47 protein-coding genes and 2 tRNA genes (1 of these 49 running past the window's edge) are annotated in these 47,218 nt (G+C 32.3%); 23 read left to right on the top strand and 26 right to left on the bottom strand.

Translation table 11 applies throughout. The features are described from left to right. Positions 1–12 precede the first annotated feature (12 nt). Together XO08_RS03335 and XO08_RS03330 are read left to right on the top strand one after the other, a co-directional pair. Entirely contained in the window at positions 13–1,512 is a 1,500-nt protein-coding gene (locus XO08_RS03335) for an ABC transporter ATP-binding protein (RefSeq protein ID WP_075665641.1), read from the top strand. A 243-nt stretch (positions 1,513–1,755) separates the two neighbouring features. Then, a tRNA-Asn gene (locus XO08_RS03330) sits at positions 1,756–1,831 on the top strand. Between the two features lie 40 nt (positions 1,832–1,871). Here XO08_RS03330 and XO08_RS03325 read toward each other — a convergent pair. Beyond that, on the bottom strand, positions 1,872–2,435 hold the full coding sequence (locus XO08_RS03325; protein ID WP_075665640.1) for an MBL fold metallo-hydrolase: 564 nt from the start codon (positions 2,433–2,435) through the stop codon (positions 1,872–1,874). Between the two features lie 554 nt (positions 2,436–2,989). Between XO08_RS03325 and purF the strand changes: the two genes are divergently transcribed. The 8 genes from purF to XO08_RS03285 all read left to right on the top strand — a co-directional run bounded on the left by purF (position 2,990) and on the right by XO08_RS03285 (position 10,772). Then, positions 2,990–4,285, top strand: a complete 1,296-nt coding sequence (gene purF, locus XO08_RS03320; protein WP_077287224.1) for an amidophosphoribosyltransferase — start codon at positions 2,990–2,992, stop codon at positions 4,283–4,285. Further along, positions 4,249–4,806, top strand: coding sequence for a phosphoribosylglycinamide formyltransferase (gene purN, locus XO08_RS03315; protein ID WP_075665638.1), 558 nt, complete (start codon positions 4,249–4,251; stop codon positions 4,804–4,806). Before purF ends, purN begins: the two co-directional genes overlap by 37 nt. A 15-nt stretch (positions 4,807–4,821) precedes the next feature. Then, complete coding sequence (locus XO08_RS03310) at positions 4,822–5,715, top strand: phosphoribosylaminoimidazolecarboxamide formyltransferase (RefSeq protein ID WP_075665637.1); 894 nt, start codon at positions 4,822–4,824, stop codon at positions 5,713–5,715. 9 nt (positions 5,716–5,724) lie between these two features. Next, on the top strand, positions 5,725–6,912 hold the full coding sequence (purD, locus tag XO08_RS03305; RefSeq protein ID WP_075665636.1) for a phosphoribosylamine--glycine ligase: 1,188 nt from the start codon (positions 5,725–5,727) through the stop codon (positions 6,910–6,912). Continuing rightward, positions 6,909–7,817, top strand: a complete 909-nt coding sequence (locus XO08_RS03300) for an AIR synthase-related protein (RefSeq protein WP_075665635.1) — start codon at positions 6,909–6,911, stop codon at positions 7,815–7,817. Before purD ends, XO08_RS03300 begins: the two co-directional genes overlap by 4 nt. 61 nt (positions 7,818–7,878) lie before the next feature. Further along, positions 7,879–8,514 carry a hypothetical protein gene (locus XO08_RS03295; protein WP_075665634.1) on the top strand — a complete coding sequence of 212 codons (636 nt, stop codon included), beginning with the start codon at positions 7,879–7,881 and terminating at the stop codon, positions 8,512–8,514. Further along, positions 8,501–9,661: a VWA-like domain-containing protein gene (locus XO08_RS03290; RefSeq protein ID WP_077287222.1), complete on the top strand. Its 1,161-nt coding sequence runs from the start codon at positions 8,501–8,503 to the stop codon at positions 9,659–9,661. The genes XO08_RS03295 and XO08_RS03290 overlap by 14 nt, the downstream gene beginning before the upstream one ends. Positions 9,662–9,674: 13 nt before the next feature. Continuing rightward, the gene (locus tag XO08_RS03285) at positions 9,675–10,772 is read left to right on the top strand and encodes an ABC transporter permease (RefSeq protein WP_075665632.1); all 1,098 of its coding nucleotides are present in this window, start codon (positions 9,675–9,677) and stop codon (positions 10,770–10,772) included. 2 nt (positions 10,773–10,774) lie between these two features. Here the strand turns inward: XO08_RS03285 and ndk are convergent, their stop codons facing one another. The 11 genes from ndk to XO08_RS03230 form a co-directional block, all read right to left on the bottom strand. Further along, a complete protein-coding gene (gene ndk, locus XO08_RS03280; RefSeq protein ID WP_075665631.1) occupies positions 10,775–11,218 on the bottom strand; it encodes a nucleoside-diphosphate kinase in 444 nt (147 codons plus the stop codon). Beyond that, on the bottom strand, positions 11,194–11,727 hold the full coding sequence (locus tag XO08_RS03275; protein ID WP_075665630.1) for a hypothetical protein: 534 nt from the start codon (positions 11,725–11,727) through the stop codon (positions 11,194–11,196). The genes ndk and XO08_RS03275 overlap by 25 nt, the downstream gene beginning before the upstream one ends. Continuing rightward, positions 11,727–13,634, bottom strand: coding sequence for a transglycosylase domain-containing protein (locus XO08_RS03270; protein ID WP_075665629.1), 1,908 nt, complete (start codon positions 13,632–13,634; stop codon positions 11,727–11,729). The genes XO08_RS03275 and XO08_RS03270 overlap by 1 nt, the downstream gene beginning before the upstream one ends. Then, positions 13,631–14,518 (bottom strand): FecR domain-containing protein, encoded by an 888-nt coding sequence (locus tag XO08_RS03265; protein WP_075665628.1) that lies wholly within the window; start codon positions 14,516–14,518, stop codon positions 13,631–13,633. The genes XO08_RS03270 and XO08_RS03265 overlap by 4 nt, the downstream gene beginning before the upstream one ends. 5 nt (positions 14,519–14,523) lie before the next feature. Beyond that, entirely contained in the window at positions 14,524–15,183 is a 660-nt protein-coding gene (locus tag XO08_RS03260; RefSeq protein ID WP_077198038.1) for a 2-phosphosulfolactate phosphatase, read from the bottom strand. Positions 15,184–15,209: 26 nt separating this feature from the next. Beyond that, the gene (gene aspC, locus XO08_RS03255; RefSeq protein ID WP_075665626.1) at positions 15,210–16,331 is read right to left on the bottom strand and encodes an aspartate aminotransferase; all 1,122 of its coding nucleotides are present in this window, start codon (positions 16,329–16,331) and stop codon (positions 15,210–15,212) included. Then, on the bottom strand, positions 16,328–17,290 hold the full coding sequence (locus tag XO08_RS03250) for a polysaccharide deacetylase family protein (RefSeq protein WP_075665625.1): 963 nt from the start codon (positions 17,288–17,290) through the stop codon (positions 16,328–16,330). The genes aspC and XO08_RS03250 overlap by 4 nt, the downstream gene beginning before the upstream one ends. An 89-nt stretch (positions 17,291–17,379) precedes the next feature. Next, positions 17,380–18,270, bottom strand: a complete 891-nt coding sequence (locus tag XO08_RS03245) for a tRNA-dihydrouridine synthase (protein WP_075665624.1) — start codon at positions 18,268–18,270, stop codon at positions 17,380–17,382. Further along, positions 18,260–18,871 (bottom strand): nicotinate (nicotinamide) nucleotide adenylyltransferase, encoded by a 612-nt coding sequence (nadD, locus tag XO08_RS03240; RefSeq protein ID WP_075665623.1) that lies wholly within the window; start codon positions 18,869–18,871, stop codon positions 18,260–18,262. Before nadD ends, XO08_RS03245 begins: the two co-directional genes overlap by 11 nt. Continuing rightward, positions 18,822–20,123, bottom strand: a complete 1,302-nt coding sequence (gene obgE / locus XO08_RS03235; protein WP_075665622.1) for a GTPase ObgE — start codon at positions 20,121–20,123, stop codon at positions 18,822–18,824. Before obgE ends, nadD begins: the two co-directional genes overlap by 50 nt. Before the next feature lie 61 nt (positions 20,124–20,184). Beyond that, positions 20,185–20,257: transfer RNA gene (locus XO08_RS03230), tRNA-Thr, on the bottom strand. A 226-nt stretch (positions 20,258–20,483) separates the two neighbouring features. Between XO08_RS03230 and XO08_RS03225 the strand changes: the two genes are divergently transcribed. The 10 genes from XO08_RS03225 (at position 20,484) to XO08_RS03180 (ending at position 31,090) form a co-directional block, all read left to right on the top strand. Then, complete coding sequence (locus XO08_RS03225) at positions 20,484–20,861, top strand: DUF2089 domain-containing protein (protein ID WP_075665621.1); 378 nt, start codon at positions 20,484–20,486, stop codon at positions 20,859–20,861. Continuing rightward, on the top strand, positions 20,854–21,735 hold the full coding sequence (locus XO08_RS03220; protein ID WP_075665620.1) for a hypothetical protein: 882 nt from the start codon (positions 20,854–20,856) through the stop codon (positions 21,733–21,735). Before XO08_RS03225 ends, XO08_RS03220 begins: the two co-directional genes overlap by 8 nt. Continuing rightward, entirely contained in the window at positions 21,713–22,969 is a 1,257-nt protein-coding gene (locus tag XO08_RS03215; protein ID WP_075665619.1) for an MFS transporter, read from the top strand. Before XO08_RS03220 ends, XO08_RS03215 begins: the two co-directional genes overlap by 23 nt. A gap of 214 nt (positions 22,970–23,183) precedes the next feature. Beyond that, positions 23,184–23,411, top strand: a complete 228-nt coding sequence (locus XO08_RS03210; protein ID WP_075666694.1) for an NAD(P)H-dependent oxidoreductase subunit E — start codon at positions 23,184–23,186, stop codon at positions 23,409–23,411. Between the two features lies 1 nt (position 23,412). Then, complete coding sequence (locus tag XO08_RS03205; RefSeq protein ID WP_075665618.1) at positions 23,413–24,978, top strand: [Fe-Fe] hydrogenase large subunit C-terminal domain-containing protein; 1,566 nt, start codon at positions 23,413–23,415, stop codon at positions 24,976–24,978. 2 nt (positions 24,979–24,980) lie between these two features. After that, entirely contained in the window at positions 24,981–26,120 is a 1,140-nt protein-coding gene (locus XO08_RS03200) for a SpoIIE family protein phosphatase (protein WP_075665617.1), read from the top strand. 12 nt (positions 26,121–26,132) lie between these two features. Continuing rightward, entirely contained in the window at positions 26,133–26,606 is a 474-nt protein-coding gene (gene nuoE / locus XO08_RS03195; RefSeq protein ID WP_075665616.1) for an NADH-quinone oxidoreductase subunit NuoE, read from the top strand. 1 nt (position 26,607) lies between these two features. Beyond that, positions 26,608–28,488 (top strand): NADH-ubiquinone oxidoreductase-F iron-sulfur binding region domain-containing protein, encoded by a 1,881-nt coding sequence (locus tag XO08_RS03190; protein WP_075666693.1) that lies wholly within the window; start codon positions 26,608–26,610, stop codon positions 28,486–28,488. Positions 28,489–28,503: 15 nt separating this feature from the next. Further along, complete coding sequence (locus tag XO08_RS03185; RefSeq protein ID WP_077287220.1) at positions 28,504–30,474, top strand: [FeFe] hydrogenase, group A; 1,971 nt, start codon at positions 28,504–28,506, stop codon at positions 30,472–30,474. Next, positions 30,458–31,090, top strand: a complete 633-nt coding sequence (locus XO08_RS03180) for a redox-sensing transcriptional repressor Rex (protein ID WP_075665614.1) — start codon at positions 30,458–30,460, stop codon at positions 31,088–31,090. The genes XO08_RS03185 and XO08_RS03180 overlap by 17 nt, the downstream gene beginning before the upstream one ends. 48 nt (positions 31,091–31,138) lie before the next feature. Here XO08_RS03180 and XO08_RS03175 read toward each other — a convergent pair whose 3' ends face one another. From XO08_RS03175 to XO08_RS03110, 14 genes are read right to left on the bottom strand one after another with little or no spacing between them, the layout of a single operon-like run. Next, entirely contained in the window at positions 31,139–32,680 is a 1,542-nt protein-coding gene (locus XO08_RS03175) for a UDP-N-acetylmuramoyl-tripeptide--D-alanyl-D-alanine ligase (protein WP_077287218.1), read from the bottom strand. Position 32,681: 1 nt separating this feature from the next. Then, a complete protein-coding gene (locus tag XO08_RS03170; RefSeq protein ID WP_077287216.1) occupies positions 32,682–33,395 on the bottom strand; it encodes an alpha/beta fold hydrolase in 714 nt (237 codons plus the stop codon). Beyond that, positions 33,392–34,483 (bottom strand): D-alanine--D-alanine ligase family protein, encoded by a 1,092-nt coding sequence (locus tag XO08_RS03165; protein ID WP_075665611.1) that lies wholly within the window; start codon positions 34,481–34,483, stop codon positions 33,392–33,394. The genes XO08_RS03170 and XO08_RS03165 overlap by 4 nt, the downstream gene beginning before the upstream one ends. Before the next feature lie 9 nt (positions 34,484–34,492). After that, complete coding sequence (locus tag XO08_RS03160; RefSeq protein WP_075665610.1) at positions 34,493–35,146, bottom strand: 5'-methylthioadenosine/S-adenosylhomocysteine nucleosidase; 654 nt, start codon at positions 35,144–35,146, stop codon at positions 34,493–34,495. Further along, complete coding sequence (locus tag XO08_RS03155; RefSeq protein ID WP_075665609.1) at positions 35,146–35,613, bottom strand: chemotaxis protein CheX; 468 nt, start codon at positions 35,611–35,613, stop codon at positions 35,146–35,148. The genes XO08_RS03160 and XO08_RS03155 overlap by 1 nt, the downstream gene beginning before the upstream one ends. After that, positions 35,598–36,374, bottom strand: coding sequence for a ribosome biogenesis GTPase YlqF (gene ylqF, locus XO08_RS03150; protein WP_075665608.1), 777 nt, complete (start codon positions 36,372–36,374; stop codon positions 35,598–35,600). The genes XO08_RS03155 and ylqF overlap by 16 nt, the downstream gene beginning before the upstream one ends. Continuing rightward, positions 36,374–37,075, bottom strand: a complete 702-nt coding sequence (pyrH, locus tag XO08_RS03145; RefSeq protein ID WP_077287213.1) for a UMP kinase — start codon at positions 37,073–37,075, stop codon at positions 36,374–36,376. The genes ylqF and pyrH overlap by 1 nt, the downstream gene beginning before the upstream one ends. 1 nt (position 37,076) lies before the next feature. After that, positions 37,077–39,533, bottom strand: coding sequence for an ATP-binding protein (locus tag XO08_RS03140; protein WP_077287211.1), 2,457 nt, complete (start codon positions 39,531–39,533; stop codon positions 37,077–37,079). Further along, positions 39,527–40,084, bottom strand: a complete 558-nt coding sequence (locus tag XO08_RS03135) for a hypothetical protein (protein WP_077287209.1) — start codon at positions 40,082–40,084, stop codon at positions 39,527–39,529. Before XO08_RS03135 ends, XO08_RS03140 begins: the two co-directional genes overlap by 7 nt. A 15-nt stretch (positions 40,085–40,099) precedes the next feature. Continuing rightward, entirely contained in the window at positions 40,100–41,332 is a 1,233-nt protein-coding gene (locus XO08_RS03130) for a PhoH family protein (protein ID WP_075665604.1), read from the bottom strand. Continuing rightward, positions 41,329–41,892: a PolC-type DNA polymerase III gene (locus XO08_RS03125; protein ID WP_075665603.1), complete on the bottom strand. Its 564-nt coding sequence runs from the start codon at positions 41,890–41,892 to the stop codon at positions 41,329–41,331. Before XO08_RS03125 ends, XO08_RS03130 begins: the two co-directional genes overlap by 4 nt. 7 nt (positions 41,893–41,899) lie before the next feature. Further along, positions 41,900–42,910: a flagellar motor switch protein FliG gene (gene fliG / locus XO08_RS03120; RefSeq protein WP_075665602.1), complete on the bottom strand. Its 1,011-nt coding sequence runs from the start codon at positions 42,908–42,910 to the stop codon at positions 41,900–41,902. Positions 42,911–42,914: 4 nt separating this feature from the next. Beyond that, entirely contained in the window at positions 42,915–44,519 is a 1,605-nt protein-coding gene (fliF, locus tag XO08_RS03115) for a flagellar basal-body MS-ring/collar protein FliF (RefSeq protein ID WP_075665601.1), read from the bottom strand. 11 nt (positions 44,520–44,530) lie between these two features. Beyond that, on the bottom strand, positions 44,531–45,490 hold the full coding sequence (locus XO08_RS03110) for a lytic transglycosylase domain-containing protein (RefSeq protein ID WP_077287207.1): 960 nt from the start codon (positions 45,488–45,490) through the stop codon (positions 44,531–44,533). A gap of 48 nt (positions 45,491–45,538) precedes the next feature. On the opposite strand from XO08_RS03110, the gene XO08_RS03105 reads away from it, so the two are divergent. The 3 genes in view from XO08_RS03105 to plsX are tightly spaced (at most 18 nt apart) and all read left to right on the top strand, a layout consistent with a single transcriptional unit that may run on beyond the window. After that, entirely contained in the window at positions 45,539–46,087 is a 549-nt protein-coding gene (locus tag XO08_RS03105; RefSeq protein ID WP_075665599.1) for a DUF177 domain-containing protein, read from the top strand. Positions 46,088–46,105: 18 nt separating this feature from the next. Continuing rightward, entirely contained in the window at positions 46,106–46,288 is a 183-nt protein-coding gene (gene rpmF, locus XO08_RS03100) for a 50S ribosomal protein L32 (RefSeq protein WP_075665598.1), read from the top strand. A gap of 2 nt (positions 46,289–46,290) precedes the next feature. Further along, positions 46,291–47,218: the 5' portion of a phosphate acyltransferase PlsX gene (gene plsX / locus XO08_RS03095; protein ID WP_075665597.1), read on the top strand. The gene runs 74 nt beyond the window's last position; 928 of the gene's 1,002 nt are visible here — the first part of the coding sequence; it begins with the start codon at positions 46,291–46,293; its stop codon lies off the right edge, out of view.

The raw sequence follows: 47,218 nt of genomic DNA, 5'->3' as shown, positions 1-47,218 counted from the left end.
AGGAGGGGTTTCATGAAAATTTATTGGGAATTTTTAAAGACAAAGAGATTTGAATTTATCTTACTTCTTATTTTTTCAAGTATTTTAAGTTTCTTTGAAGGATTGATTCAACCATTAATGGTAAAGTGGTTATTTGATGAGGCTGTATTAAAGCTTAATTTTCAAAAATTTGTACTTTTAAGTGTGGTATATCTTGCACTTGGTCTGATATTTGTACTATTGTTTTATATAAATAATCTTTGGAAAAAAAGGTATGAAAATAAAGTAGTATTAAATCTTGAATCTGAACTTTTAAAAAAGACTTTTAATTATGATTTAAAAGAATTTACCAAAAAAGGTGCGGGTTATTTTATAAATTCCATTCACAAAGATGTTAATGAAGGTGTTGTTCCAATGATTAGGATGACAATAAATATAGTTTCAATGATTGTATCAGAAGTGGCATTATTACTTGCGATGTTTTTTATTTCCTGGAGAGCTTCATTGGTGTTGTTTATTATTATTCCTCCGTTAATGTATTTAGCGAATGTTGTAAGTCAAAAAGTTAGGAAAAAAACAGCACTTGAAAGGGAAAAAGAAGGAATTTATACAAGTTTTCTAACAAGTGTTCTTAAATCATTCAAAGTTATGAGAACTTTTAGTTTTATATTTGACATTGCAACATTAAAGCATAGGAGAACTTTAGAAGAGTATTTAAACAGTAGGTTTGAAAGTTTTAAAGCTGTAAAATCAAGTCAAATGTTGGGTGACATTATTAGAAACACAGCGGATACTCTTTCACTTATAGTATCTGGATATTTTGTTTTAATTGGAAAGTTAAGTTTTGGAGGATTTGTAGCAATAATAAACACATTCTGGAGAGCGGTTTCATCCCTTTTTGGGATTGTTCAAGCCATTCCAGAATTTCATAGGTACTCGCAAATACTTGAAAGAATAAAAAAATTATTAAATACTGAGAAGAGAGAATATTTTGACCTGGATAATAGAGTAATTTTAAAAGATGTAAAACTTTCTTATGATGAAAATAAAGTAATAGAAATAGATAATTTGGAAATAACTCCTAAGAGTAAGGTATTAATATTTGGAGAAAATGGAGCAGGAAAAACCACGCTTTTAAATATAATATCTGGATATTTGTCACCAGATAGTGGAAAAGTGTTAAGACCAAAAAATGTTGTATCAATAACTGCACCGGTTGAACTTCCAGAAATTTCTATAAGAGAACTTATAAGGGATGAAGAATTAATAAAAAAACTTGGTTTAGAAAGGTTAAAAGAAAAAACACCATCTAACCTTTCTGCAGGGGAAAGACAAAAAGTTGCTATTGGTATAGCACTTGAAAAAGATGCAGATTTATATATTTTTGATGAACCACTTGCAAATATAGATGAGCAAAGCAAAGAAAAGATAATAAAGTTAATATTTGAAAAATTGAGCTCTAAGACGTTAATAATGGTACTTCATGGGGAAAAAGATTTTCACAGTTTATTTGATACAAAGATTAAGTTATAATATTGAGGTTATCTTTGTCACTTTATTACCATTAATTTATTATTTTATGCATAAGCTTACATCATTACTATAATATTCAAGAAAAGTTATATAGAGAAGATCAAAAATCACACGTCTTGAAGGTTATATGTTATAACTTTATAAAGGTGTAGAACTTTTTACAGAAAAAATTAATGGGAAGTATGTACTTGAAAGTTATTGACTAACTAAAAAAAATGTGATATATTACTTTCTGGAAGGTGTTCCGGCGTAGCTCAATAGGCAGAGCGGGTGGCTGTTAACCACTAGGTTGGGGGTTCGAGTCCCTCCGCCGGAGCCAAGAGGGGAGAAGTATTCTCCCCTTTATTTTTTTCATATTTTTAAACGTTCTTAAAATACGGATTTTTCTTAAATAATGTTTTTATATTGCAATATGCAGCATGTCCAGGAAGTATCAACATATTTTCATCTAATTCCCTAAATATATTGTTTAGCTTTTTTATAGATTCAATCATTAGTTTTTTTGAACCACCTAAGTCACTTCTTCCAACGGTATTACAAAATACAGTATCTCCTGTGAATATTAAATTATCAAAAATTACTATCCTTGAACCTAAGGTATGACCTGGTACTGCTATTGTATCAAAGTATAAATCTATATCTTTTGCATCTTTTTCAAAAATAAATGTCTCCCCAAAAAGATGTGAAAAATTCTTGGATGGATCGTACAACATTTTCTTATCTTCTTTTGAAATGTAAACATCTTCTACATTCAATTCTAAGAGTCCTGCTATATGATCATAATGCCCGTGTGTCAAAATTACTTTAACAGGGATTTTTCCTAGATATTTTCCTATTCCGAATCCCGGATCTACAACAAAGTTTTCAAAAATATATGTATTAATATTAAAAAAACCGGATGTTTTGTAAACTTTAAACTTCATGTGATTCCCTCCATTAAAATTTTTTGACTTTTTATTTATATTTCATAATTTTTGTGACCTGTTTTTTAATCATATATCAAATAGAAGCTCTTGCAAATATATTTTACTATAACTTTAACTTTTTCAAGAACTATCTAAAATCTAATAAGTACTCGTATAAACAAACGTTTGTTTAAGTTATTTTCTATTTTGCGAAATTATCGAAAGTATGAATTTGTTATTTACTACTCTTTGGAGTGGCAAATTTATTTTTTGATGTATATAAGTAATTTTACATTCAAGAAATAGAAAGAGCTATGATGTATAAGACTTTTTAGTTTTTTAGAGTTTGTATTGTTTACAAAAATGATAAGGTTTGTTTTAAAATTGTAAATTTAATTGACTCTAATTTAAAATGGCTTTAGAATAAAAGTTAGGAGGGGGTATAATGAAAAGAAAATTGATATTGTGGAAAAAGGCTATAAATAAGAGATTTTCCCTGTTTGGGAAGTAATATTTTGTGGTTGATGAGGAGCTTTTGCTCCTCTTTTTCATTTTGATAGTGGAGGGGTGTTATGTGCGGGATAGCAGGTGTTTGGAATGTAGATGATTCTTATAACATTTTACATGATATTTTATTAGGTCTTCAACACAGAGGGCAAGAAAGCACGGGGATTGTCATTGAAGGTTTCAAATTTTTAAAGATGCAAGGGTTGGTCTCACAAGTTTTAACTAAGGAAAATTATATAAACGGTAGAAGTGGTATTGGACATGTTAGATATTCGACGTTTGGAGAAAATAGTGAAATTCAACCCCTTATGGGTTTAACTTCAAAAGGCAAATTTGCAATTGCACACAACGGGAATATTCCTGATGCAAAGATTAGGATGAAATCGCTTGTCGAAAAAGGAGCAGTTTTTAACACAACAATTGATTCTGAAGTATTCCTCCATTATATTTCCCTTGCTCCTTATTCTGACCCAAAACTTTCCATTCAATGGTCTCTTTCAAGGATCCCTGGAGCTTATTCTATTGTGATATTAACTGACAGCATGCTTATAGCCGCAAGAGACAGCTATGGCTTTAGACCGCTATTTTATGGAAAATTCAAGGGTGGATTTGTTGTATCTTCCGAGGATTCTGCTCTAACGGCGTTGGGTGCAAAAGAAATAACAGAAATTGTACCAGGTGAAATGGTTATTTTTTCAGATATGGGTTTAGATAAGGTAAAGTTTGCAACAACAAAGATGCGTTTTTGTGCATTTGAATATATTTATTTTTCAAGACCAGATAGTAATTTTTACTATGGAAATGTACACAAAGCAAGGTTTAAAATGGGGGGGATTCTGTATCGTGAAAGTCAAATGACGGGAGATATTGTAATTCCAATACTTGATTCTGGTTTTTCAGGTGCGTTAGGATTTTCACTTGCCTCAAAAATTCCCATAGAACTTGGCCTTATGAGAAACAGATATCTAGGACGGAGCTTTATAATGCCCGAAAATAGGGAAGAAATTATTAAAAGAAAATTAATTCCCATTCCTCAAGTAGTAAAAAACAAGGAAGTTATTGTAATTGATGACTCAATTGTAAGGGGAACAACTATGAAGCAGATAGTAAAGATGTTAAGAGAAAGCGGGGCAAAGAAAGTAAAAGTTGGTATACATTCATCACCGGTAATAGGGCCTTGTCCATATGGTATTGACACCTCAAGGAAAAATGAGTTAATTGCCAATCAAAAAGAAATTGAGGAGATAATTAAGGAAATAAATGCAGATGAGCTTTATTATTTGTCTATAGATGGACTTAAAGAAGCTATTGGAGGAGATAAATTATGCCTAGGATGTCTAAATCTAAATTACCCAATATAGTGATTTTGGCATCTGGAAATGGTTCAAACTTTGAAGCAATAGTAAATGCGACAAGAAAAGGAATTCTTAATGCTAACATTTTAAGGTTGATTACCAACAAGAAGTGTTTTGCAGAAGAAAGGGCTAAAAAACTTGGAATTTCTCATACAAGGCTTAAAGATAATTGGGCTGAGGAATTATTTGTGCTTTTGAAAGAACTTGCACCAGATTTAGTAGTTCTTGCGGGATTTATGAAAATTCTTCCATCAAAGATTGTAAATAATTTTAAAATTGTAAACATACACCCTTCTTTACTACCTGCTTTTCCGGGAAAAGATGCTATAAAACAGGCATATGAATACGGAGTTAAAGTAACGGGAATAACAATTCACTTTGTGGATGAGGGTGTAGATACGGGACCTATAATTTTCCAAAAGGCCTTAGAGATAGATGGTTTAACATTAGAAGAGGTGGAAAAGGAAATACATAAGTTGGAGCATAAGCATTATCCACAAGTTATTGAATCTATTTTAAATTCGTGAAAGGAGTGAGTGGGGGTGTATCTTGAAAAATTTGATATGGAATTAAGGTATGGGGAAAATTCTCATGAAAAAGCGGAAATGTTTGGAAAACCTGCATTTAAAATTTTGCACGAAGGAAAACAAATTTCTTTTAACAACATATTAGACGCAGAATCAGCATTTGTAATTGCAAAAAATTTGAAAAAATTAAATGGCTATGGAAGTGTGGTAGTGAAACACCAAACACCTTGTGGTGCATCTGTAAGTAAAAGCAAGGTGGACTCCATACTTTCCGCTATTTTAGCCGATGAAGAATCAAGTTTTGGTGGAATACTTTCGGTGAATTTTGAATTTGACGAAGAATGTGCATTGGCTATAAAGAAAAAATATCTTGAAGTTGTAATTGCAGAAAACTTTACAAAAGAAGCAATAGAAGTATTAAAATCTAAGAAAATACGTATATTAAAAGTTAGAGATTATGAACCAAAAGTTGGAAAACCTGCATTTGGAGCTTTTTTAATAGGTGAAAGGAAATTACCAGATTTAGTTTTTAAGCATGTAGCAGGTCCTAAACTTTCAGAAAGTGAAATGACCGAACTAATTTTTTCATATATAGTTGTTGAAGGGGTAAAGTCAAATGCCATACTTATTTCCAAAAATCTTACAACAGTGGGAATAGGTACAGGTCAACCTTCAAGGAAAAGGGCGGCTTGGATTGCCACATCACTTGCAGGTGAAAAGGCTATTGGGGCATATGCTGCTTCTGATGCATTTTTTCCATTTCCAGATGGTTTGGAAATTCTTGCAAATGCAAAGGTTAAGGCAGTAGTTGCACCCATGGGATCTATTAGAGATAGTGAAATAATTGATGCGGCAAATAAACTTGGAATATCGTTCTATAAAGCAAATGGTAGAGTGTTTAGACATTGAGGTGAGAGTATGAAAATATGCATATTGGGATCAGGTGGAAGAGAGCATGCTATAGGTTATTCATTTGAAAAGATTGGATTTGAAGTGTTTTATGCGCCTGGGAATGGGCTAACTGGAAATAACATTGATGATATAGAAAATTTCAATGGATTAATAATTCCAGGTTCTGAAGAATACCTTGCAAAAGGTGTTGCAGAAAAATTGAAAAATGTCTTTGGTCCAACAATTCAAGGGGCAAAATTGGAGAGTTCAAAGATATTTGCCAAAAAATTTATGAGTAAATATAATTTGCCTACACCAAGATTTGAAATAGTAGAGAGCGAATTAGAATTAAGGGAAAAGATAAAGAAATTTTACCCTCCATATGTTTTAAAAGCAGATGGACTTGCAAAAGGTAAAGGTGTTTTAATTACAAGTGATGAAAGCGAAGCAATAGCACTTGGTGCAAAACTTATTAAAGGTCAATTAATAAAAGGAGTTTCAGGACCTATAATTTTGGATGAATTTATTCCTGGAAGGGAACTTTCTGCCATGGCAGTTGTTAATGAAAAGGGCTTTTCATTGTATCCTTTCATACAAGATTACAAAAGGGCAAATACAGGAAATATGGGACCAAATACCGGTGGTATGGGGAGCTTTGGACCTATCAGTATTGACAAGTCAATAAAAGAAAAGATAGAAACGCTCTTTGAAAAAACGTTATACGGTCTTAAAAAGGAAGGGATAAACTATAGAGGATTTTTATACCTTGGACTTATGCTCTTTGAAAAAACACCTTATATTTTGGAATACAACGTTAGACTAGGTGATCCGGAAACAGAGGTAATTGTGGCTACAAATCCAGAAAATTTTGCAGAAACAATTTTGAAAGCCACAGAGTGTGAGAAGATCCCGGATTTTTCCCCTGAAAATGTAGCCTTAGATGTTGTATTAGCAAGCAAGGGATATCCTATTTCATACAAAAAAGGATTGGAAATAAAGAATATCACGAAAATAGAAGGAGAAAATTTCATTATTTTTGGAGCAGGTGTTAAAAGGAATGGAGAAAAACTGTACACAGACGGTGGTAGGGTGCTACACTGTGTAGGAATTGGCAAGACAAAAGAAGATGCAAAAAACGTAGCATATGATCTTGCAAATAAAATAGATTTTGAGGGTAAGTTTTTTAGAACGGATATAGGGGTGATTTACGCATGAAGTATACCTATAAAGATGCGGGGGTAGACGTGAAAAAGGGCGATGAGTTTGCAAGGGAAATAAAGAGAAATGCAATTATTCCAGAATGGATAATAAAAGAGCCTACAGGTTATGCGACAATTTTAAACTTTACAACCCCAAAGATAGCTGTAACTGCAGATGGAATTGGGACAAAGATATTACTACACATAGAATTTCAAACTTGGAATGATGCTGCGAAAGATTTAATAGCTATGAATTACAACGATCTAATATGTGTTGGTGCAAGGCCTAAGGCTTTTTTGGACTATTTGGGGGTGCACAGTATAGATGGAAATTCAAAAGAATTTGTAAAAGCTTTAATAGTAGAACTTGAAAAGCACGATATGTATTTAGTTGCTGGAGAAACAGCGGAAATGCCTGATTTATATCAGGAAAATCACATGGATGTTGCAGGTTTTGCCATTGGTGAAGTGATAAAGTTATTTGAACACGAGAAAATAAAACCGGGGGATTACATATTTGCGTTGGATGCTTCGGGATTTCATTCAAATGGTTGGAGCTTGATTAGAAAAATTTTAAGGAAAGAAAATATAAACATAAATGATTTGCCTTTCAATCTATTAGAGGGAACGAGAATATACTCAAATATTATAGAGCATTTCGACAAGATAAAAGCTATGGCACATGTAACAGGTGGTGGTATTTTAAGAGCACTTAGAAGGCTTTTAAACGGAAGAGGTTGTAATGTAAATCTTGAAAGAAAGGATTTTGTAGATTGGATTTTGAAATATGTTGAGTTTAGTGAAGCTATTTCCACTTTTAATATGGGATATGGGCTTATTTATGTGTCAAATAGTAAGGATCTACCAGGAAAGATAATAGGAAAGGTTACAGAAGATGAAAATCTTAATTTGATTTTATGACTCCGATGCGGAGTCATTTTTTTTTAGATGTGGTATAATCTATAGGAAGGGAGGAGATTGTTTGAAAAGATTTTTAACATTTTTCTTTATTTTTCTCTTAACTATTTCTTTTGCCGTGAAATTTGGTTTTTCCACACAGGATGGTGTGTGGTTGAGGGGTAGTATAGAAAATTTTGGGTTTAGATTAGGTTATCCACTTTCTTGTGTCTCATTTTCATTAAATAGTGATATATTTTTATATAAAATTTTAACTGGATATGTATTTAACAATAGTACATATCTTGTGAGTTTTTATTTTGATACTGGGATTGATAATTTTTCTTTTTCAAGTTATGTAAAATCTACTTTCCATAAGCCTTTAACAACGGAGACATCTACTGAGACAGGAAGAATATACCTTGGAATTTTACCTGATTTTAGGTTTGATAGACTATCTTTGGGATTTAACGTTGAATTTTCTTGGATTTACATATATTATGACCCAGGTGTTAATGTAAACTTTTTGTCTTTTGTTAATCCCGAAGACATTTTAAGATATCATCTTTCTTTTATTGCGTCGTATGATTTATTTGAAAATATGACGTTTTTTGTAACTCTTTCAACAAAATACAAGTGGATATCGTATTTATCCACACCTCTTTTTGAAAATCAGTTTATCAATTTTGGAATAGAGGTAGAATCGGATGGTTATAAATAGAGCATTTGAAAACATTGTAAAAAAGAGTCCTTTTTACGCGTATCTACTTCTTGGAATTTCTTTTCAAAAGGATGAAAATGTAAAGAATATATCTATAAAATTCACCAAGAATGGTGAAATTGTTTTTTTGTATAACCCTTCTGTTAATAAGAAACCAATATGGTTCGTTGAGGCGATTATTTTGCATGAGTTAATGCATATAATAAACCAGCATTTTAGGATAAAGCCGAGAAATAAAAGGGAAAAAAAGATTTGGGACCTTGCAATGGATGCAGCTATAAACCAATATATTCCTGAATTAGATGCAAGAGGTGTGCCTCTAAATGTCCTTATTGAAGAAGGACATGGAGTAGATAACGAGGTAATATTTGCAGCTCCACCAGCTTTTTTAATAGATAAGACTGCTGAAGAATATTTTGAGTGGATGATGAAGGAATTTGAAAAAAAAGGTGATTTTGATATAGAAGCATTACCTGATTCAATAGATGATCACGATTTTCAATCTGAGATTCCAGTTGAAATGATAATAGAAATTACTAAAGATAAAGTTGGAAAAGCTTTTAACATGTTTGGAAAAAAACTTGACTCTGGTTTAAAGCAGAATATAGATGTAATCTTGCAAAAATCTACATTAAATTGGGAGACGATTTTAAGACGTTTTTCTAATGCATCTATAAAAGGAGATAAATACATGACACCACTAAGACCAAATAGACGATACGATGATCAGCCAGGTTGGAGATATGAATATAAGTCAAAGTTAGCCGTTATCTTGGATACAAGTGCAAGTATAATAGAAGAGGAAATGAATCAATTTTTAACCGAGATTGAAAAGATAGCAAAACAAGGTTCCCAGTTGATTTTAATACAAGTGGATAAATCGGTAACTATGGTGACGGAATACAAATCTGGAAATTGGAAAGATTTAGAAATATACGGTGGAGGAGAAACTAATCTTCAACCTGCGGTGGATCTTGCACAATCAAAGGTAGGAGTGGAGGGGATAATAATCTTTACAGATGGGCACGTGGATGTTCCCGTTGTAAAGAGAAGAGTTTTGTTTGTGCTCTCTTCAAAGCACAACCCAGAATTCATAGAAGATGCTGTAAGAATTTATGGAAAAAATTCTGTAATTATTCTTAAATAGAAAGGATGAAAAGGTGAGAGTTTGGTATGAATTTAAAAGACTTATTGGAAAACCTGTAAATATAGTACTCATCATCCTTTTACCTGTTGTGCTTACAGTTGCAAGTATAATATTTTTCAATGGATTTGGAGTCTCGAATGTTAAACTTGGGGTGTACAACTTGGATGATTCTGCACTGTCGCGGTTTACAATAAAGCTTGTTATGTCCTTTTTTAAGGGTGGTACACTTAGGTATGTAGATGAAAATTATGTGGAGCTTTTGCAATCTGGCGAAGTGAACGCCGTTATGATGATTCCGAGTAATTTTACAGACGCACTATACAACGGACAAAAGGTAAACATTGATTTTATTCCAAGTCCAGTTGACTTGCAATTGTCCGTCGGTATATACAACGTATTAAATTCGATATTTAACGATTTGAATGGTTCACCATTTTTCAATCCTCAAGTTTTAAGGTATTTATTTGTAAGTAATGAAACACCAGCACCTCAATTCGTACCAAAAACCAAGAATTTTAAAACGGATTTTGGCAATTTATTTTCACCGGCAATTTTGTTTTTATCTGTGATATTTTTGCTACTTGCAATAGGTGTATTAACTGTAATTAATGATAGAGAACTTGGACTTATTACTATCTTTAAAGTTAATAACGAAAAATGGTATAAATATTCCGTTGTAAAATTTCTAGCATTGTTTTTTTTAGGTTTGTTTGTGTCATTTAGTGTTTATCTTGTTGGGAATTTATTTGGTGTAAAAATACCTTTTAGTATCTTTTTTCCGCTTTCTTTAACGGCAATAATATTTCATTCTGCTCTATCAATATTTATTTCGAGTATTTCTCCTAATAAGGCGGTAGCTAATATATTGGGAATATCCCTTTCCATGTTTTTCTTTTTTACAAGTGGAAGTATTACACCTGTCACCACACTTCCCAAGGCAATGTTTAAATTAGCATCTTATACGCCATCGTATAAACTTACCTATGCATTGAGAAATTATCAATTAAACAACATTGGTATATCACAAGAATTAAAGTATTTAATTGTAGTTTCTATCATTGCCTTTGTAGTAATGATATTTACTGTAAGAAAAGAGTTTTTGAAAAAGTAGCTCTATATATCGTCTTGTACATCTAAGTAGTAATCTATAATTTCCTCATCCTTAAAGAATATTTTGTATTCTCTTTCAAAATTTTCTTTTGAATCACTTGCATGTATGAGATTTTTGGTTGTAGTTAATGCGAATTCTCCCCTAATTGTTCCAGTTCCCGCTTTTAGGGGGTCGGTGTTTCCGATTATGTGTCTAACCATTTCAATAACCCTTGGTGCTTCTACTACCATTGCAACTATTGGACCGCCTGTGATGAATTCTATTAAATCTTTATAAAAGCTCTTTTGCTTGTGCATTTTGTATAATTCTTCTGCTTCTTCTTTTGTTACCCAGTGCATTTTTAGTGCAACTATTTTTATTCCCCTTTGTTCAAATCTTTTTATTATTTCTCCGATTAGTCCCCTTCTTACTGCATTTGGTTTTAAATAGACAAACGTTCTTTCCATGAAAGCACCTCCACGTATTTGTAATTTGTAGATAAAGCTTTTAATACTTCATACATCTCACCTTTTGGATACTTTGTAAGTACAAAAGTGTAATTGTCAAATTGTGGCAATACTTTTATTAAATCTACAAATCCATATTCTTCAGGAAAGATTTTTTTGCCTTCTGAGTTTTTACATTGTTTTATGTTTTCCTGTCCTAAAAGTTTTTCCAATGGTATGTTGTATGTTTTTGAGTATAATTCTTTAAATGCTGCATCAATTGCAAATATTACTTTTGGATGATTTGGAAAGTGTTTTGATAGTGAATATGCTATATTGAACGTATCCTCTATTGATGCCTTTTCCACAATGTATCTATATTCTTCGATTGCACCCATAATAACCTTGTAGTTTTCTCCCTTTTTTCTTTCAGGTACAATAGCGCCAATTCCACTGTTTTGGTCATCTGTAACTTCTATTGTGACATATTCTCCAAACTCTGATCTTTCAAGGTTGTAGAAAAATTTCATTACTTCCCACCTCCGAGTATATTCCATAGTTTTATTGTAAATTCTTGTGAAACGGTATTCAGGTATGATAGAAATTCTATAAGATATTCTCTATCAAATGTCTTTAAAATTTCTACAAGCTCGTCCATACTGAATTTTCCAGTTTTTATTAAATTTATTAGGTATTCGTAATCTATATATTTCATAGGATTTGTCTTGATAACTTTTAATTTTCGATATACAGATGAAATGGTAAAAGGATTTTTCCCTATATTTGTTTTTAATGCGATTTTCCTCCAAAGTGGTGCTACATCTCTTCCACCCAATAAATCTTTTCCGTCTTGTGATATTATCATTAATATTTTCCCATCTGCTCCTAAAAACCAAGCATATTGCTCTGCTGTTCCAGTTTTTCCTACTATAGTTCTTCCCGGTATTTTTGCACGTATACCTGTTCCGTATTTTACTACTTTTTTTAGTATGTTAATAATTAAATAGCTTGCTTCCATGGGATATCGTTTTGATGGGGAAACTATATTTAAAACTTCTGGTGATGCTTTGTAAAATACCACTCCATCACTATTTATCACTTCATCTATTATGTGTGGCTTTATAACTATTCCACTGTTGAAGATTGCCGAAAAACCTTTTGCAATTTCTTCATGTGATGTTTCCAAAGTTCCTAAAGACAACGTTAAATCTTTTGGATAATACCCTTTTATTTTCAATTCATCTTCCAAAAAAAATCTTACAGTGTTATCACCTAGCATAAGGTAAAGATTAACAGATGGGATGTTTCTTGAATGTATTAATGCGTTTTCAAGTGTAATTTCACCATAATAGTTTCTTTCAAAGTTTTTTGGAGTCCAGTCACCTATTTTTATAGGTAAATCAAATAATTTGGAGTCCAAGTTATATCCTTCTAGCAATGCTTTGTAATAGTAAAGAGGTTTTATTAGTGATCCAATTTGTCTTCTACCGTTGTTGGTACCTTTACCGTGCATTGCAAGGATTTCACCTGTTTTGTAGTTCAATATTAATCCAGCGTTGTTTTCCCCCAAGTTTTTGCTGAGTAATGTGTAATATTCTTTATTTAAAGTAGTTTTGACTACAAATCCCTTTCTCAATAGATCCAAGGTAAATCCCTTTTCTTTTAATTCTTCAATAACCCTCCAAAATATTTCTTCATCGTATTTTGATTCAAATATGTTATACGATTTTACTTTTTGGAGCATTTTACTGTATTTTTCGTATTCTTTTTGGCTTATATAATTTTCTGTTAAAAGCCTTCTTAGAACCACATTTGCCCTGCTATGGTTTTTCAAATCTTGTGGATTGAAGTTTTCAGGAGATTTTACGGTATTTACAAGGAGTGCTATTTCTGCTAAGTTTAGTTCTTTTGGTTCTTTGTTAAAATAATATTTAGCAGCTGTTCCAAAGCCGTATATTCCATTTCCCATATACACGGAATTTAAGTAAAGTTCTAAAATTTCTTTTTTGGTTCTTATTTTTTCTATGTAAAGTGATATAAAAATTTCTTTTATTTTTCTTTCAATGGTCCGTGCTTGTGTTAGATACAAACTTCTAACAAGTTGTTGTGTAAGAGTACTTCCACCCTGTGTATTTCTTTTAAATACCGTGTAAAATATTCCCCTTAGCATTCCTAATATATCTATTCCGGGGTGTGAAAAAAAATCCTCATCTTCAGAGATTATAACGGTAGTTATAAGACGTTCTGGATAGTCTTCTAGTTTGTACCAATAGGCTTTCGGAAAATAAAAAGGTGTACCATCTGAATATTCTATAATAAGACTCGATGGTACTAGAGTTTCTGGATCTGGTAAATGTGCAGTGATCTTTTTGTACATATAAAAGAGTGTGAGAAAGATTGAGAGAAAACCAATTAAAAAATATGTAAAATATTTCATATGTTCCCCTCAATAGATTCCATATAGTCATCCATTTCATTTTCCAAGTTTTCAAAACCTTCTTCAAAAATTCCTATAAATTCTTCAAAGTTTTTTTCAAATTTTTCTGGAGTTAAAAAGGTATTATCTATCACTTTTATCATTTTCTGATTTGTTATTTCTACAATTTTCTTTCCATTAAAGACAAAAACACTTCCATCAAAGACAAACCATTTCCACGAGCCAGCTTCACCTTCACAACCAAATTTTGTTCCACGCACACCTGCTGTAACAGAACCACCTTGTATTTGAAATCTAGATTTTGACATTAAGAATTTTACAACATCTGCTATAACACTACCTTTTTCCACACTTAATTTAACGTCAAATTTATCATCTTTTTGCCTGCTTTTTTCTATTTTTACAATTGTATTTTCTTTTATATAGACTTTTCCCCATTTTCCGGAAATGACTGCATAAGAGTTGTTTAGTGTTCTAAGATAGTAATTTTCATACAACTTTACATTATTTGAAACTGCTATCCATTCTTTTTTATTTTTTGAATAAGCAACATTTCCGGAAAATTCTTCTAATATAACCGGTGCAATATCTTTTGGATAATCATATTCAACTATCTTGAAGTTGTATTTTATTTTCTTTCCATTTACGTCTAATATGAGATAACTTTTTATGGGGACAATTGGAGCTATATATGTAACAGTTGCAATATTTTTGAAAGATACTTTATCTATTAGTAGGTCTTCTGGCAGAACTCCTCCAAGTGCATCAACTACCGTTATTTCAATTTTTCCAGGTATTTTAAAGACTAAATTGGTAGACTCACCAGTATGTAGTGCAAAGGAAAGTAAAGGGATTAAAAGAAAAAAATACAGAATTTTTTTCATATATATCACCTCGCTTTGACTTTACCATATTTATATTCTACCACTATATCGTATAGATCTAACTTTTTTGCAAAATCTAAGTCTTTATCAAAATGTAAAGATTTTAGTTTTTTGGCATGGACACCAAAAAAGTTTGGTTTTTTTAGACCTTCCCACATGTACATAGAAACTAAAGCGCTATCGGATAACATTTTATTAGATAAACCATGGACAAAAGCACCTGCTACCTGAATATCTTCAAATGAGATTTCTCCGTTATTTCCAGCACATACAAATAATATATCTGAAAAATTTTGGAGAAAATTTAATGTGGCGGTAAAGTTTACAAATGCTCCCAGAATTATGTTGTTTGATAATTTTTCAACCTTTTTTAAAGTTTTAGTACCATTTGTTGTGGTTAGGATAAGCTTTTCCCCTTTTACGTTAGTATACTCTAATGGGGAATTTCCACAATCAAAGTCTCTGGGCTTTATTCCATCTCTTTCACCACATATGAGAAATTCACCTTTGAATTTTCGAGCTTTTTCAAGTGTTTCCACAGGTTTTATGTATTTACAGCCATTTGCAATGGCTGTAACCATTGTAGTAGTAGCTCTTAATACATCAATAACTACAATTACCTGAGCTTTTCTTAGTTTTTCAGGTAAAAATTTTACATCTATCATATTTTCACCTCAAAAAATAAATGGGATTACCCCCTTAAGAATTCTTCAAGTCTTTCAAATGCTTTTTTAATATTTTCAAGGGAATTTGCAAAAGACATTCTAACAAATCCTTTTGCATTAAAAGCACTGCCTGGTACCAATGCTACTAGCTTTTCTTCTAAAAGTTTTTTGCAGAATAATTCATCATCTATATTAACTTCAAAGAAAAGATAAAATGCTCCCTTTGGCTCTACAAATCTAAGTCCCAGTTCTTTGGCTTTTTTTACCACAAAGTCTTTTCTTTTCTTAAATTCCTTTATCATATACGAGTTGTCCGCATTTAGTGCTCCAAGTGCAGCATATTGTGCAATAGAATTTATACCTGAAGTGCTGTGGGCTTGTATTTTTGCAATCCTTTTTAGGATGGATTTGTTTTTTGTTGCAACGTATCCAATTCTCCAACCAGTCATTGCATATGATTTGGAAAAGGCATTGATATATATGAGATTTTCGGGATTTACAAATTTTGTCAAAGATGCGTATTTACCGTCGTATACGAGTACGTCGTAAACTTCATCTGTTATGACAAAAATATTGTTTTTATTTGCAATATCTGCAATTTCTTTTATTATATTTTCTGGATAGACTGTTCCCGTGGGGTTATTTGGAGAGTTTACAACTATGGCTTTTGTTTTTTTAGAGATTAAAGATTTTAGTTTATCTATATTGGGGTGGAAATTGTTTTCAAAACTTGTTTCTAGAATTTTTATAGTGGCCCCGGCGAGAATAACCATAGGTGGGTAGCTGACCCAAAATGGAGATATTAGTATTATTTCATCACCTTTTTCGGCAATGGATAACAGGGAATTAAATAAGGCTTGTTTTCCTCCATTTGTTACGATTATTTCGTCTTTTGAAAATGAAATATTTTTTCTTTCCAAAAGTATTGAGATGGTTTTTCTAAGTTCAGGGATTCCCTTGCTATCCGTGTATTTTGTAAAATCCTTTTCAAGTGCTTCAATGGCTTTTTTCTTTATTATATCTGGTGTGGGAAAATCAGGTTCACCCGTTGTGAGGTTAATTACGTCTTTGCCTTGACTTATTAGCTTCTTGGCAGTTGCGTTTATTTCTAAAGTCTTTGATGATGGAATTTCATCGATGATATTCATTGAAAGACCTCCTTTAATATTAAATAATATCTTACATATTCTTTTTTATCCTTTCCCCTTACACTTATCATTAAACTATTTACCCTATTTTGAATTTCAAAAGGGCCGGCTTCTAGTATGTCATTTTTAAAGGAGCTTTCCACTATGCCCTTTTCCCTTATGTATACAACGGGATTTGAATAGCCTTTTAGATTTGTTTTAACGTATAACTTTCCATTTTTCCAAAAATAAGGTTTTTTCTTTAAAACTAGTGGTTTTCTTGATAGTACGTATATTAGATGCGATTTTGTTGCCCAGTCTTGTAATAGTGGTTCTCTGGGTATTTCGTATGCTGATATTTCCCTTGTGAAAGGGCCAGGGAGTTGTATAAATGCAAGTTTGAAGTTGTATTTTTTTAAAACTTCTATCATCTTTTTGTTGTAATATCCATATGGATAGGCGTAATATTTTAATGGAGTATCCATATGCTTGTTCCAAATTTTTATTCCCTTTATTAAATCTTTTTCAAAGTAGTCAATATCTTTAAATGGGAATTTATCGTGTGAATAAGAGTGATGACCAAATTCAACACCATACTTTGACATTTCTTTTACCATTTCCCAGGTAAGATATTCCTTTGATATACCTACTCCTTCAAAGTACAAAAATACGGAGAAAGGCACATTGTATTTTTTGAAAACGGGGAAGGCTTTTGTATAGGTAGTTACGTATCCATCATCAATTGTAAAAATTACGGCATTTTCTTCTTCTTTTTTTCCATAAACGTAATCTTCAAGGTCTTTTAGTGTCCATATTTTATACCCTAATTTTTTAACGGTCTTTATGTGCATTTCAAGTTCACTTGTCCAAGTATTTGTTGTGGGATATCTTTCATCGTCAAACCTGTGATAGATAAAAAGTACTATGTTTGAGAAAGAAATGTAAGATAATAACAAAAATAAGAATATTAATTTTTTCACTATATCACCTCATTTAATATTTTATTCTATGAATAGGAAAATTCCTATCAGAGAATTGCTTATTAAAACTTAAAAAAAACTTGTAAAAATTAAGTAGAAAAAGATAAAAAGAATTCTTTAAATGCCAGTTTTAATTCTTCAACATCTTCTATTTTCATAACTTTTGCTCTAAATTGTCTTGCCATTGGTAAGTTTTTTGTATATCCCGATACAAACTTTCTAAATTCACATGGTGCTTTATTTCTTACTTCAAAATAAAGCAAGTCAATGTGATGTAAGATTGTATCTTTTTTTTCACAAATTTTTGGTTTTTTTCCACTAAATATCCAGGGATTTCCTATTGCGCCTCTTGCTATTAAAACACCATTTGCTCCAGAAATTTCCATTGCAGCTTTGATATCATCAAAAGAAAATATATCTCCGTTGATATAAAAAGGTATATACCCTTTATTTTTTATATTCCACTTTGCTTTACCCGTGTACATCTGTTTTGCAGTTCTGCCATGTACGGCTATCATATCAGCACCTGCTTCAACAACAGTGTCGTATATTTTTTCAAATTCATCTTTTTCAAACCCCAGACGTACTTTAACGGAAACTTTTGTTTTTACATTTTTTTTAACTTCTTCTATAACTTTTTTTAGTTTTTTTAAGTCTTTTAATAGAGCACTACCTGCCCCTTTTTTTATAACTTTTTTCACAGGACATCCTGCATTTATATCTATCCAGGCACCTCTTTTTTCAACAATATAAGCTGACTGTGCCATTACAAATGGATCCGAACCAAATATTTGGATTGCCACTTTTTCTTTTTCTTCTTTTCTGGGAAAGTATTTTTCATTTACACTTAATTTTCTGATTATACTTTCCGCACTTATCATTTCTGTGTATGCAAATTCTGCACCGAATTCAAAGGAAAGGGTTCTAAAACTCCAATTTGTGACACCTGCCATTGGAGCAAGTCCCACCTTACCTATCACAATATACCTCCTCAATTAGTGGGATGATTGATTCTGGGACAAAACCGTATACGCTAAGTCCTTTCTTTATCCTTTCTCTGATAGTTGTGGAAGAAATCTGTATTAAAGGTAAATCTAAAAGATATATCGAATTCCACTTTTCAACTTTTTTTACCAAAGATTTATCTTTGAATCTGGGATATACAATCATTTTTGCTTTTTTTAATATATCTTCGTATCTATACCATTTTTCAATGGAGTATAAGGCATCTTCTCCCACGAGAAAAAAAATGTTTTCATATGTTTTTTCGTAATGTTCGATGGTATTTATTGCATAACTTATACCGCCTAATCTGTGTTCAATGTCGCTTACTTTTACATTTTCCATCTTTTCAAAGGCCTTTTTGGTTAGAAGATACCTTGTTTTAAATGGTACTTCTACACTTTTGTGAGGAGGAGTTGCACTTGTCACAATGTGAAAATCAGCACTTTTAAACATTTCCCTTACAAGTTGTGCAATAACTATATGACCATTGTGTGGTGGGTTAAAGGAACCACCGAAAATCACAAGACTATTCTTTAAATTCAAAAGCTCTTTTGGCAATCCAAACTGTGTCTCCATCTTTTGCCCCTGCCTCCCTTAATTTTTTGTCTAAACCATTCCTTTCAAGAAGTTCCATGAATTTGTTAAAACCATCTTTTTGAGATAAATTCAATCTTTTGGCCCATGCTTCAACATATGTGCCTGTTACGATAAAGTCGTTATCTTCTTTTTGAATTTCAATAACGAATTTTTCTGGAAGTTCTATCCAAACAGGTTTTGGTCTTTCAATTTTTTGATTGGTTTCTTTGGAGACATTAAGTTTTTTACTTTCTTTTACTATTTCGGCAAGTTTGTATAAAACTTCTTTTATGCCTTCTCCAGTGTATACACTTATTGGATAAATTTCTTTTCCCAATTTTTCTTTTAACTTTTTAATCCTTTTTTCAAGTTCATCTTTATCGAGCAAATCTATCTTGTTGGCTATTATAATTTCATCTTTTTGTGCTAAATCTTTGCTAAAGTATTCTAATTCGTTTCTAATATCAAAATAATCTTCTATTGGATTTCTACCTTCAATACCTGAAATGTCCAATATATGAGCTATAACGCTGCATCTTTCAACGTGTCTTAGAAAAACATTTCCCAAACCAACTCCTTTACTTGCCCCTTTTATTAACCCCGGTATGTCTGCAACAACAAATTGAAATTTTTCAACTTGAACTACACCTAAATTTGGAATTAATGTGGTAAAAGGATAATTTGCAATTTTAGGTTTTGCATTACTTATTCTTGAAATAAAAGAACTTTTTCCAACGTTAGGATAACCAACTAATCCAACATCTGCAAGAAGTTTTAATTCCAATAGTAATTTTCTTTCTTCTCCTTCTGATCCTCTTTCGGAAATTTTTGGTGCACGCATTGTTGGAGATTTAAAGTGTACATTTCCCCTTCCACCACGACCACCTCTAGCTACACAGACAATCATACCGTCTTTATTTAAGTCAGCTATTATTTCACCAGTTTCAAAGTCTTTTACGATTGTTCCAACAGGCACATCGATTATTACATCTTTTCCATTTTTTCCGTGCATCTTTTTTCCCTTCCCGTTTTCACCATTTTCTGCTATATACTTTTTCTTTTCGGAAACGGGTAAAAGGGTTGATAAATTTGAATTTGCTTTCAAAAAAACATATCCTCCATTTCCACCATCACCGCCATCTGGACCACCTTTTGGCACGTATTTTTCGTGTCTGAAACTTGCAGAACCATCTCCACCTTTTCCACCTTTTACATAAATAACAACTTTATCAATAAAGTTGCTTTTTTCCATTTTTATCACCTCACATATATTTTACACCAAAATAAAAAATCCCCCTAATTAGGGGGGACGGAGCCAACGGCGGGACTCGAACCCGCAACCTACGCATTACGAATGCGCCGCTCTACCGATTGAGCTACGTTGGCACTATTCTAGTGTAATTTTATCAAAAATCATTTAATTGTCAATAAAGACTGAGCAAGTTTTTGTTTTAAATAATTTTTAGGTTATTAAAAAAATTTTTGTTTGCTTGACATATTTTTTTGAAAAGAGTATAATTTTTTTGAAAAAGGCATGAAAAATTTTGATAAAGATATGGATGTTTTACAATTTTTTTGTTTGATATGACTAAATTTTTAAAGGGGTGATAAATTGTTACCAAAATGTCCTGTATGTGGAAATATTATGAAAGTCACACAGTTGAAATGTCAACATGATAATGTGACTGTTTCTGGGGTTTTTACAGTTTCCCCCCTTGCATTTTTAGATGAAGAAGATATGAAATTTATAATTCTTTTCTTAAGGAGTAGGGGGAATCTGAAAGAAATGGAGAGGATTACTGGTATAGGATACTTTACGCTTAGGGGAAAACTTGAGAAATTGTTAAATAAAATGGGGTTAAAACCATTTGAGAGTTCTGAAACAGAGGGATCAGAGGATGTATTTGAAAAATTGAAAAAGGGAGTTATAAGCGTTGAAGATGCTCTTAATATATTAAAGAAAAAAGGGGAGGGAGATAAAGATGGATGATATAAAAAAAGTGCTTGAGGCACTTCAAAATGGGGAAATATCAGCAGAAGAGGCTGAGGCGTTAATAAATGCAATTAAATCAAAAGAAGAAAACAAGGATTTTTATCAGACGACAGACACTTCAGAGGAGCCTATAGTTGGTGAGGTAACTGTAATCGATGAAACAGAAAATTTTCAAGGGGATTTAAACATTGTAAATGGAGAGGCTATAATAAAGGGAAAAGTAGCAGGAGATTGCTCCATAGTTTTTGGAAAACTCACCTTTTCAGGAGAAATAGATGGTGATCTAAACGTTGTTGGTTCTAGGGTTAATTGGAATGGAGGAATCATACATGGTAGTCTAAATATAGTTGCATGTAGAGAAAGTGGAAGACCACCTAAGGTATATGGTGGGTTAACAAGAGTTAACAACCTGCTTTTAAAAGGTGTCTTTAAGATTATAAAACCATTTTTTTCGGGTATGAAGATGAAAGAGGCTAATGGTAAAAAGAAGAAAAAATATAATACATTGATAGTTGAAGAAGGAAAATCATTGAAGATTGAAGAGGATATAAATGCAGAAGAAATAATAATTAAAGGAAAACTTGTTTGCAACAACATATATACGGAAAATATGATAGTTATTGGTGAAGTTGCTTGTGGCAATTTACAAGTTGAGGAATTAGAAGTATCTGGTTTGCTAAAGTGTGGGAATATAAATGCAGAAAAAATAATAGTAAATGAATCTGGGAAGATAAGCACTGGAAATGTAAACGCAGAAGAAATAATTCTCAATGGGACTCTTAGTGCAGGGTTTATTGGTTGTGAGACTATTTCAGGAAGAGGTATTTTAAATTCAGGAGTGATAAACTGTGAAGAAAACAATCTTGAATAAAAATTTTGTACTATTTATATTTGGAAGATTTGTTTCACTTATAGGTTCTGGAATTCAAATGATAGCAATTCCATTGTACATATTGGATAAAACGGGTTCAGGAGCTGCAATGGGTATATTTACACTCCTTGGAATATTGCCAAGACTTTTTGCAGCCCCCTTTTCTGGGGTGCTTGGTGACAGGTTTAACAGAAAAAATATTATGGTATTAACTGATCTAATTAGAGGTGGATTAATACTATTACTTTCTGCAATGTCATTTGGAAACCTACTCAATATGGTTGGTTTATTTGTGATTCAGGCAATTGTTTCCGTTTTGGATGGTTTTTTTGGTGCGGCTACAACTGCAATGCTTCCGGATATAGTTTCAGAAGAAGATTTAAGAAGTGCAAATTCTATTTTAGGTGGTGTAAACTCATTTTCAATGATAATAGGCCCAATTCTTGGAGGGGTAGTGTATGGGTTTTTTGGGATTTCTTTAGTATTCTTATTTAATGGGTTATCATTTGTCTTTTCCGCGTTAAGCGAAATGTTTATTAATTACAGACCGCATCTATCAAAAAAAGAGGAACTTTCGATAAAGACGTTTTTTGTAGAATTTAAGGAAGGACTTTTGTTTATTGTAAACAAAAGAAGCTTAAAGTTTTTGTTTACCTTTGCAATGGTTACCAACTTTTTGATGGCTCCTTTATTGCAAGTAGTAGAACCATATGTTTTGAGGCAGGTTGTGAAGATGAGTGCACAACAATACGGGCTTGTGCAAACGTTTTTTACATTTGGTATGCTTTTGGGGAATATAGCAATTGTTTCATTCTTAAATAAACTAAAGAATAGAGCACTGATGACACAAGGGTTAATCATTCAAATATTGCTACTTTTTGCATTTTCGTATTTTATATTCCCAGATGTCTTAAAGAATTTTTCTGTGATGCAATTTTTCTGGATTGTAGGTGTTATATACTTCTTTTTTGGTTTTTTCAACGTGCAAGTTAATGTTCCTATATCTACTAATTTACAACTTATGACTCCATCGAGTATAAGATCAAGGGTTTTTTCAACATTGGAAGTTTTTTCTCAAGTTATGGTTCCATTAGGTGCAGTAATATATGGCTTTTTACTTGATCATATTGCTGCACACTTTATATTTCTTTTTGCAACTATTATAACTGCGATAATTTCGGTTGGTTTTTTAGTATTTGCACCTTATGAGGTTTATGAGCCAAATGAGGGGTAAGATTGTGCATTTTAATAAAAAATATATGAAATAATTTTCGTTTCTTGGTGAAAGTAGTGTTGTCTATCTCATTTTTTGTTTTCCTTAATATTTGATTTTTAATTGTATAAAAAGTCTTGGAAAAATCCAAGACTTTTTTGTTGACAAATATATTTTCTTGTTTTACAATTATAGTGAAAAAAATAACGTTATAAATTTCACGATAGGTGAAAATATGGTTATAAGAATATGTATGGGAAGTTCTTGTCATTTAAAAGGTTCATATGAAGTAGTGGAAAAGATAAAAGCTTTAAATATAGAAAATCTGCAATTGTATGGATCACTTTGTTTTGGAAAGTGTGAAAAAGGAATAAATATTGAAATAAACGGAAAGCTTATTTCTAACGTTTCCCCAGAAAATGTCCAAAAAATTGTGAAAAAATTCATTAAAGAAGGGGAATAATATGGAAAAATTTATTATTTCAAATGAAGCGAATTGTAAATATTGTTATAAATGTTTGAGAAATTGTCCTGTTAAATCCATATCTTTTTCGGATAATAAGTCTTTTGTAATTGATAGTGAATGTATACTTTGTGGTAAATGTATTGAGATTTGTCCTCAAGATGCCAAGAACTATTTGAAAAATGTTGATTTGTTGACGAAGTTATTTGGTAAAAAATTTGTAGTTTCAATTGCACCGTCTTTTTTTGCTCATTTTGATAATCCATTTAAAGTTATAGCTTTTTTAAAGAAGAATGGTGCTATTGTGAATGAGACATCACTTGGAGCAGAATTGGTATCAAAAGAGTATAGAAAATTTGGAAAAAGTGTAATTTCTACTGCATGTCCCGTAGTTGTTGAATTGGTGGAAAAATATTTTCCAGAAAAGTTAGAGTTTTTAGCACCTGTTTTATCGCCTGCAATTGCACATGCAAAAATTTTGAGAAAGTTATTTGGAGATCTTCCACTTGTTTTTTTAGGACCGTGTATTGCAAAAAAGAGAGAACTTGAAGATTATTTTGACGTGGTACTAACATTTGAAGAGCTTGAAGAAATCTTAGTCAATATTGATACGGAAGAATATCCTGATCCACCATATCCAACTAATGGCAGATATTATCCTATTACTAGTGGAATAGTTAAAAACGTAAAATTGGAAAATCACTTAATTGTCGAGGGAATCGAAAATATTAAAGATTTTCTTTCTAGACTAAAAAAACTTGATAACAACTACTTTATTGAAATGTCTGCTTGTGTGGGTGGTTGTATTGAAGGACCTGCAACAAGAAAAGATATAAGCCTTATTGAGAAGAGAGTGAAACTTAATAAATGCATTGAAAAATTGCCAAAAAGTGATGTTTTTTTGAATTTAGATGTGAATCTTAATAGAACTTTTTCAAATAAAAAGAAAGAGATGTTTTTTTCGGAAGAAGAAATTCAAAATGTGCTTAATTCCATGGGGAAGAGTGATAAGTCTAAGGAATTAAATTGTAGCGCTTGTGGATATGATACCTGCCGTGAAAAGGCAATTGCCGTGCTTTCAAATAAAGCGGAAAAGGAAATGTGTGTGACATATTTAATAGAGAAGGTTTCAAGTGTGAGTAATATGGTAGTTGAAGAAACTCCAAATCTTATAATCATATCGCAAAACGGAAAGATAACTTACAAGAATAAAATTGCAAGATTAATATTTATGAGTCTTTCAAACAATAAGGTTATGGAATTAATTAAAGACATAAAAGATAATTTTCTAAAAGAAATAGAAATAAATGGAAAATTACATAAATTTTTGGCAAAGAGGTTTATTCTACCTGAAAATAGTGGGGAAGTATTCATTTTAACGGATGTTACAAAGCAATTAGAACAAGAAGAGAAAATGAAGCGTTTAAAAATACAAACGATAGAGAAAATAGAAGATGTGTTGAATAAGCAAATGTTGTTAGCCCAAGAGATAGCAGGACTTCTAGGTGAATCGATTGCCGAAACAAAATCCCGTTTTATGGAATTCAAGAAATTCATGGAGGATTAGTAATGATTACGTGTGAAATTAACTTTTTATCTAAAAACAAACGAGGAGAATGGGTTTGTGGAGATTCTATAAAGATCAAGAGAAACGAGGAAAAATGTGTAGTGAGTGTTTCTGACGGTCTTGGAAGTGGTGTGAAGGCAAATATACTTTCAACTTTAACTGCAACAATGGCAACAACCATGGTCTTTAATAATATTCCAATAGAAGAGGTATTTAGTTCTATATTATCCACACTTCCAACATGTAAAGTAAGGAAAATTAGTTATTCTACACTTGCCACTTGTTTAGTTGATTATAGAAACAAAAGGTGTACCATCTTTGAATATGAATTTCCATTAATATTTTATTTTAAAGGTGATAGACTTGTACCGTTGAAAAAGATAAAAAAAAAGGTTGATGATAAAAGTTTGTACATAAGCGAAATAGAAGTGAATATAGGAGACTCAATCTTTTTGATGACAGATGGGATTTCTCAAGCTGGTATGGGTTCGGATAAATATCCTTTTGGTTTTGGTGAAAAAAACATAAAATTTGAACTTAAAAATTTATTGAGGAATAAAATTGCTCACAAAAACATAGTTAATCATATGATAAACCTAGTAAGAAGGTTGGATAAGGGAACAAAGGGGGACGATGCACTGATAGCGGGGTTAAAAATTAGAGAAAAGAGAATACTTACAGTCATGGTAGGTCCTCCTGAAGATGAGAAAAATGATGAATTAGTGGTAAGAAAGCTTTTGTGTTCAAAAGGAAAAAAGATAGTTTGTGGAGGAACAACTGGTCAAATTGTTGAGAAAATATCGGGTAAAAAGATTGATATAGATGTAAGGAGTATTTCAAAGATATCACCGCCTATAGGGTATATGGAAGGAATAGATTTAGTAACAGAGGGAATTATTACACTTACACAGGTATTTAGATACTATGAAAATCAGTCTAATGAACTGGGAGTGGGGGCAAAAAAGATGATTGAACTGTTTGAATGGGCCGATATAATAAATTTTTTTGTTGGACGAGCAATAAACCCTGCTCATCAGAATCCACTTTTTACACATGATATTTCTTTAAAATTTAGGCTCATTAGCGATATTTCAAAAATACTTGAAGAGAAAGGAAAAATTGTTAACATTGAATATTTTTAGGAGGTGACTTTGGTGGAGAGGACCTTTGAGAAGGTTGAAGAAATTTTAAAAAAACATAACTACGAGAAAAAGAATTTGATAAAAATATTGCTCGATGTACAGAAAGAATACAGACATATACCAAAGGAAATAGTAAATTATTTGTCAGTCGCACTTGAGATACCACCTGCAAAAATATTTGGCGTTGCTACGTTTTATGCACAATTTTCTCTTAAGCCTAAAGGAGAATACACAATTTTGATTTGTGATGGTACAGCGTGTCATATGGAAGGATCTATGAAACTTGTTAAAGCAATTGAAGAGGAAATTGGTATTAAACCTGGAGAAGTAACTCAAGATTTGAAGTTTAGTCTTGATAAGGTGGGGTGTTTAGGGGCATGTGCGCTTGCACCTGCTATGGTCATAAACGGTGAAGTATATGGAAAACTCACTCCTGAAAAAACTAAGGAGATCTTAAGAAAAATTAAAGAAGGAGATGATAGATAATATGTTTAAAAATATTACAGAAGCACTTGAATACATAGAAAAACAACAAGAGTTAAGAGAAAAAAAGTTAAAAGAACAGAAGATTTATGTATGTGTAGGTACAGGTTGTACTGCGAGTGGTTCAAGAAAAGTATATAAAAGATTTGTTGAGGTTTTAAAGGAAAAAGGATTGAATGTAAAAGTTGAAACAATGGATGATGATTCTGATCATCCGGTAGTCAAAAAAACAGGATGTTGTGGACTTTGTTCTCTTGGTCCTCTTGTGAAATTTACCCCAAGCGGGATAACATATCATCATGTAAGAGTTGAAGATGTAGAAGAGATAGTGGAAAAAACCATTAAAAGAGGAGAAATAATTGAAAGGTTATTGCTTACAGATTCTGTAACCGGTAAAAAGGTTAAAAGATTGGAAGATGCGACTTTCTTTAAAAATCAGACTTTTTACGTCATGGAAGGAATTGGGACAAGTGAGTGTGAAAAGATAGAGGATTACATGGGGCGTGGAGGTTATAAATCGTTGATTAAGGTAATTTCTTCTATGGATAGAAAAGAGGTTATAAAGACCATAAAGGATTCGGGATTGCGTGGTAGAGGCGGAGGAGGGTTTCCAACAGGACTAAAGTGGGAATTTGCATATAATGCAAAGGGAGATAAAAAGTTTGTAGTGTGTAACGCCGATGAAGGGGATCCAGGTGCGTTTATGAACAGGACGTTACTTGAAAGAGATCCACATTCAGTTCTTGAGGGAATGATTATAGCTGCATATACAATTGGAGCACAAAAAGGATACGCGTATATACGTGCGGAATATCCAATAGCAGTTGAAATGTTTAATAAAGCTATAAAAGATGCAAAATCTTTGGGACTCCTTGGTGAAAATATTCTTGGAACAGGTTTTTCATTTGATGTGGAAGTAAAAGAAGGTGCAGGTGCATTCGTTTGTGGTGAAGAAACGGCACTTCTTGCATCAATTGAGGGGAAAAGAGGAGTTCCAAGACCCAGACCTCCATTTCCTGCTCAAAGAGGACTTTTTGGTTATCCAACGTTGATTAATAATGTAGAAACATATGCAAATGTTCCAAAGATAATAAGAGACGGTGTCGAAAAATATAGAAGAAATGGAGTGGAAAAATCTCCAGGTACTAAAATGTTTTCTGTAACAGGACCTTTGAAACTTACTGGGATAATTGAAATACAATTTGGAACTACAATTAGGTATATTCTTGAGAATATATGTGGTGGTACAACAGATGGGAAAAAACTCAAAGCAATACAAATTGGTGGGCCATCTGGAGCATGTCTGCCTGAAAAATACTTTGATTTACCATTAGATTACGATACTTTGAAATCGGTTGATGCGATGGTAGGTTCAGGTGGAATTGTTGCTATTACGGAAGATAGTTGTATGGTGGAAGTTGCAAGATTTTTCCTTGATTTTACAAAGAGGGAGTCATGCGGAAAGTGTGTACCATGTAGAGAAGGTACAATGCAAGCATATAGCATATTGGAAAAATTTACACAAGGTAAGGCAACGGAGGAAGATTTGAGAAATCTAGAAGATCTATCTCAAATAATCAAAAAAGCGTCATTATGTGGTCTTGGGAAAACCGCTCCAAATCCGATTCTTAGCACTTTAAAGCACTTTAGAGATGAATATGTTGAACATATAAACGGAAAATGTCCAAGTGGAACATGTACAGCCTTAAGGAAGTATGTCATAAACCCGGATTTGTGTAAAAGTTGTAGCCTTTGTGCAAGGGCATGTCCACAAAATGCTATTAGCGGGGAAAGAGGAAAACCATATGTAATAGACCAGGAAAAATGTATTAAATGTGGCATTTGTTTTGAAAAGTGTAAATTTAACGCTATAGAATTGGTATAATAGGAGGCGATTGTAGTGAAGATAATAGTTAATGGTAAAGAAACCATTATTAATGATAACGCTAGAAACCTTTTAGAAGCTTTGAGAGATGTTGGTATTGAAATTCCAAATCTTTGTTATCTTTCTGAAACGTCCATATATGGTGCTTGTAGAATGTGTATAGTTGAGGTAGATGGGCAATTAATGACTTCGTGTTCTATTAAGCCATACGAAGGTATGAATGTAAAAACACATACACCTGAGATTTATGAAATGAGGAGAGGAATTTTAGAATTACTACTTGCATCACACAACAGAGATTGTACAACGTGTGAGAGAAATGGAAATTGTAAACTGCAAAAGTATGCAGAGGAGTTTGGAATTAGGAAAGTAAGATTTGACAAATTAGATAAATCTAATATTATAGATTATTCTTCTATAATAATCAGAGATAATTCAAAGTGTATCCTATGTGGAGATTGCGTAAGAGTTTGTGATGAAGTTCAATCAATTGGGGCTATAGATTTTGCATTTAGGGGTTTTGAGGCACAAGTTATGCCAGCATTTGGCGAAGAACTTGCAAATACAAATTGTGTCCTTTGTGGACAATGTGTTGCTCACTGTCCAACTGGTGCATTAACATTTAGAAATGACATACAAAAAGTTTACAAGGCCATGGAAGAGGGAAAATACATAATTGGAATGATGGCACCGGCTGTCAGGGCATCTATTCAAGAGGAGTTAGGACTTGAGAATGATGTAGTAACAGCAGGAAGAATAGTAAATTTCTTAAAGTCTATAGGTTTTAATAAAGTATTTGATGTGGCCTTTGCAGCGGATTTGGTGGCTTACGAGGAAGCACATGAATTTAAAGAAAGGCTAGAAAAAGGTGAGAAATTACCTCAATTTACATCTTGTTGTCCGGGATGGGTAAAGTTTGCCGAACACAATTACCCGGAATTTTTGGAAAATTTATCTTCTGTTAAGTCTCCGCAACAAGCTTTGGGAAGCATAATAAAGAGATATTATGCAAAAGAAATAGGAATAGATCCAGAAGATATATACCTCGTTTCGATAATGCCTTGTACTGCCAAGAAATTTGAAGCAGAAAGAGAAGAACTTTCTGGTGAAGTAGATGTTGTAATTACAACTAAGGAATTGTCACAAATCATTAGATCCAGTGGTTTTAATTTAAAAGACATACCACCTGTTCCATTTGATAGACCATATGGTCTTTCATCTCAATCAGGGCTTAGCTTTGGAAAAACTGGTGGAGTGTTTTCAAGTGTACTAAATGTTTTGGAAGATGAACTTGAAGTTGAGAGTGTTAAAACAGAGGAATTAGAAAAAGGAATAAGGATTACAACAGTAAAGACAAAGAATGGAAAGAGTATAACTGGAGTTGTGGTTTTTGGACTTGGAAACACAAGGAAGGTTATAGATAAAATAAAAGAAGGAAATTTAAAAGTGGATATAGTTGAGGTTATGGCATGTGATTTTGGATGTATTGGTGGAGGAGGACAACCATATCCAAATGATACAAGGGTAAGGACAAAACGCTCAAAAATATTAAGTGAAGTAGTAGGTATTGATGTTTTAATATCACCGACTGAAAATTATCACATGTTGTCGCTATACGAAAAATATTTAAAAGAACCACTTAGTCATATAGCACATGAAGTGTTGCATACAACCTATAAAAATAGAAAAAGGATTAACAATGGTGATATAGAAATTCTCCCATTACCAATTGAAAAAGAAAAGAAAACAACGGTAAAGGTGTGTTTGGGAACATCTTGTTATTCAAAAGGTTCATATGAAATTCTTTCAGAACTTATTAAACTGGCAAATGAAGAAGAATGGGCTAAAGACTTGGAGATAAAGGGCACATTTTGTTTGGAAAATTGTGGAAAGTCTCCAAATGTAATTGTGAATGATAAAATAGTATCTGAGGCAAACATCGAAAAAATAAAAGAGGTGTTAAAGGAGGATGTCAAAAAAGGATAAATGGCCCATATATGTGCCTAAACCCACTTTTGAAAGACTAAAAAAGTACTATGCGTATTTGATGCAAATCGATGAAGATTATATATCATCTGATGAGCTTGCAAAGAAATTTAACATAAAACCAGAGCAAGTGAGAAAAGATTTTACGTATCTTGATATTACGGGAAAACCCAAAAAAGGCTATCATATCCCTCTACTTGTAGAAGAACTTGGTAAGTTGTTTGGGACAAGGGTCTTAGAAAATTTAATAATAGTTGGTGCAGGAAACCTGGGAAGTGCTCTTGCAAAATATATGGGCTTTGAAAAGATGGGAGTAAAAGTTGTAGCAATATTTGATAATGACCCAAAAAAAATAGGAAGTTTTGTGGGAGAACTTTCTGTTCTCCCCTTGTCTTTCCTTGAGAGGGTTATAAAAAGATTTAAAGTAAGGATAGGTATTATCTGTGTTCCAGAAGAAAGCGCTCAAGAGGTAGCAAATTTACTAATAAAAAAAGGGATAAAGGCAATCTGGAATTTTTCGCCTGTCCCACTAAAAGTGCCAGAGACTATAATAGTAGAAAATCAAGATATTACTTCTGGAATACTTACTATAAAACATATTTTGGCAAAAAAGTGAAAAGTGCCAACATGGACACCACACCATCCACCCCCCCGTTTTGGGGGGTTATGCGTAGTTATCGGGAAGATCATTTTCAAATAATATTACATCACCTTGTTTTAGAAATGTTTTAAATTTTTCGATAACTTCATCCAAGGAATTTACAACAAAGACTTCTCCTTTAAACCCAGCATCATTTAGTCCTTCTAAAATCTTTTTTGTTCTTTTTTTATCCACCAAAAATACAACATCTACGTACTTTGATATTAATTTTCCCAATTTGTAATGTTCGTCGTCTTCTCTTTCTCCTAATTCCACAAAACCAGGAGTTACTAATATCTTTCTTCTATAATTAAAAAGTGATAAATATTCAAGTGCCATTTTAAACCCCTTTGGATTCGAATTAAAGGTATCATCTATTACAGTTATTGTATCGTCTCTAACTATTTCTAGTCTGTGTTTTGGTTTGACTATATTTTTAGCCCTTTCTATTATTTCCTCTACTGGTACCTTTAATTCAAAAGCGCTAACAATGGAAAGTAGTAAATTTATTATATTTTCCTTTCCGTATACATTCGTTTTTATTTCAAACTCTTGGTTGTTGGGAGTTTTAAGTATAAATTGTGAGCCATCTTTTTCCAGTCTTAAATCTTTTACCTTGTATTGTGCTTTTTCATTTTTTATTCCACAAGTTATAACCTCTGCACCTATATCTTTTATTAATTTTTCTATGTTTTCATCGTCTAAATTTACTACAATTTTTTTCCCTATCCTCTTATCTGTTAGGTAGTTTTTAAAATTTTTTATTATATTTTCCATACTGTGAAATTCTTCAAGGTGTTGTATACCAATAGAAGTTAATATGGATATATCTGGGTGAAGTAAGTCAAGTAATTTATCATATCCGTAGTTGTCATTTTCCGCAAGCTCTACGACAAATATTTCGTGCGACTTATCTAGTTTTTCGCGGATTACTTTTGTAATTCCCATTGTAGTGTTGTAGCTTTCCGGCGTCATAAGTGTTTTGTAGTGTTCGCTAATGAGATGGGTAAGAAAGTATTTTGTACTTGTTTTCCCATAGCTTCCCGTTACGGCTATAATTTGTGGTTTTAGATGTTTTATCTTTCTTTTAGCATCTTTGTAGTAGTATTCATTGATTAAGCGTTCGATAGGAAGCATTAACGCATTTATTAAAAAATAATAAAATGAGTTAAATAAGCTTATGAAAAATAAAATAAATTCGGATAATAAACTGCTTGAATGTATAGTCCATAGTAAACAAAAACCAAAAATTGCGTATGAAACGTATAATAATCTTCTTAGGCGTTTTGTGAAAACAAGTGGTTTTTTCTTTTTAACCAAAACAAAGTATCGCAAGTCAACGTATATTGAAATTACCAGCAACGCAATTGCAATGTACAGGTTGAAAAAATAAAAGACAATAGATAGTACAAATAGTAGATTAACCAAGTACCTGTTAAGATGTGAAAATATCCATTTTAAATATTTTTTTTCGGAATATTCTTCAAGTTGTAGCATATGAAGAGAGTAAAGGGATCTAATTACAAAATTTGAAACAAATAGGAGCAAAAATATCTTTTCAAGCATATTATCCTCCTAAAAATATTTTTAAATCGTTTAAGAATCTGTCGTAATTTTCCAAAAATGGAAAGTGTGAAACATTTTTATAGATTATAAGCTTTGAATTTTGGATTAATCTTTCAAATTCTTTTACAACATCAAAGGAGACAGCATTGTCTAGGTCGCCCCAAATAATTAGCGTTTCACTTTTTATTTTCTTTAATTCCTCGGATATGTCTTCATTTACCACGACTTTTAAAATTTCGCGCATTATACCTTGAGAATTTTTGAAATCTTCAGAACCAAATCTTTCTCTTAAATATTGTGTGTTGAGGTTTAAAAATTTAAATACTTTTACCAGTAATTTATAAGTTAATACTTTGCATCTTAACTTTAAGTTTTTTCTTCTTATACCAGGTGCAGAAATTATTACTAATTTATCAAGCCATTTTGGATTTTTTGAGGCCAAAATAGCGGCAATCTTTCCGCCAAAAGAGTGTCCTATCAAAGATATGCTATCTAAGTTCAATGATTCAATAAAATTTTCAATAGTATTTGCATAATCAAAACTAGACATTACAAAAGGAGGTTTTGAACTTTTTCCAAAACCGGGTAAATCAACCAGTATTGAGGTATATTCTAATTTTTCTGCAATTGGTTTAAAATAAGAAAAATCTGCACCCCAACCGTGCAAGAAAAGTATATTTTTTTTACCTTTAGGGATTATTTCATAGTGTATCATTTACCCACCTTTAAATTTAAAAGATTTGTATTGATAGATAAGATTTTATTTTCTTTATCTTTGGCCCTTTCAAGTCCTATGTTTATCATGTTATCTATTATTTGTGAAAATGTAAAACCACTTTGTTGCCACAGATAAAATGCTAGTGCACCTGGTATAGAATTTACTTCGTTTACGTATACTTTGTCTGTTACTAGAAAATCTATCCTTACATTTCCTGCACATTCCAATGCCTTGAATGTTTCTATAGCTACTTTTTTTACCTCTTTTGCTAATTTTTCATCCAGGTTTGCCGGAATAATATGATTGGAAAATTTTTTTCCTTTTTTAAAGTATTTTTCCTCAAAGTCAAAAAGTTCTTTTTCTTTTACTATTTCTTCAAGCTTTGACACCAAAATGTTTTTATAACCCATTACTGCGCAATTTACTTCTTTTGCATCAATCCACTTTTCCACCAGTACTTTATCATCAAATTTAAGAACAAGCTCTATTGCCTCTTTTAGTCCTTCTCTATTGTCAACTTTTGAAATACCTATGCTTGAACCTAATCTTGCAGGTTTCACTATCATGGGATAGCTTAATTCTTCTTCGCATTTTTTAAAAAAATCTTCACTAGGTTTTGTTGTATATTTAAAATCCACCATCGGTATACTATTTTCTTTTAATAGAATTTTTGTTATAACCTTGTCCATTGAAAATGCAGAAGAGTAAAAATCACTTCCAGAGAATGGAATGCCAAAAAATTGACACATACCTTGAAATGTACCATCTTCTCCATTTGTTCCGTGAAATGCAAGGAAACAAAAATCGATATAGTACTTTTTTAATCCTGATTTTAAAACTAATTTGTTTTTTTGGGGAAGAATAACATCAATTTTTTTGGCTTTTTTTAACATGAAATCAATATCCTTAAAATTTTCTATATTTTCGAGTATTTTTCCCGTAAACCATTCGCCTTTTTTTGAAATGTAAATGGGAATGACATTATACTTTCTCCTATCTATGGAGGATAGGACTTGATTAGCTGTTATTATTGAAATTTCATGTTCAACGCTTTTTGAACCGAAAAAGATTCCAACGTTTAGCATATATGCCTCCTATAACAGGTGTTTTTGCAACATTTCGGCAATAATGGCAGATGGAAATGGCGCAAGCCTTTTGAAATTACTTTTTATCTCTATTTCACTGCTTTCTAGACCTTTGTCTACTACTATTTTCAACGAACAAAATTCTATACCATTTTCTGCACAAACCTTTGCTATTGCCGCACTATCCATATCTACTATTTCTGCTTGTGTTTCTTTGTAAATTCTTTCCTTTTCTTCTTTTGAGTTTATAAAAGAATCACCGCTTGCAATAATCCCAAAGATTGTATCGTTGTATATATCGTATATTCTTTCAACTAAAAGATCAGAGGCCTTAAATGATGATACTGTTTTTTCTCTAAACCCTATATCGTGTTCTACGTACTTTGTTCCGCAAACTATATCCCCAATTTTTCTTTTTTCGTTTATTGCACCTGCTGAGCCGCAATGTATTAGGTATTTAGGATTGAATTTATCTATTAAAACTTGGGCCATCATTGCAGATTCAACTTTTCCAATTAATCCATATACAAGTAGTACTTCATTTGCACCTATTAATCCCCTCATATAAGGTCTTTTTAATATTTCACCATTTTCCAAAACGGGAAGTAGTTCCCTAAAAGCCCCTAAAATTTCTTCCCTTAAGACACTGGTTATAACAATCATTATTTCCCTCCACCTCTAATTACCATATGTACTTCAAAATCTCCTTCTGAAAAGATATTCAAAGGAAGTTTTAATATTACACCTTCTGCGGTAACTTGGATATCTTTACCTGTGATTACAGTGGGAGGTGTAATATCTACTTTATACCCTACTTTTTCAAGTTCCATTGCAATTGATCCACTAGTCATGTTTCCCAACTCACCTAATGCGCTCAATGCAAGTTCATCTAGATTCTCATATGGCATTCCCATCATGGTACTAACCACTTTAATTGCTGTGTTTTTGTTAAAAGAATAAATTAAGTTACCATCTATGTCTCCATTAAAACCTATAACTGTAACTATGGGGTATTTTGGTTCAATTCCTTTGGAGATTGAAGGTTTTGAAACATTAGGTTCAACTTTAAGTACCATTTTAAAGGTAGATTTTACCGCTGAAATTAGTGAGTTAATTATTTTTGCATCCATAGATTCACCTCCTTATCATATGTAAACCGTCCAAATTTTCCTTCTGAAATTGATTTGAATATATTATTTTTGGTTCTTTCAAAGTCCACAATTCCACCTTTTGAGATAAATCCTCTTTGTTTTCCATATTCTTCCAAAAATTCCTCAAAGCTTTTATTGATGTTTAATTCATCTTTAAAAAGTTCATATGCCCGAGTAATTATATCATATTTTTCTATTGATTCTACAGGTAAAGAACCAATAAGGAGTAATTTAGCAGCTATGTCTTTGTTAAATAGCTTTGAGTATAATATTCCAGGGGTATCGAGTAATTTTACATTTCCCAAGTTTATCCATTGTAACCCTCTTGTTATACCTGGAGCCATCCCCGTTTTTGCCAGCTTTCTACCTGAAATTTTATTTATTATAGACGACTTTCCCACATTTGGAACACCTGCTATTAATACACGCGTTTCTTTTAATTTTTCTTTTGAAAAGGATTTAATAAATTTTTTAATTTTGTTTACAGGTTCGTCTTTTGAAAAAGATATAACAGGTGATGTTTCACTTATTTTTTTTATCCACAGATTTGTGTAGTTTTCATCTGCTAAATCTGATTTATTTAAAATATACAGGACCTTTTTTCCAGAAAATAATTCTCTTTCAAAAGCAGTAGTTGCAAGTGGAGCCCTTGCATCTAAAATAATTAAGATTGTATCAACTGCTTTTAGAAATTCTTTTATTTTCCTTTTTGCCTTACTTATGTGCCCTGGATACCACATTATTTGGGCACCACCAAAGTACCTACATTTTCCTCCCTTACAGCGGAAAGTAGATTACCCTTTTTAAAGAAGTCCATAACAAGTATTTTCATATCATACCTTTTACATATGGAAAATGCTTCGGTATCCATAATTTTTAATCCTTTTTCTATCGCTTCATCGAAAGTGAGCATATTAAATTTCTTTGCATCGTTGTATTTTTTTGGATCTTTATCGTATATACCGTCTACTTTTGTACCTTTAATTAGTATGTCTGCTTTCATTTCAACAGCTCTCAATGCGGCAGCTGTATCTGTGGTAAAGAATGGATTACTCGTTCCACCTGCAAATATTACAACGTATCCTGCATCAAAGTATAGGTTTATATCATCGTAATGTATGGGCCTTATCGACGGTAGAGATGTTACTTGTGAAACAACGACAGTTCTTAGGTGATTTTTTTCAAAAATATCTTTCAGATACAATGCGTTTATTACCGTTCCCAACATACCTATTTGATCTGCAATAGTTGGGGATAACTCTTGCATTTCTCTGCCTCTAAATAAGTTACCTGCACCAATAACGATTCCCATGTTTGTCCCGTATTCTAGTATCTTTTTTAACTCATCAACAAGGTATATGATGTTTTCATGGTTGAATCCTTTTTCACCTTCACCGCTTAGTACTTCTCCACTGAGTTTTAAGAGGATTCTTTTGTACATATTATCCCTCCAACTTAACAATATCCTTAAAAGTATTTACCAGTCTAATGTCACTTGTTAATAGTATTATTTGTCTTCTCTTTGATTCGTGATTTAAGATGTCTATTACTCTTTTTAGTCTTTCGTTGTCGTACCTTATAAAAGCGTTGTCAATTATCAATGGAAGGTTGTGTTCTGCCATGGTTTTAAAGAGTGCAACTTTGTATGCGAATAACATTTGATCAAAAGTAGCAGCACTTAAAAACTCCTCTGGATTTAATTTTTCACCGTTTATATTTAACCTTACAGAAAGGTTATCCTCGACAATAATTGGCATGGTTTCATTTACTATGGAAAGTAATATCTTAGTAAATTCTTCCTTGAATTTCTTTCCATAGGTTTCCACATATTCTTCTAGTCTTTTTCTTAATATTTCTTTTGCCTTTGAGATATTTGATAAGTATACTTTTAGAGATTCGATTTTTCCTATAATTTTTTCTTTTTCCTGTATTTTTTCCAATAAAGTTTCAAAAGAGGGAATTTGTTTTAGTTCTTTTGAAAGTTCCTCTTCAATTTCCTTATTTTTCCTTTGTAATTCTTTTATTTCAAATTCCAAATTTCTGATTTCTTCGGGTAAGATTTCGTTGTCCAACATAGATTGGTATTTTTCAATATCAGATTCTACCTTTGTAATATTTTCCGTTATAGTTAGATATTTACCGTATAGATTATCAAAATTTTTGATTTCATCAAGTGAGAGCTTTAGTTCTTCCATTAATTTATTGAGGGTAAGCGTTGTTTCATCTTTTTTCTTTAGTTGATTTTCCATTTCGGATTTTACTTCATATAGTTGTTTTTCCAACGAGGATTTTGTAAGAATTAGCCTTTGTACTTCATTTACCAACCTTTCAAGGTAAGAAATACCAGAATCTATAATTTGGGCGGCACTTCCCAAATTAAAATCTTTTAATTCCTTTAAAATTTCAGACTCCAATTTTTTAAATTCTTCACTTGCACTTTGATAATCTTTTTTTCTTGCCTTCCATTCAATAAATTCGTAGTATCTTTGCCTTAATTCTTTTAGTGACTTTAGATTGTATTCTCTTAGCAGACTTAAATACCTAGGTCGTATTATTTTTTTCTTCATCAACTCATCTATTTCATTTCTTATTATTTCTGCTGTTCCTTCCTTTTTTCTCCAGAGAACTGTTTCAATAAATCCAGCAATACCCGTAATAATTGCCCCACTAAATAGCCAAAGTGAAATGTTTTTCATAACAAAGCCAAAAATCAACGAGATCAAAGCCGCAAAGAAAAAGACAAAAGAAAAATCCTTGTGAATTTTTATAGAAGAAGAAATTTTATTTAAATTTTCTTTTAGATCGTCAATTTTCTTTTGTATTTTGTTTTGGTTTTCTTTGTGTTTTGCTTCTTCTTCTTCCAGTTCATCAATTAAATTTTCCTTTTCAGTAAAGAGTTTCCAAAGTGAGTTTTCCTCTAGTATATCTTCTAATTTATTTTTCTTTTCGTCATACATTTTCTTTAACAAAATTAAATTTTTAATTTTAAGGTTGACCGTTTCAAGTTCTTTTTCATCTTTTATATTCAAATTTTTCATTTTTTCCTCTAATAGGGTTTCAATATTTTTTAAATTATTTAAAAGTTCATTGTATTGTTTTGAAATTCCATCTATGTTTTTGTTGAGTACTTCTAGTGTATTCATAAATTCCCTAACTTGTACTATTTTTTCCCTATCAATTTTGGAAATTCTTGAAAATTCTTGTAAAGACATGTTTAATTCTTCTTTTTTTAAACTCAAGCTTCTTATTTTGTCATTTAATTCCTTTATGTATTTTCCCTTTTCTTCTTCCAATCTACTTTGTTTTATGATTAATTCATTTTCAATTTTTTCCTTTTCTTTTTTCAATTCTTTTTTGTACAGTATATCTTTATTGTATTTTTCAATTTCTTTCTTTATATCCAAAATTTGTGCGTCAAGTTCAGATATTTTTTTATTTAATTCTTCAATGCAATATTGGACTTTTTCGAAATAATTATTTGAAGCTGCAATAGCTTCAGTTAATCTTATTCCCCACTCATTTTTTTGCATTTTCTTTTTCATATAACCTATAACAAAAGAATCTTTTTCCCTTAACAGGTCTAATTTTTCGTTTTCCTTTATAAACCCCACTGTTTCAAAGAGTTCTCTATCAACAAGAGTGTTAAATTCTCCATTTAGAAAATCCACTTTGAATGTGCCTTCATCCGTTGTTATTTCACCACCAAATTCGTAATGGTTCCAGGGCTCGTATTTTTTGATTTCATCGCCTGGTTTTGATAAAGCGTTAAGAATAAAGTAGGCTATAGTTGTTTTTCCAGAAGCGTTAGGGCCAAATATAACGTTTAATCCAGGTTTGAACTTTAATTCTTTGCTTTTTATCTTTCCAAATCCATTTATTTTTAATGATTTAATCAACATACGCTACCACCTCGCAAAAGATCAAGAAGTACAGCTTTTGTGGTGTCGTTTTCTATATTCTCTAGTACTTTTCTTTCAAATAAATTTTTGTAATCTAATTCTTTGTTTTGAGAAATTACAATATAGTCGTCTTTTAAGGCGTCTATCCTTTTTTTATCAACTAGTTCATTTACAACAAGTATGTTTTTTGAATATTTTTTTTCTGGTAATTTATTTAAGTTGTTTAGGTAATAAATCCCCAATGTTTCACAGTCGAGTCTTTCTAATTTTCCATCTTTTTCAATAACCGGTAAATTATTAATAGGAGAGGTGCTAAACTCAAGTTTTTCATCTAGTATTTCAAAGTCTTTAAAATAAACTGAAAGTATTTCCTCCACCTTGTCGTATGTTCCATATTCACCTAATGCATTATAAAAGATAAAGTGGGCATCTTGGTATTGTTTCGAGAGCAAATCTAAAACGGAAAGTTTTAGTTGATATATTATATTCCATAACATGCTTACCCGAAAAGGCACAGAATACAGTTCTAAATTTGCGACTTTAATTTCCATATATCTTAAACCCCCTTAAAGAAGATTAGCTGCTTCGGTGGCTAATAAGGACCTTTCACCTTTTTGCAAGATTATATGTGCTGAAATTTTACTGTTTAAAAATCTACTTGCGGCATATACAAGTCCATTGCTGTCTTTATCTAAGTATGGAGTATCTATCTGATATGGATCACCCAAAAGTACTATTTTTGTATTTTCACCTGCTCTAGTTAAAATTGTCTTAACTTCGTGTGGAGTTAAGTTTTGTGCCTCATCTATTATTATAAACTGATCAGGGATGGATCTTCCCCTAATATATGTTAATGCTTCTATTTCAATTATACCTTTTTTCATGAATTCTTTCATGTTTGTATTGGAAAGTCTAAAAAGATATTCTAGATTATCGTAAATAGGTGACATCCAGGGTTTCATTTTTTCTTCGTAGCTTCCCGGTAGATAACCAATATCTTTTCCGCCCATTGCCACAAGTGGCCTTGCCACTATTATTTTTTCGTATTTTTGTTCTGTAAATGTTTTTTGTAGCGCACAAGCAAGCGTAATGAAGGTTTTACCAGTTCCTGCCATTCCAATTAACGAGACTAATTTTATGTTGTCATTTAGTAGAGCGTCCATTGCGAAAAATTGTTCCCTGTTTCTTGGCTTTACATTCCACGCTGTTATTTTTCTGGACATTTGTAGTAGGTTTTCTCCATCGAATCTGTAATATTTATCCAAGTTGTCTATGTATGCGTTTGGATATAATAAACTTTTGTCCAAGGTTTCTATGTTATGAAATTCAAAATATCCGGGAGTCAAAGATTGAAGTTCTGATCTATCGGAAAGATAGTCTTGGGAAGGTATGCCCAAGGAATCTGCCTTAACCCTTAAGTTTATATCTTTTGATACTAAAAAAGTGGGTTGTTTTGTGGATTTTAAAATGTGTAGTGTATAAACCAAAATCCAGTTGTCTATGTATTTTTCGTATAGAAAGTCTATATCTTCGTGATCTTTTTTCTTTAAAAATACGACTTGTATTTTTCCACCATTTTTTAGTTTAACACCTTCTGATAACTTACCTTTCTGTCTTAAACTATCTAATTCCCTTATTGCATGCCTTGCAGATTTTCCAAGACTTCCCGTTTGTCTTTTTAAATTATCAAGTTCTTCAAGTACGGGAAGTGGTATTATCACATTGTTGTCTTCAAAGGCATAAATAGATTCTGGATCGTGTATTAATACATTTGTATCTAATACAAAATTTTTAATCATTGTCCATCCCCCCATATTCTTACAAATTCTCGTAAGTTTTCAATACCAATTTTTTCCGATAGTTTTAAAAATACTTTAGCGGTTAAAATAGCATCTTGCAGCGCCCTATGTGGAACTTTACTTCCTAGTTTAAATTCTTTTACAAGACTTTCCAAACTTCTGCGTTTTCCGTATAAACTTTCGGATATTTCCAGGGTATCTATGTATTTTGCATTTATAGGAAATTGACCTACTTCTTTTGTTGCAATATCCAAAAATGAAAGATCCATAGTTGCATTGTGCATCACTAATATAGTGTCTTTTGTATATGCCCTTATATTATCCAAAACCCTTTCCAAACCTGGTGCATCTGCAATTTGTGCATTTGAAATGCCGTGGATTTTTTCGGATAATGCTGGAATAGGGATACTTGGGTTCACCAATGAATGATATATCCAGCTATTAACTATTTTTCCTTTGTATACAGGTACAATTGCAACTTCAATGATTCTATCGCCAAACCAAGGGTTAAGGCCTGTTGTTTCTGTATCAAGAACGCAATATACATTTTCTTCCACGATTTACCTCCTAAACTATTAACTCTTCTCCTCCACCCCTTGCAATTACTATTTCTCCTGCTTCTTCCAATCTTCTTACGATGTTTATAATTTTTTGTTGTGCTTCTTCCACGTCTTTTACCCTTACAGGTCCCATAAATTCCAGTTCGTCTTTTAAAAGCTGTGCAGCTCTCTTGGACATGTTATTGAATATCTTTTCTTTTAGTTCTTCTGATGCACCTTTTAGTGCAACGGCAAGATCTCTTGTATCAACTTCACGTAGCACAAGTTGTACTGATCTATCATCAAGTTTAAGCAAGTCTTCAAAGACAAATAGTCTTCTTCTGATTTCTTCTGCAAGTTCTGGAGATTCATACCCGAGTTTTTCCATAATACTTTTTTCCGTTGCCCTATCTATATTATTGATAATTTCCGCTGCTGTATCTACACCACCCACTTGACTTAACGTTTGCATACCGATTCCACTGAATTTCTTTTCAAGGTTCTTTTCTATTTCCCTTACCACATCAGGTGATGCACGTTCGAGTAACGCTATTCTCTTTATCACTTCTGCTTGAATATTTTCTGGAAGCGAGGACAACACTTTAGCTGCAAGTGGTGGTTCTAAAAAGCTCAACACCAAAGCAATTGTTTGTGGATGTTCTGATTGTAAAAAATTAACAACTTGCATGGGATCGGCAAGTTTCATAAATTCAAATGGTTTTACTTGAAGATTTGAGACAAGCCTTTCAATAACCTTCATTGCTCTTTCTGGACCGAAGGCTTTAATAAGCATTTCTTTTGCATAATCTATACCGCCAGAAAGCAACATTTCCCTTGCTTTTGAAAGTTCTTTAAATTCCGATAGAACTTGTTCTTTTTCGTCGTCTGTTACTTTACCAAGATTTGCAATTTCTATTGTAAGTGTTTCGACATCTTGTTCTTCAAGTTGTTTTAACACATTTGCTGCATTTTCTGGACCCATTAAAACCAAAAGTATTGCAGCTTTTCTCTTTCCAGGTATGTTAATTTTATCTGGCATTAGCTCACCCTCTTTCAGACATCCAAATCTTGATTATGGCTGCAGTTTCCTCAGGTGATTTTACTGCAAGCTGTTTTGCGTAATCTTTTAGTTCTTCTATAACCTTTTGTGCTTCGCTGAGTATTTCTTCTGCTTCTTGTCCTCCTTCTTCTTCTACTAATTTCTGTGCTTCTTCTTCTAGCATTTTGTACCTTTGAAGTACAAGTTTTCTTGCTTTTGATTTTCTAATTTGTAGTAATATTCCATATGAACTAAAGAACATCAATACCGTTGCAATCAAAAGGAGTGTTATTTTAAAAACAATATCCTTTTTTAATTGTTCTGTTTGGATTAGTTGTTGGTATTGTTCTTCAAGTTCTCTGCTAAATGGGATAAAGGCAAGAGAATAAGAAATATTCGATGGGCTTGCGTTAGCTGCTATACTTTTTTGGATTATATTTGATACTAATTTGTTGATTTCGTCTTTTGAGACTGTATTAAAGACTGTTGAAGAAGAATCTATTATAACAGAAACAGATATGTTTTCTATTTCTCCTTCCATATTTTGTACGACGTTTTCCACTATTTGGTTTAATTCGTAATTTGTAATTTCATGTGATTTTTCATACAGTGAACTATTTGATCCCTCTACACTTTGATAGTAAGTTGTTGGAATATTTGATTCTGTTCCTACAGGTCCACCGTCTGCGGGTTTAACGGTGGATTTCTCAGTTTCTGTTTCTTTGCTCCTTAAAAGTCCTCCTTTTGGAGAAGAATAAGTTGTGATGGTTTTTTCGATCTTTTGCCAATTAAGGTTTATATCGGTTATTACTTCTACTTTTCCAAAGCCAAATACAGTTTCAAGGGCAGGTTGTATTTTGTTTCGATAATAGTTTTCAAGTTGCATTTTTAATTCCGTTTTTGTGTTGGCAGCATATGTGTTTTCGTCAAAGTTTACAAGGTCACTTAATGCCCTTCCAAAATTATCCACCACTTTTACATTTTCCGGTTTTAGCCCTTCTACTGCTCCTGTTAAAAGGTATATGATTCCCTTAACTTGTTCTTTTGAAATGGTTGCTCCAGGTTCTAGTACCAATTGAACGGATGCGCGTGTTTCAGCCATTTCACCACGCACATAGTAGGTATATTTAGGAAGAGTTAAGTGCACTCTTGCATACTTTACACCGTTGATAGTTGCAATGGTTCTTTCTAGCTCTCCTTGTAAAGCCCTCTGATAATTAACTTGTTTGTCAAAACTTGTTGCACCAAAACTACTTTGATCAAGTAGTTCAAATCCCTTTGAGGATGCACCTAAAATTCCACTGGAGGCAAGTTTCATCCTTACTTCGTATACATTGTAAGAAGAAGGTATAAATATCCTATTACCTGCTTCGACTTTGTATGGTATTCCCTGCGATTCCAGTTGTTGGATAATTGCGCCTGCATCTGTTTCGTTGTTTGCGGTGATTAACAATACATATTTTGGAGCATTTAAAACTACGGCAACTACTAATGCAAAAACTATTGCTAAAATTAATGAAGTAAATGCTATTTTTTGGTTTTTATTGAGCTTTTTCCAAAAATTTGGAATGTTTGACAAACTATCTAAGAATTTTCTAAACCATTCCAAGGAATATCACCTCAGTATAGAAATCTAAGATAAAAGTTTTCAAAGTCTGGATCAAAACCAAGGCCAATACGCCAATACTTGTTCCCGTATCCCACTTCAAATTGGAAATTTTTTAAACTAAATCCCTTTGAAAAATCATAAGATAACTCATAATTTGTGCCGACAGGTTCAAAGTGCGAGTAACCTAAAATGGGACCAATTGATATATTAATATTATACCTTAAATTATATCCGAAAACAATTGACGAAAAATGATCTAATCTAAAATAAGACTTTCCACCAATTTCTATAGGATAGTTATTCTCTTGGATGATTAACTTTGAAGATATATCAAAGTAAATAATTCCTAGATAATCAAAAATACTACCAATTTCAAAAAACGAAGTATTTGTACTTTCGTTTAAGAAACCACTTTGTAAGTATAACACATATCTATCGTACAAATTTGTATTTCTGCTAATTTTCCTTGAAGCAGAGATTACTTTTCTCGCGTAGTTTTTTCCCGCATCTAGATATTTTCCTTTTTTGTAGTTTGTTTCTCCAATATTGTATATCGTCAAAACAGTGTATATATCTTTATATTTTTGGTAATAGAACCTTATCATTCTATCAGCACCAAGAAGCGCTTGCTTTGGGTTCCATGCGTTGTTTACACCATAATCTAATGCCGCATTTGCCTTGAATTGAGCAACCCCCATTGCACCGATATTTGAAAGGGCATGTATGTTAAAACCAGATTCTATATATGCTAGTCCTTTGACTATTTCTGGAAATCGCATGGTGTCGGTAAATGTACTGTATGAAACAATTTGGTAAACATAAGGGGTGTATATGGATATTTTTCCCGCGTTGTTATAAAATTGTACTTGCAAACCAAGGTTAGATTTGGTAATATAATTCAAAGGATCCAGCATAAAGGCATATAGAGTTGATGTGACTATTAAAAGAAAAATGTAAAATGCTTTTTTCATAGAATCCCTCCTAATTAAATATGATACCATAAATTAGAGGTGATTTAAATGATTTGGAAAATAAAAGTAAAAGATATTATAGCGAAAAGACATATGAAAATAGAAGATGATTATTATACAGAGACTATTAACTTGCACACTGGAACTTACAAAGTAATAGATAACGTATTTCACGTGAAAATCTCTATAGTTTATACAGACAACACAATAATAGTAGGTGGAGTAGTGAAGGGAAAGATCGAAAGACCTTGTGATAGATGCCTTGAAACATCTATTTTAGAACTTGAAGGAACAATAGAGGGAATATACGATTTAGAAAGTGAACCAAATTTTAAAGATTCTGAAATAGAAAATCTAAAAAATGTGATATACTACAAAGGAGAAGTAATAGACCTTGAAGAGCGAATAATAGAAGCACTTGTTGTAAGTGCTCCTGATGTTTTTGTGTGTGATGAAAATTGTAAAGGTTTGTGCCAGTATTGTGGTGAAAATTTAAATTTACATCCGGATCACAAGTGTGAAAAAATGGAAGAGTTTTCGATAGACCCTAGATTTGAAAAACTTTTGAAGTTAAAGGAAAAATTAAGCAATAATTAATCAAGGGAGGGATTTTTCATGGCAGTACCAAAGCAAAAGAGGTCAAGAAGTAGAACCCATCACAAGAGGGCAAAAATCTACAAAGCATTTTCCGTACCCGTATCTGTTTGTCCAAATTGTGGTGCACCGAAACTTCCACACAGAGTTTGTTTGAACTGCGGACACTATGGTAAGAAACAAATTTTTGAAGTTGCAGAATAACTATGAAAAAAATAGCTATTGATTTAATGGGTGGTGATTTTGCGCCAGCGAAGATTGTGGCTGGCGCTTTGGCTTTTGCAAAAGATAATCCAGATGTTGAACTTTACTTGGTGGGTATAGAGAAAAATTTTAAGGAAATTTCCCTTCCAAGTAATTGTAGAAAGGTTGTTGTGGAAGATTATCTGCCCATGGATGTAAAACCCACAGAAGCTATAAGACGCAAAAATAGTACTATGTATCAAAGTTGTAAATTGGCGAGAGATAACGTAGTGGACGCAGTTGTAAGTGCGGGGAACACAGGTGCACTACTAGCTTGTGCTACATTTGTTGTAGGAAGGATAAAAGGAATAGAAAGGCCTACACTTGCCGTGCCAATTCCTACAAAGGATGGTTTTTGCATACTTGCAGATGCGGGTGCTAATATTGATGTTAAACCATTTACACTTTTGCAATTTGCTATAATGGGCGTTGAATATGCAAAATTTATGGGGATAAAAAATCCTAAGGTTGGTTTATTAAATGTAGGAACTGAGGAAAATAAAGGCACAAAAAAAGAGCAAGAAGCTTTTAGACTCTTGAGAGAAAAATTTGGAGAAAGTTTTAAAGGAAACATTGAGGGAAATGATATAAACATGGGAAAGGTAGATGTTGTGGTTGCAGATGGTTTTCATGGAAATATTGCCATGAAAACAATGGAAGGTTCTGCAAAACTAATAATTGAAATTTTAAAGTCAAACATAAAAAAGAATGTAATTTCCGCACTTGGCGCACTTCTTATGAAACCCGTTTTTAACAAGTTAAAAGAAAAATTGGATCCGAGAAAATATGGTGGAACATTTTTTGTAGGAGTGAATGGAATTGTGGTTAAAGCCCACGGAAATTCGGATGAAGTTGCAATATATCACGCACTAAAGGTTGCAAAACAAGGTA

Origin of the sequence: Thermosipho sp. 1074, from assembly GCF_001999655.1 — a bacterium.
Lineage (GTDB): Bacteria > Thermotogota > Thermotogae > Thermotogales > Fervidobacteriaceae > Thermosipho > Thermosipho affectus.
The sequence above is the reverse complement of the archived record's forward strand: the minus strand, read 5'-3'. Positions and strand labels throughout refer to the sequence as shown.

Coding starts and splice junctions, on each gene's coding strand:
- XO08_RS03335 (WP_075665641.1), top strand. CDS start 13: ATGAAAATTTATTGGGAATTTTTAAAGACAAAGAGATTTGAATTTATC.
- XO08_RS03325 (WP_075665640.1), bottom strand. CDS start 2,435: ATGAAGTTTAAAGTTTACAAAACATCCGGTTTTTTTAATATTAATACA.
- purF (WP_077287224.1), top strand. CDS start 2,990: ATGTGCGGGATAGCAGGTGTTTGGAATGTAGATGATTCTTATAACATT.
- purN (WP_075665638.1), top strand. CDS start 4,249: ATGCCTAGGATGTCTAAATCTAAATTACCCAATATAGTGATTTTGGCA.
- purD (WP_075665636.1), top strand. CDS start 5,725: ATGAAAATATGCATATTGGGATCAGGTGGAAGAGAGCATGCTATAGGT.
- XO08_RS03300 (WP_075665635.1), top strand. CDS start 6,909: ATGAAGTATACCTATAAAGATGCGGGGGTAGACGTGAAAAAGGGCGAT.
- XO08_RS03290 (WP_077287222.1), top strand. CDS start 8,501: ATGGTTATAAATAGAGCATTTGAAAACATTGTAAAAAAGAGTCCTTTT.
- ndk (WP_075665631.1), bottom strand. CDS start 11,218: ATGGAAAGAACGTTTGTCTATTTAAAACCAAATGCAGTAAGAAGGGGA.
- XO08_RS03275 (WP_075665630.1), bottom strand. CDS start 11,727: ATGAAATTTTTCTACAACCTTGAAAGATCAGAGTTTGGAGAATATGTC.
- XO08_RS03270 (WP_075665629.1), bottom strand. CDS start 13,634: ATGAAATATTTTACATATTTTTTAATTGGTTTTCTCTCAATCTTTCTC.
- XO08_RS03265 (WP_075665628.1), bottom strand. CDS start 14,518: ATGAAAAAAATTCTGTATTTTTTTCTTTTAATCCCTTTACTTTCCTTT.
- XO08_RS03260 (WP_077198038.1), bottom strand. CDS start 15,183: ATGATAGATGTAAAATTTTTACCTGAAAAACTAAGAAAAGCTCAGGTA.
- aspC (WP_075665626.1), bottom strand. CDS start 16,331: ATGAATATCATCGATGAAATTCCATCATCAAAGACTTTAGAAATAAAC.
- nadD (WP_075665623.1), bottom strand. CDS start 18,871: ATGGAGACACAGTTTGGATTGCCAAAAGAGCTTTTGAATTTAAAGAAT.
- obgE (WP_075665622.1), bottom strand. CDS start 20,123: ATGGAAAAAAGCAACTTTATTGATAAAGTTGTTATTTATGTAAAAGGT.
- XO08_RS03220 (WP_075665620.1), top strand. CDS start 20,854: ATGGATGATATAAAAAAAGTGCTTGAGGCACTTCAAAATGGGGAAATA.
- XO08_RS03210 (WP_075666694.1), top strand. CDS start 23,184: ATGGTTATAAGAATATGTATGGGAAGTTCTTGTCATTTAAAAGGTTCA.
- XO08_RS03205 (WP_075665618.1), top strand. CDS start 23,413: ATGGAAAAATTTATTATTTCAAATGAAGCGAATTGTAAATATTGTTAT.
- XO08_RS03200 (WP_075665617.1), top strand. CDS start 24,981: ATGATTACGTGTGAAATTAACTTTTTATCTAAAAACAAACGAGGAGAA.
- XO08_RS03190 (WP_075666693.1), top strand. CDS start 26,608: ATGTTTAAAAATATTACAGAAGCACTTGAATACATAGAAAAACAACAA.
- XO08_RS03180 (WP_075665614.1), top strand. CDS start 30,458: ATGTCAAAAAAGGATAAATGGCCCATATATGTGCCTAAACCCACTTTT.
- XO08_RS03175 (WP_077287218.1), bottom strand. CDS start 32,680: ATGCTTGAAAAGATATTTTTGCTCCTATTTGTTTCAAATTTTGTAATT.
- XO08_RS03170 (WP_077287216.1), bottom strand. CDS start 33,395: ATGATACACTATGAAATAATCCCTAAAGGTAAAAAAAATATACTTTTC.
- XO08_RS03165 (WP_075665611.1), bottom strand. CDS start 34,483: ATGCTAAACGTTGGAATCTTTTTCGGTTCAAAAAGCGTTGAACATGAA.
- XO08_RS03160 (WP_075665610.1), bottom strand. CDS start 35,146: ATGATTGTTATAACCAGTGTCTTAAGGGAAGAAATTTTAGGGGCTTTT.
- XO08_RS03155 (WP_075665609.1), bottom strand. CDS start 35,613: ATGGATGCAAAAATAATTAACTCACTAATTTCAGCGGTAAAATCTACC.
- ylqF (WP_075665608.1), bottom strand. CDS start 36,374: ATGTGGTATCCAGGGCACATAAGTAAGGCAAAAAGGAAAATAAAAGAA.
- pyrH (WP_077287213.1), bottom strand. CDS start 37,075: ATGTACAAAAGAATCCTCTTAAAACTCAGTGGAGAAGTACTAAGCGGT.
- XO08_RS03140 (WP_077287211.1), bottom strand. CDS start 39,533: ATGTTGATTAAATCATTAAAAATAAATGGATTTGGAAAGATAAAAAGC.
- XO08_RS03135 (WP_077287209.1), bottom strand. CDS start 40,084: ATGGAAATTAAAGTCGCAAATTTAGAACTGTATTCTGTGCCTTTTCGG.
- XO08_RS03130 (WP_075665604.1), bottom strand. CDS start 41,332: ATGATTAAAAATTTTGTATTAGATACAAATGTATTAATACACGATCCA.
- fliG (WP_075665602.1), bottom strand. CDS start 42,910: ATGCCAGATAAAATTAACATACCTGGAAAGAGAAAAGCTGCAATACTT.
- XO08_RS03110 (WP_077287207.1), bottom strand. CDS start 45,490: ATGAAAAAAGCATTTTACATTTTTCTTTTAATAGTCACATCAACTCTA.
- XO08_RS03105 (WP_075665599.1), top strand. CDS start 45,539: ATGATTTGGAAAATAAAAGTAAAAGATATTATAGCGAAAAGACATATG.
- rpmF (WP_075665598.1), top strand. CDS start 46,106: ATGGCAGTACCAAAGCAAAAGAGGTCAAGAAGTAGAACCCATCACAAG.